The sequence below is a fragment of the Paenibacillus sp. KS1 genome (genome assembly GCF_001680695.1).
GTDB lineage: Bacteria > Bacillota > Bacilli > Paenibacillales > Paenibacillaceae > Paenibacillus_B > Paenibacillus_B suaedae.
On the sequence record NZ_MAIS01000004.1, the window covers coordinates 1 to 57671 of the forward strand.

The 57671-nt window shown below is 47.0% G+C and carries 55 protein-coding genes and 1 pseudogene; 25 read left to right on the top strand and 31 right to left on the bottom strand.

What is annotated here, in order from left to right; genetic code table 11:
• The first annotated feature begins 389 nt into the window (after positions 1-389).
• Positions 390-1880 (top strand): erythromycin esterase family protein, encoded by a 1491-nt coding sequence (locus tag BBG47_RS02225; RefSeq protein ID WP_083189039.1) that lies wholly within the window; start codon positions 390-392, stop codon positions 1878-1880.
• A 92-nt stretch (positions 1881-1972) separates the two neighbouring features.
• Here BBG47_RS02225 and BBG47_RS02230 read toward each other — a convergent pair whose 3' ends face one another.
• The 5 genes from BBG47_RS02230 to BBG47_RS02250 all read right to left on the bottom strand — a co-directional run bounded on the left by BBG47_RS02230 (position 1973) and on the right by BBG47_RS02250 (position 5262).
• Positions 1973-2452 (bottom strand): DinB family protein, encoded by a 480-nt coding sequence (locus BBG47_RS02230; protein WP_065290348.1) that lies wholly within the window; start codon positions 2450-2452, stop codon positions 1973-1975.
• Positions 2453-2489: 37 nt separating this feature from the next.
• Positions 2490-3254 (bottom strand): effector binding domain-containing protein, encoded by a 765-nt coding sequence (locus tag BBG47_RS02235; RefSeq protein ID WP_065290349.1) that lies wholly within the window; start codon positions 3252-3254, stop codon positions 2490-2492.
• 75 nt (positions 3255-3329) lie between these two features.
• Complete coding sequence (locus BBG47_RS02240; protein ID WP_065290350.1) at positions 3330-4268, bottom strand: helix-turn-helix transcriptional regulator; 939 nt, start codon at positions 4266-4268, stop codon at positions 3330-3332.
• Complete coding sequence (locus BBG47_RS02245) at positions 4265-4894, bottom strand: DJ-1/PfpI family protein (RefSeq protein ID WP_065290351.1); 630 nt, start codon at positions 4892-4894, stop codon at positions 4265-4267. Before BBG47_RS02245 ends, BBG47_RS02240 begins: the two co-directional genes overlap by 4 nt.
• Positions 4895-4992: 98 nt before the next feature.
• Positions 4993-5262, bottom strand: coding sequence for a YciI family protein (locus BBG47_RS02250; RefSeq protein ID WP_065290352.1), 270 nt, complete (start codon positions 5260-5262; stop codon positions 4993-4995).
• Positions 5263-5607: 345 nt separating this feature from the next.
• On the opposite strand from BBG47_RS02250, the gene BBG47_RS02255 reads away from it, so the two are divergent.
• Positions 5608-7899, top strand: coding sequence for a hypothetical protein (locus BBG47_RS02255; protein WP_065290353.1), 2292 nt, complete (start codon positions 5608-5610; stop codon positions 7897-7899).
• Positions 7900-8096: 197 nt separating this feature from the next.
• Positions 8097-9344 (top strand): MFS transporter, encoded by a 1248-nt coding sequence (locus tag BBG47_RS02260; RefSeq protein ID WP_254659727.1) that lies wholly within the window; start codon positions 8097-8099, stop codon positions 9342-9344.
• Here BBG47_RS02260 and BBG47_RS28830 read toward each other — a convergent pair.
• Positions 9285-10106, bottom strand: a complete 822-nt coding sequence (locus BBG47_RS28830) for a helix-turn-helix transcriptional regulator (protein WP_139070662.1) — start codon at positions 10104-10106, stop codon at positions 9285-9287. The genes BBG47_RS02260 and BBG47_RS28830 overlap by 60 nt on opposite strands.
• Before the next feature lie 291 nt (positions 10107-10397).
• Between BBG47_RS28830 and BBG47_RS02265 the strand changes: the two genes are divergently transcribed.
• The 5 genes and pseudogenes from BBG47_RS02265 to BBG47_RS02285 all read left to right on the top strand — a co-directional run bounded on the left by BBG47_RS02265 (position 10398) and on the right by BBG47_RS02285 (position 15254).
• Positions 10398-10982 carry a helix-turn-helix domain-containing protein gene (locus BBG47_RS02265; RefSeq protein ID WP_021254422.1) on the top strand — a complete coding sequence of 195 codons (585 nt, stop codon included), beginning with the start codon at positions 10398-10400 and terminating at the stop codon, positions 10980-10982.
• A gap of 52 nt (positions 10983-11034) precedes the next feature.
• A complete protein-coding gene (locus BBG47_RS02270; protein ID WP_254659728.1) occupies positions 11035-11775 on the top strand; it encodes a hypothetical protein in 741 nt (246 codons plus the stop codon).
• 12 nt (positions 11776-11787) lie between these two features.
• Complete coding sequence (locus BBG47_RS02275; protein WP_065290355.1) at positions 11788-13473, top strand: vWA domain-containing protein; 1686 nt, start codon at positions 11788-11790, stop codon at positions 13471-13473.
• Between the two features lie 23 nt (positions 13474-13496).
• Positions 13497-14636, top strand: coding sequence for a toxic anion resistance protein (locus BBG47_RS02280; RefSeq protein ID WP_065290356.1), 1140 nt, complete (start codon positions 13497-13499; stop codon positions 14634-14636).
• 60 nt (positions 14637-14696) lie between these two features.
• A pseudogene (locus tag BBG47_RS02285) lies at positions 14697-15254 on the top strand (MarR family winged helix-turn-helix transcriptional regulator).
• 161 nt (positions 15255-15415) lie between these two features.
• Here the strand turns inward: BBG47_RS02285 and BBG47_RS02290 are convergent.
• The 6 genes from BBG47_RS02290 to BBG47_RS02315 all read right to left on the bottom strand — a co-directional run bounded on the left by BBG47_RS02290 (position 15416) and on the right by BBG47_RS02315 (position 21646).
• Positions 15416-16594 carry an MFS transporter gene (locus tag BBG47_RS02290; RefSeq protein WP_065290357.1) on the bottom strand — a complete coding sequence of 393 codons (1179 nt, stop codon included), beginning with the start codon at positions 16592-16594 and terminating at the stop codon, positions 15416-15418.
• 231 nt (positions 16595-16825) lie between these two features.
• Positions 16826-18058: an aminopeptidase gene (locus BBG47_RS02295; protein WP_065290358.1), complete on the bottom strand. Its 1233-nt coding sequence runs from the start codon at positions 18056-18058 to the stop codon at positions 16826-16828.
• A 176-nt stretch (positions 18059-18234) separates the two neighbouring features.
• Complete coding sequence (locus BBG47_RS02300) at positions 18235-18447, bottom strand: hypothetical protein (protein ID WP_021254431.1); 213 nt, start codon at positions 18445-18447, stop codon at positions 18235-18237.
• Between the two features lie 118 nt (positions 18448-18565).
• Positions 18566-19975, bottom strand: a complete 1410-nt coding sequence (locus tag BBG47_RS02305; RefSeq protein WP_065290359.1) for a DUF4179 domain-containing protein — start codon at positions 19973-19975, stop codon at positions 18566-18568.
• Positions 19975-20508, bottom strand: a complete 534-nt coding sequence (locus BBG47_RS02310) for an RNA polymerase sigma factor (protein ID WP_065290360.1) — start codon at positions 20506-20508, stop codon at positions 19975-19977. The genes BBG47_RS02305 and BBG47_RS02310 overlap by 1 nt, the downstream gene beginning before the upstream one ends.
• 94 nt (positions 20509-20602) lie before the next feature.
• On the bottom strand, positions 20603-21646 hold the full coding sequence (locus BBG47_RS02315; RefSeq protein WP_083189041.1) for a hypothetical protein: 1044 nt from the start codon (positions 21644-21646) through the stop codon (positions 20603-20605).
• A gap of 165 nt (positions 21647-21811) precedes the next feature.
• Here BBG47_RS02315 and BBG47_RS02320 point away from each other — a divergent pair, with 165 nt between their 5' ends.
• On the top strand, positions 21812-22282 hold the full coding sequence (locus BBG47_RS02320; protein ID WP_065290361.1) for a GNAT family N-acetyltransferase: 471 nt from the start codon (positions 21812-21814) through the stop codon (positions 22280-22282).
• 128 nt (positions 22283-22410) lie between these two features.
• On the opposite strand, the gene BBG47_RS02325 is transcribed toward BBG47_RS02320, so the two are convergent.
• Positions 22411-23457, bottom strand: coding sequence for an RluA family pseudouridine synthase (locus BBG47_RS02325; protein WP_065290362.1), 1047 nt, complete (start codon positions 23455-23457; stop codon positions 22411-22413).
• Positions 23458-23728: 271 nt separating this feature from the next.
• Between BBG47_RS02325 and recQ the strand changes: the two genes are divergently transcribed.
• From recQ to BBG47_RS02350, 5 genes are all read left to right on the top strand, one after another.
• Positions 23729-25546, top strand: a complete 1818-nt coding sequence (recQ, locus tag BBG47_RS02330) for a DNA helicase RecQ (protein WP_065290363.1) — start codon at positions 23729-23731, stop codon at positions 25544-25546.
• Positions 25547-25739: 193 nt separating this feature from the next.
• Complete coding sequence (csaA, locus tag BBG47_RS02335; RefSeq protein WP_065290430.1) at positions 25740-26102, top strand: chaperone CsaA; 363 nt, start codon at positions 25740-25742, stop codon at positions 26100-26102.
• A gap of 29 nt (positions 26103-26131) precedes the next feature.
• Complete coding sequence (locus BBG47_RS02340) at positions 26132-26341, top strand: hypothetical protein (RefSeq protein WP_065290364.1); 210 nt, start codon at positions 26132-26134, stop codon at positions 26339-26341.
• 182 nt (positions 26342-26523) lie between these two features.
• Entirely contained in the window at positions 26524-28332 is a 1809-nt protein-coding gene (locus tag BBG47_RS02345) for a B12-binding domain-containing radical SAM protein (protein WP_065290365.1), read from the top strand.
• A gap of 257 nt (positions 28333-28589) precedes the next feature.
• A complete protein-coding gene (locus BBG47_RS02350; protein WP_065290431.1) occupies positions 28590-29534 on the top strand; it encodes a DUF2167 domain-containing protein in 945 nt (314 codons plus the stop codon).
• A 110-nt stretch (positions 29535-29644) separates the two neighbouring features.
• Here the strand turns inward: BBG47_RS02350 and BBG47_RS02355 are convergent, their stop codons facing one another.
• The 6 genes from BBG47_RS02355 to BBG47_RS02380 all read right to left on the bottom strand — a co-directional run bounded on the left by BBG47_RS02355 (position 29645) and on the right by BBG47_RS02380 (position 35800).
• Positions 29645-30376, bottom strand: coding sequence for an ABC transporter permease (locus BBG47_RS02355; protein ID WP_065290432.1), 732 nt, complete (start codon positions 30374-30376; stop codon positions 29645-29647).
• A 1-nt stretch (position 30377) separates the two neighbouring features.
• Complete coding sequence (locus BBG47_RS02360) at positions 30378-31091, bottom strand: ABC transporter permease (protein ID WP_065290366.1); 714 nt, start codon at positions 31089-31091, stop codon at positions 30378-30380.
• Positions 31088-32002, bottom strand: coding sequence for an ABC transporter ATP-binding protein (locus tag BBG47_RS02365; RefSeq protein ID WP_065290367.1), 915 nt, complete (start codon positions 32000-32002; stop codon positions 31088-31090). Before BBG47_RS02365 ends, BBG47_RS02360 begins: the two co-directional genes overlap by 4 nt.
• A gap of 352 nt (positions 32003-32354) precedes the next feature.
• Positions 32355-33740: a sensor histidine kinase gene (locus tag BBG47_RS02370; RefSeq protein ID WP_065290368.1), complete on the bottom strand. Its 1386-nt coding sequence runs from the start codon at positions 33738-33740 to the stop codon at positions 32355-32357.
• The gene (locus tag BBG47_RS02375; protein WP_065290369.1) at positions 33737-34411 is read right to left on the bottom strand and encodes a response regulator transcription factor; all 675 of its coding nucleotides are present in this window, start codon (positions 34409-34411) and stop codon (positions 33737-33739) included. The genes BBG47_RS02370 and BBG47_RS02375 overlap by 4 nt, the downstream gene beginning before the upstream one ends.
• A 162-nt stretch (positions 34412-34573) precedes the next feature.
• Positions 34574-35800, bottom strand: coding sequence for an MFS transporter (locus BBG47_RS02380; protein ID WP_065290370.1), 1227 nt, complete (start codon positions 35798-35800; stop codon positions 34574-34576).
• A 207-nt stretch (positions 35801-36007) separates the two neighbouring features.
• Here BBG47_RS02380 and BBG47_RS02385 point away from each other — a divergent pair, with 207 nt between their 5' ends.
• The gene (locus BBG47_RS02385; RefSeq protein ID WP_065290371.1) at positions 36008-36316 is read left to right on the top strand and encodes an ArsR/SmtB family transcription factor; all 309 of its coding nucleotides are present in this window, start codon (positions 36008-36010) and stop codon (positions 36314-36316) included.
• 194 nt (positions 36317-36510) lie between these two features.
• Here BBG47_RS02385 and BBG47_RS02390 read toward each other — a convergent pair whose 3' ends face one another.
• Positions 36511-37341 carry a type II CAAX endopeptidase family protein gene (locus tag BBG47_RS02390; protein WP_065290372.1) on the bottom strand — a complete coding sequence of 277 codons (831 nt, stop codon included), beginning with the start codon at positions 37339-37341 and terminating at the stop codon, positions 36511-36513.
• Positions 37342-37527: 186 nt separating this feature from the next.
• On the opposite strand from BBG47_RS02390, the gene BBG47_RS02395 reads away from it, so the two are divergent.
• The gene (locus tag BBG47_RS02395) at positions 37528-39381 is read left to right on the top strand and encodes a helix-turn-helix transcriptional regulator (RefSeq protein ID WP_065290373.1); all 1854 of its coding nucleotides are present in this window, start codon (positions 37528-37530) and stop codon (positions 39379-39381) included.
• A gap of 55 nt (positions 39382-39436) precedes the next feature.
• Here the strand turns inward: BBG47_RS02395 and BBG47_RS02400 are convergent, their stop codons facing one another.
• From BBG47_RS02400 to mnmL, 5 genes are all read right to left on the bottom strand, one after another.
• Positions 39437-39949, bottom strand: coding sequence for an aminoacyl-tRNA deacylase (locus BBG47_RS02400; RefSeq protein WP_083189042.1), 513 nt, complete (start codon positions 39947-39949; stop codon positions 39437-39439).
• A 137-nt stretch (positions 39950-40086) separates the two neighbouring features.
• Positions 40087-41055 carry a type I phosphomannose isomerase catalytic subunit gene (locus BBG47_RS02405; RefSeq protein WP_065290374.1) on the bottom strand — a complete coding sequence of 323 codons (969 nt, stop codon included), beginning with the start codon at positions 41053-41055 and terminating at the stop codon, positions 40087-40089.
• A 21-nt stretch (positions 41056-41076) separates the two neighbouring features.
• Positions 41077-41472, bottom strand: a complete 396-nt coding sequence (locus BBG47_RS02410; protein WP_065290375.1) for a VOC family protein — start codon at positions 41470-41472, stop codon at positions 41077-41079.
• A 106-nt stretch (positions 41473-41578) separates the two neighbouring features.
• A complete protein-coding gene (gene mnmM, locus BBG47_RS02415) occupies positions 41579-42166 on the bottom strand; it encodes a tRNA 5-(aminomethyl)-2-thiouridylate-methyltransferase MnmM (RefSeq protein WP_065290376.1) in 588 nt (195 codons plus the stop codon).
• A 1-nt stretch (position 42167) separates the two neighbouring features.
• Positions 42168-43136: a tRNA modification radical SAM protein MnmL/YtqA gene (mnmL, locus tag BBG47_RS02420; protein WP_065290377.1), complete on the bottom strand. Its 969-nt coding sequence runs from the start codon at positions 43134-43136 to the stop codon at positions 42168-42170.
• Positions 43137-43368: 232 nt separating this feature from the next.
• Between mnmL and trmB the strand changes: the two genes are divergently transcribed.
• Positions 43369-44091, top strand: a complete 723-nt coding sequence (gene trmB / locus BBG47_RS02425) for a tRNA (guanosine(46)-N7)-methyltransferase TrmB (protein WP_065290378.1) — start codon at positions 43369-43371, stop codon at positions 44089-44091.
• A gap of 103 nt (positions 44092-44194) precedes the next feature.
• Here trmB and BBG47_RS02430 read toward each other — a convergent pair whose 3' ends face one another.
• Both BBG47_RS02430 and BBG47_RS02435 read right to left on the bottom strand, forming a co-directional pair.
• Positions 44195-45388: an MGDG synthase family glycosyltransferase gene (locus BBG47_RS02430; RefSeq protein ID WP_065290434.1), complete on the bottom strand. Its 1194-nt coding sequence runs from the start codon at positions 45386-45388 to the stop codon at positions 44195-44197.
• A gap of 94 nt (positions 45389-45482) precedes the next feature.
• Complete coding sequence (locus tag BBG47_RS02435; RefSeq protein WP_021254458.1) at positions 45483-46016, bottom strand: phosphatase PAP2 family protein; 534 nt, start codon at positions 46014-46016, stop codon at positions 45483-45485.
• An 850-nt stretch (positions 46017-46866) separates the two neighbouring features.
• Between BBG47_RS02435 and BBG47_RS02440 the strand changes: the two genes are divergently transcribed.
• The 4 genes from BBG47_RS02440 (at position 46867) to rplT (ending at position 49560) form a co-directional block, all read left to right on the top strand.
• On the top strand, positions 46867-48105 hold the full coding sequence (locus tag BBG47_RS02440; protein ID WP_021254459.1) for a glycosyltransferase family 2 protein: 1239 nt from the start codon (positions 46867-46869) through the stop codon (positions 48103-48105).
• A 287-nt stretch (positions 48106-48392) separates the two neighbouring features.
• The gene (infC, locus tag BBG47_RS02445) at positions 48393-48893 is read left to right on the top strand and encodes a translation initiation factor IF-3 (RefSeq protein ID WP_065290379.1); all 501 of its coding nucleotides are present in this window, start codon (positions 48393-48395) and stop codon (positions 48891-48893) included.
• A gap of 62 nt (positions 48894-48955) precedes the next feature.
• Positions 48956-49156: a 50S ribosomal protein L35 gene (gene rpmI / locus BBG47_RS02450; RefSeq protein ID WP_005548700.1), complete on the top strand. Its 201-nt coding sequence runs from the start codon at positions 48956-48958 to the stop codon at positions 49154-49156.
• 44 nt (positions 49157-49200) lie between these two features.
• Positions 49201-49560 (top strand): 50S ribosomal protein L20, encoded by a 360-nt coding sequence (rplT, locus tag BBG47_RS02455; RefSeq protein ID WP_021254461.1) that lies wholly within the window; start codon positions 49201-49203, stop codon positions 49558-49560.
• A gap of 140 nt (positions 49561-49700) precedes the next feature.
• Here rplT and BBG47_RS02460 read toward each other — a convergent pair whose 3' ends face one another.
• The 3 genes from BBG47_RS02460 to BBG47_RS28835 form a co-directional block, all read right to left on the bottom strand.
• Positions 49701-50255, bottom strand: coding sequence for an acyl-CoA thioesterase (locus BBG47_RS02460; RefSeq protein WP_021254462.1), 555 nt, complete (start codon positions 50253-50255; stop codon positions 49701-49703).
• A 253-nt stretch (positions 50256-50508) separates the two neighbouring features.
• On the bottom strand, positions 50509-51669 hold the full coding sequence (locus tag BBG47_RS02465) for a DUF3298 and DUF4163 domain-containing protein (protein WP_065290380.1): 1161 nt from the start codon (positions 51667-51669) through the stop codon (positions 50509-50511).
• Between the two features lie 289 nt (positions 51670-51958).
• The gene (locus tag BBG47_RS28835) at positions 51959-52114 is read right to left on the bottom strand and encodes a DUF1540 domain-containing protein (RefSeq protein ID WP_005548696.1); all 156 of its coding nucleotides are present in this window, start codon (positions 52112-52114) and stop codon (positions 51959-51961) included.
• Between the two features lie 150 nt (positions 52115-52264).
• Here BBG47_RS28835 and BBG47_RS02470 point away from each other — a divergent pair, with 150 nt between their 5' ends.
• The 3 genes from BBG47_RS02470 (at position 52265) to BBG47_RS02480 (ending at position 55410) form a co-directional block, all read left to right on the top strand.
• On the top strand, positions 52265-53329 hold the full coding sequence (locus BBG47_RS02470; protein ID WP_065290381.1) for a nucleoid-associated protein: 1065 nt from the start codon (positions 52265-52267) through the stop codon (positions 53327-53329).
• Between the two features lie 280 nt (positions 53330-53609).
• Entirely contained in the window at positions 53610-54983 is a 1374-nt protein-coding gene (locus tag BBG47_RS02475; protein WP_065290382.1) for an extracellular solute-binding protein, read from the top strand.
• A 94-nt stretch (positions 54984-55077) separates the two neighbouring features.
• The gene (locus tag BBG47_RS02480; protein ID WP_065290383.1) at positions 55078-55410 is read left to right on the top strand and encodes a hypothetical protein; all 333 of its coding nucleotides are present in this window, start codon (positions 55078-55080) and stop codon (positions 55408-55410) included.
• 101 nt (positions 55411-55511) lie between these two features.
• Here BBG47_RS02480 and BBG47_RS02485 read toward each other — a convergent pair whose 3' ends face one another.
• Positions 55512-55949, bottom strand: a complete 438-nt coding sequence (locus BBG47_RS02485) for a GNAT family N-acetyltransferase (RefSeq protein WP_065290384.1) — start codon at positions 55947-55949, stop codon at positions 55512-55514.
• Positions 55950-56255: 306 nt separating this feature from the next.
• Between BBG47_RS02485 and BBG47_RS02490 the strand changes: the two genes are divergently transcribed.
• The gene (locus BBG47_RS02490; protein ID WP_065290385.1) at positions 56256-57665 is read left to right on the top strand and encodes an ABC transporter substrate-binding protein; all 1410 of its coding nucleotides are present in this window, start codon (positions 56256-56258) and stop codon (positions 57663-57665) included.
• The last annotated feature ends 6 nt before the right edge of the window (positions 57666-57671 follow it).

The following is a 57671-nucleotide window of genomic DNA, read 5'->3' on the forward strand; positions in this document are numbered from 1 at the left end:
GAGCGATTATCAGAAGTTCGCTCAATATGTCCAGCAATCCTAACTAAATCAGGAAGGGCAGCCGCCTCACAGACAACTATTGTGGTATTATCCCCTCATGGTAGACAACGTAAAAAAGACATCTAGTAAGATGGACTTAAACGTTGGAGACCGGAGGGGATTTTTTGTGGGGAAAACGGTAGGTTCGCCTGTCTGCTTCGTGTAGATTCCTTTTACAAACCGATATATGCAATCATAATTTTTCCGAACTTCAGGCTCATAATTATGTTTGATATCCCCTTAAAATATTGGAAAGAGAGCACAAATTGTCAAGAAGTCAGGGAACGGATTCAGTATGATTAGCACAAGCAGAGAATTGATTTCATGAGGATAGGAAGGAGCTGAAGTTCGTGAGGAGACACGAATATAACTTAGGGCGTCGACGCTTCTTCGGTTTACTGATTACCTTGACGGTGCTTGCGTCTGCATATGCTCCGGTAGTGATGGCGGAGGAGCCTGTACATGGAGAAGCGGAGAAAGCGGAGATACATACTTCTCTATCGATAAAAGGGACTGCGGTGGAGACGGTGCATAAACAGCAAGAAGAGAAGGCAAGAACTTATCAAGCTGCACTATCTGAATGGAAGCGCTGGGCAGCAGATCATGCTTATGCTTGGAACCACATACAACCGGAACAGTGGTCTCCGAACGGTGGAGCGATTGAGCAAGACAAAATGAGCGATCTTGATATGCTAATCCCGCTGCTGGCTGACAAGCGCATTGTATATTTGGGCGAAAATTCGCATGGAGTTGCTGAGTTCAGTTTGGTCAAAACGCGCATGATTCAATATTTGCATCAGACACTTGGGTACAATGTCGTTGCTTTTGAGAGTGGATTGGGCGATGCTGCGATCGCGCAAGGACAAGTGAACAAGAATGCGCCGCAGCAGACGATGAAGCGATCTATATTTGGTGTATGGTGGACAGAAGAGACAAAGCCGCTATTCGACTATATGAAGGCAACACACGCGAGCGACGCTCCGCTGCGGCTTGCAGGCTTCGATATTCAGGTGCAGTCTTCGTTATTCCAGGATGCAGATTGGATATCGAACAAATCGCTGAAGAATAGAGCGCTACAAGCGGAGCAAGAGGTTCAGAAATGGAGAATGAGTACGGATCTGAACGGCTACCGCAAGGCGAAGCCGGTGTTAATGAAGGTGTACGAAGAACTGCTGCAAGCTGTACCGAACAATGCTGACGCATTGCAGCGGGAGTATCCCAATGAGCCGCATATCGTCAAGCTGATGCAGCGCGCACTTCAGGATCGCATTCGGGTTATTCAGGAGTTCAATGAACTAAGCATCGAGTCTAATCGTTTAACGGAACAAGGCGATTATAGCGGAACACAGGCCATTATGGAATGGCGGGATCGGGCCATGGCTAGCAATTTGGCATGGTTGGCTACTGATATATATCCGGAAGAAAAAATCATCGTATGGGGACATAACGGTCATATCAGCAAGGCCCAGTCTCTTATCTATTCGATGCCGAAGAGTATGGGTGAGCTTATGCCTGAAGCACTGAAAAAGGAGAGCTATGTTATCGGTCTGTTTATGGGCGAAGGGCAAGCAGCAGAGAATACGAGGGAGCCTATTCACTTGACACCGATTATTCCTGGATCGATGGAGGATATTCTTACAGCTGCCGAACAGCCCTATGTGTTCATGGATTTGCGATATCGGGAAAATGAGCGGGGAAATTCATGGATGTTCGAGAGGTCCATTGCATCTTATCAGGTGATGATGCCGATGCCATTGGAACTTAGACGGCATTTCGATGGCGTGCTGATGATCAAGCAAGTGAAGATGCCCACCTATTTGCCAAGCACAGTTCAACCCTAGAACGATTATATAATCAAACGAAAACGCCCATTGATCGGGCGTTTTGTCATCGTACCGCATTGTTACAATCCGGAAGTGTCATGCTGTATTTGTCATAATACCGCTTCAATTTGTTTCTTGTGATGATTGTCGTGATCGTTGAATTCATGAATGACATACAGCAAAGAGTAAGGTATGCCTGTATATGGGCAGGTTGCTGCGCCGTTCGCGGTAACCTGCTTGGCAGTCATGTCAGGATCAGCTAATAGAGCTTCAACGAGCTGATGGCGAGTTTGCTTGAATTCGTCGAGAAGCTGTTCTTGGGAAACCCCTGAATTGGCATAATCATAAGCAATCTTGTTAAATGGGTCAAAATCAGGAAAGACCATTCCTTCTCCATTCCGGATCGCAGGGATGACGGTAAAGAGCAAGGGCTTATCCCAATTCATCAGATGTGAAATGATTTCTGCAACGGTTGCTTTTCCTTCTGCGATCGGTTGTGACCAGATGTGCTCGTTGATGTGATGTAGGGTATCTGTCCAATCTGTAAATTGCTTATATCGTAGAAGCGTTTGTTCATTTAACGTGATCATAATCAAAGCCTCCAGTTATCGATTTGATAGGCCGACCCTAACGAATCGCAATATAGATATCAACCTGTGCATCCTCTGGATTGGCGCTTCGCTCATCGTAGCGCTCGAAATCTCCAGTAAAGGTACGCTCCTCGTCAGAGGTAAGTGACCATTTCCAGATAGACTGCCATGCACGGGCAACAACCTCAGTAACAGGGCCGCGTTCTGTCGTGAATACGGCATATTTGGCTGCTGGTACTTCAACAACTTCCAATCCGCTAGGAACCTCTGCATCCCGATCGATTGCAGCACCGATCAGCGTTGTATACTCGCCCATAGCCCCATTCTCATAGTCACTGTAACAGCCGTATATTGTTCCAGGATCTGTAGAATTCGGAATTTGTGCAGCAATCTGCTCTGACCAGAATCGTCCCCACAGTGGGCCCAGCTTGCCATTTCCGCTCATTTCATTAGCATTCGTCGTACGCGCAGCAATACCGGCGAGCTTCATCGCATCCAGCTCTACGATTCGGGTCGGCTGGTAAGAAGCTGCTTCATCCCCGTTCGCGATGCTCCAGCGCTTCAAGTTCGGCAGGAATTGCTGCATCATATTGCGGGCAGCGGCTTCTTCCATTCCGTCCTGTACCATAAATGGTACGCAGATGTCGATCATCTCTTCGAGGGTGAGATCGGGATTCGTGAACGCCCCGTCCTTATAGCAATGAATACAATACTCCTGTACAAGCTTATTATCCTTATCTGTTCCGAACTGGTTCTCTTGCGCCAGCGGCATCCCGCAGCTTTGGCATATCAATTGACTCATAATCGATCACTCCTGTATCGTTGATAGCCTCATTATAAAGAGGAGAACCTGACAACTCTCTGTCAGGTTCCCAGTTTACTTTTTATATTTTTCAACAATACGAGAAGCAATCTGTTCAATCTGGTTACGAATGTGAAGCGGTTCAAGCACTTCGACATGCTGTCCAAAGCTTAAAATAAAGCCATACAGCCAATTATCTACGGGAAATGGAACGGATGTGACAAGCGCTCCTGCTTCATCCTCTTGCAGATCCTCTACGCCAAACCATTCTTCTGCCAAATGGCGTACCTCTGGATCGAAGCGTAGGACGATTCTCTCGGTCCGTTCCGGCGCATGCCATTCCTGCTCCCAGGGGAGATCGTGAATCGAGACCTCTTGGCGGACGAAAAACTTGTCTTCAACCAGCAAATCCTTCATTCGGAACAGCTTGAACAAGCGAAATTGGGCACGCAGCGTACAGTACGCATACAGGTACCAACGCTTGTGCTTCAGCACCAGCGTATAGGGCTCTACCGTTCGGCTGGATACCTTCCCGCCTGCATTGCAATAGGTGAAGGTAACCGCCTGCTGCTGCTCAATCGCATCCTTCAGCACCATCAGCTTCTGCTCCTGAACACCGTTGCTGCCCCAATTGGAGAAGTCGACAATGAATTGCTGCGTCTTCAATTGGAACTGTGCCGAATCGGCAGGTGGTACGATACTGCTCAGCTTCTCCACCAACAGCTCATTGTCGCTGCTTGGATGGGTGGAGGAGATGCTCTGCAGCGCGGTAACAATGGCGACCAGTTCATCGTTGGTCAACAGATTCCGATCTAGGCGGTAGCCTTCTGCTAGGCCGATGCCTCCTCCTGCTCCCTGATAGGTGACGACCGGAATGCCGGCCTGATTGATGGTATCGATGTCTCGATAGATCGTCCTCACCGATACCTCGAAGCGGTCAGCCAAATCCTTGGCCTGTACCATCTTGCGGTTGATGAGGAGAATGACAATAGATAGTAAGCGGTCGATCTTCATGTTGCGCTGCTTGGCTCGAACTGAATGTCGTATTCCATAACTTTTGCAGTTGTTCGGGCGACTTCTACTCCAAGAAGCTGCTGGACAAGGGAGAACGCCATATGGATGCCAGCGGAAATCCCGCCGGATGACAAGATGGAGCCATCTGCAACATATTTCACGTCTCGCACGACTTCAACCGCTGGATACTGATCCGCTAACCAATCATAACTGGCCCAGTGCGTCGTAGCTCGCTTGCCATCCAGAAGACCTGCCTCTGCAAGCAGCAGCGCTCCAGTGCATACCGAGGTCATAAAATCGACAGCCAGCATTCGCTCCTGAATCCATTTGATCATATGGGGATTATGGAGTTCCCGTTTTCTTGCTCCCAGCCCTCCGGGGACGATGACAATATCAAAATGCGGCGCGTTGGAGAAGCTGAAGTCAGGAATGACCTTCAGTCCGTTGCGTGCGGTAATCATAGTGCCATGCTCCGATACCGTGCGTACTTGAAATGGCTTCAACGCAGTCGTATCAGGATTTTGATCGGGATAGGTTGTAACAGACAGCACCTCGAAAGGGCCTGCGAAGTCCAGCACCTCAACATCATCGAATAATACAATTCCTACATTCCATTGTTGATTCATTTGGGTTCATCTCCTTCCCTTATAGAAGAACATGCCCGACCGGGACAACCCAGTGGGGCATGATTGCGATTCGTACAGCAAGCGAATCCTGAAGCGGTTTATGCCTGAACGAGCTGCAGCTTCCATTCGCGCAAATCCAGCTTGCGTACGCCTTTTTGCACATAGGGATCATTCTCAGCCAATTGCTTAGCTTCTTCCACATTGTCAGCAATATAAATGACCATACCTCCTGAGCCATCTCCGAACGGTCCCTTGGCGAATACCTTTCCCTCTTTGCCGAGTTGTTCCAAGTACTCCAAGTGATGTGGACGATACGTCAAGTTTTTACTCTCATCCTGCATTTCCAAGATTGCTGCAAAATAAGCCATGTTGGACACTCCTCTCCTATTCCCTTAGTCGTTCTTGAATTCATTATATCAAATGGACGAGCATGCGGAAGGGGTTCTATATTTCGACGAAAAAATCATTCAACTGACGTCAAGGAATACAAATCGACAGCATGTGATGAAAAAGGCGGTTGCAGTGCGGAAAAGGGCGATTACTTTTCTTGTGAGAGCAGTTGAAATCTATGTTCTCTATGATATAAATTATAGTAATAGTACCTGTATTCTAAAAGATCCTAATTTAAATGACAACTCTTCTTAGGGACTGCATCGAGTTCAATGAACGGCAGATGATAGACATCTTGATTTTTATCCATGGGAGGGTTTTCAATGCGAACTGAAATAGCAGAAGAAGTACAAAAGTACAAAGACTTTATAGAAGAAGAGCTGACACAGACTATATCAATGGATAAGTTAGTAGCTCTGTTTAAGGAAATGTCGGGTGCGGCAAGGCGAGAAATGGCGGTAGATTTGCATTTACCCTCGGTTCGCACCTCAAAAAGCATGCCCACTATTTTATTTATTAAAGAGATACGCAAATACGTAAAATCCAGACAAGATCATTTTAATCGTAAATATACACTGATTACCTCGTTGATAAAGCAGCTTATGATCGTTCTAGAAGAGGAAGAGGAGAATACTCTTGAATCGTTCCTTGCACGTCGTGAAGCAATTATTGCTGAACATGGATTTTGGCATTATTATTGGTCGCTTTATTTCCATCCAGGCCGAACAGAGCAGGAAGCATTGTGGAAGCAGTCCATGGAGGAACTGGAGAGTGAGGGTGGAAGCTCGGAAGGCTCCAGCAATACCGTCCTGCATTTGACAGATGAGTCCTCCTCATTGCCTGCAGAAGTGGAGCCGTCTATGGAATCCACAGAACCATCGCTTGAATTGGAGCAGCGAATCATTGAATTGAAGAAGAAATTGAATCATGAGACGCATTTGCGCAAGCAGGCTGAACTGTCGCTGGGGAAGACGGAGAAGCAGATTCATCGGCTGAATCGCCAATTGACTGATATCGATGCTCAGCTTCAGCTTGTTCAGCAGGAGAGCGGACAAGTACAGCAGGATAAGGACTTACATATTCAAGAGCTGGAATCAATTCTTGCGCAGCGCAACGAAGAGCTGCGAGTGATTCGTCAGGAGCGCAGCAAGCTGCAGAAGGAATCCGAGCTGATGCAACAGGAGCTAGCCGTGAGAGAAGAACAGATGCAGTCCGTACGCGGTGAGCTGCTTGGACATGAGGAGAAGCTGAACCAACTGCGCAGACAGGTGAACGCGCTAAGGGCGGACAACGATGAATTGAACAGGCAGGTTGTACAAGCCAAGAAATCCGCTGCTGCTGCGACAGTTGAGGTACTTCGTCCTAAGTCGTTAACTTCCTCTATTCAGGATATCATTCAATTGCTGTATACCGATGTGGAAGACACCGTTCATGCGGCTCGCAATACGGTCGTCCAATCCGGCAAGGGTGGAAGACAGAAGATACGAGAGTCTCTTGCGCTCATTGATGAGCTTGAGCAATTCATCGAGAGACGGAATGAGCATCCTGCTGAACGAAGCGGTTCCATTCGTGAACATTCGGAATTGGCTCAACAGGAAGAATGCGAGGAGCGTTCTGCAAGTGTACATGCACGGCAGCGCCATGATTCAATGCCGTACGCAGAATCGGCTTGCGCATTAGAAAGCAGCGGCACTGCGGTTCTGGAGCGAAGTGAAGGCAGCGGGTATGCAGAACCCTTTGCGGCATTGGAAGGAGGCTCCTACCCTGATGGCTTGTCTGCAACTGACGAGGGCGGGCTGAATGGGACGTTCTTCCGCCGTGATCATGGCGGGTATATTGTATTGGAGACGGGACAGACGTTTAATATTACCGAAAGTCTTGTCCTGCAGCATCAATTGCAGCACGAAGCAGGAGTATTGTGCCGTCCGAAGCAGCATGATCCAACGCAATACGAGATTGAACTGCTGCTTCAAGGGGATGACAGTAACAGCTCCATTGTTCAATATGATGGCTATGTGCACCTTGGAGAGCATTTTACCTGGTATTGCGTCGATCTGAATGACCCGCAGCACCGCTTCCCGCTGCATGAACGGGATGTGGCCATTCGTACACCGAAGGATGGGGATCCTTGCTCATTTAACGTAGAGATTGGGAAGCGAGTAGCGCGCCTGTCCCGCTTATATCGGGCGCAGCCCATCTCCGAACTGGAAGCGAAGCGTACAGCGAGCAGCGGCGCAGCAGTTCAGAGTGTCGCACGTGCTGCGAAGGCACAAGCGAAGAAGGAATATGAGAAGCCAGAGCCATTCCTAGAAGGCCACCAGATTACGATTGTCGGTGGATTGAAGAAATGGTTCGAAGAGGTAGTAGCGGAGACGGGGGCTACTCTCGTACATGAGAATGGGAAAAATCCGAAGCGGATATTCCATGATCTGAAGCGTTCGTCCGCACTGTTCTTATTGCTTACGGCAACTTCGCATCAAGCATACTGGGACTGTGTGGAGATCGCGAAGCAGAACCAGATTCCGTTCTATTTCATCGAGGGATCCAAATCCAATTTGCGTCACCTCTTGTGGAATAATCAAGATCAAATCATTGCACATGCCAAGGCGAATTGATTTATGTAGCTTATTATATGGTCAGCCAGATATTTCTGGTTGACCTTTTTTATCTGTTTTTTTATATCTAACATCCAGGGTAGAACGTATCTGCTCGTACTATATTTTATTGCTAAGGTAAGTAAATATTGAAAGAAAATGCAGCAAGATGAAGATAGAAGAAAAGAAGGATACACTGTAACTTTTTAAATGAGGTGATGACAGTGTATAGCAGTGTACTGAAGAATCGAATGATTTTGTTCTATTTGGCGGGAGCAGGGATTTCCCAATTAGGAAATGTGATTACAGGACTTGCTTTCCTTTTTTTATCTTATGAACGAACACAATCCAGCATTCTGACCACAGTTATGGCTATTACACAAGCTGCTCCATACCTTTTATTCGGACTAGCTGGCGGAGTAATTGCTGACTCCGTAAACAAAAAACGTTTATTACTGTGGGTAGACATTATACGAGTACCTATTATTCTTTCATTGGTCTTTATTTATCAAATGAATCTCTTAGGTTTTTGGCATTTAATCGTTGTGAGTTTCCTAATTCAAAGTCTAGGATGCTTTTATAATCCAGCTTACAGAGCTGTGTTGCCTCTCATTACTTCTGTAGAAGATCGAACAGCTACAAATAGCTTATTTGATATTGTGACAAGAGGTGTACAAATGCTTGGACCAATATTTAGTATTGGTCTGCTACATTCAGGACAAATCATTCATTTCTTCACAATTGATGCCTTAACGTATTTAATCAGTGCATTTTTCATTTTAAAACTTCATTGGAAAGATAATAACGATGCTGCAGACAACTTGTTGAATAAAACTGATGGTATTTTTATCTCTATAAAAGATTTCTTTAACTGGGTAAAAGGTGAATATACGATCAGAACATTGTTGTTTGTAACTTTTTTGATTGTGTTCTTTCATACTTGGGTATGGCAGGTCGGATTATTGTTACAACTACTGGAAACCCAAAATAATGGTGAGCAGCTTTACAGTCTTCTAATGGGGTGGTATGGTGCTGGTGTGATTACAGTTAATATCGTCATCCCTTTTCTTTGGAAAAGGCTGACCCTCACGACTTATCTAATCGGTTCTATTGTATGGGGTGTTGGTATACTTGTATTAGGATTTGCAACTCATCTGTCAACCTATTTTATTGGTATACTGATCGCAGCTATTGGGCTTCCTATTTCTGGTTTAGCACGGGTTTATCTCATTCAAACATGGATACCAGTCAATAAATTAGGCAGAGCGTTTAGTTTCAATGCAGTTCTCTTATATGGTTCTAATGTGCTCTCGTTGAGCTTGTTTGGCGCACTATCCTCTCTTGTGGAAATTCGGTATATTTTTGTTTTTTGTGGAAGTATGATGGTTATCGGCTCGTTTGTCTATTTATTTCGCATATTTCCTTCGAAAAACACTAGGCGTGATTCCGTAGAGACGTTTAAATAGCTGATTATAAACAGAGATGGAAGAAAATCCACAACTATATGAAATATCTACAATCGATTTCTTGGTATGGATAAGCATGTCTTGACTTCTGATAATGCGATATAGTTGAAGCCACGAAAAGGGCGAAATTCCAATGTACTCCTTAAAAAGATGGGCAAACTGAAATTTGCTTATATTTAAAATCCCTGCCATTTCATCTAGGCTCCAGGCATGTTGGAAGTCTTCTTTTATAACGTTCATTGTTTTGTATAGTGCAGGGTGAATTTCTTTAAATGGCTGTATGTTAATGTCAGACGAATGTGTACCAACCATAACTTTAAATATCATTAATGCTAACTGAGTGAAGCTATGGTCTAAAAATAACTCTACTGAATGACTTTCGTTACCTTCTTCTATTTGTACATAATCATTTATAAAATGGACCCATTGCTGGATTAATGGATGTTTTTGAACAGTAAGAGCAAAAGAAATATTATCTTTAATACATGAAATATCAGCCGTCAGTTGATTTAAAAATGTTGGATCAAGTTCTATTACAAATTTATGATTATCCACTGAAATTTGTCTATGCAACTCATTCGGGTTAAAAAGAATAAATTCATTGTTAGATAAGAAAATGTCGCTTCTCTCGGTCTGGTAATACATAGATCCTTTTATAGAATAGATAAGCTTATAAGAACAGTCATTTCGCCATTTGGTTTCGCATTTTTTTTGATTTGTGGACAGTAACAAACCCTGTGTAGCTTGTAAAATGATAGACAATTACATCACCATCACTATACTGAAATTTACATTATAGTTTACCATGTCAAATACGATTATTGTTTCAAATAGCGAACCTTCTACGATTATTATTCGTAGAGGGTTTTGTTCTTTCTTGAGTAAGATATGCTGACTTTAGTCTTAGATTCATTTATTAAATAGGTAAGCACTTCCTATTCTCTTCTTCCTTATAGGCCAATGGCATCCAATATTTGCATTGTCACGACTTCGTGACGATGGTATTATTTTCTTAATATTGAACCATAACTTGGAACATTCGTGGAGGAATGTATGGGGCAACTAACATGTTTTCAGGTCATTTTGCCGAATGGAGAAAGACTGTGGCCTGCATCCATATTTCCTGCTGGAGATCAGCACACAGCATTAACGGAATTGCACATGGTTCGCAGATTCTTAGAACATGATGGGGAAGTAGTCATTTCCGTTACGGCATATGATGATCATGGGGAATGCCTGCATAGGCATAAGCAGCGTTTTGATGCAGCCGGACTTGCGATGATTCAAGGGCCTCTTTCTTCTTACTCGCCGAATGGGATCAGTGTCAATGAAGTATTCGGCTTATCGGAAGCGGCACGGCTGTGGGGGATTGAAGGTGGTGGAGCGACTATTCGGAAAGCACTGGAGCGCGGTGAGTTCTATCCACACGAGATTCGGAAATCGGATGGCATTTTGCTTGTTACTTTTTCTGGAATGCAACGTAGATACAATGCAGTGATGAAAAACCAGTGGATGGAAATCCATACGTATTTCGTTCAAGAAGGAATCATTCTAGAACAATCTGATGACATTCATGACACACATCACAACTCCTTATCGACTATTGCACGGCGCCATCGTAAGGCATTTGAAATCTAATACACCAGCGTACACGTAACTTGTTCCTATACGATTTGCAGAGGAGGATGGAATGTTGTCCAACACAAATGTGATCAAGCTACTAGGTCTAATGCTAGTGGTAGCTGCTGTAAATATCCTCGTACTCTCACCAGGCTTTTTAGGCGTGCAGATCGGAGCGAGCGCTCTCTCCACAGCAACGGGGATTACCTTGCTTGTAGCCAGTGCATGGATTCTCATTAATGGAATCTATCAGTTCTTGTTCAAGAAGCCTGTTGTCATACCTGTGAAAGAAATTAGAACGTATGAAGAGTATGTAGAACGCCTGTCCCAATATCGAGAAACCAAGGGTATTGAAGAAGAGATCCGCATTGGGCTGGAACAGATGGAACGGATGCAGAAGCGGAAGAGTACGTTTTTCCAAGTACTGAAGCAGAGATTTAGCGAGTCAGAAATAAGCTTCTCTAAGTTCGCGTCCGTTGCACTTGATGTGGAGAACTTATTCTACCAAAATGTTCGAAATATCCTGAACATACTTAGTGTATTTGACGAGACTGAATTCGACCGGGTTGTCAATCGCAAGATGTCGGGCCTATCTATTGAACTATCCCAGAAGAAAGCAAAAGTATACAACGATTACCTCACATCTATGAAAAACGCTCTTACGAATAATGAAGAAATCTTAGTCAAGTTGGATCGCCTTCTGCTTGAGATATCCAGCTTGGACAATGTGGAGCCTGAGGATATTGAACAATTAGCATGCATGCAGGAATTGGACGCATTAATCAAGCAAACCAAATACTATAAAGCGTGAGAGGTGCAGCGAATGGCGGGAAAGAAGAAGTTAGTGATATCTGTCTTTGCTTTAATTTTTGTATTTATTCTCATTTATGTAGGGGTGACGTTGACCTCCAACCTAGGAAAAAGCAAATCACAGGTTACGACAGAAGATGCGGCCAAACAGTTGAATAAACTCTATGCGAACGTATCTGTGTCGACCGAAGCTCCAGTAAAGGGGCAGATCGATATTAGTCCAGCCGATGTGGGCGATACCCTGCCGGATATATCGAAGTTCCCGATTACGGTGAAGAATACGACGAATCAATTTGTTGAGATCTTCACGTCAACGGAAAAAGGCGGCACAGGCATGGACAGCTGGCTGGCGGATGTGGCAACCGAGTTCAATAATGCGAAGATCCAAGTGAACGGGAAGCCTGTTTCTGTGAAGATTCGAAATATAGCTTCCGGTACAGCTGCGGACTATATCCGATCCGGCAAATATATGCCTGATGCCTATACACCTTCGAATGAGCTGTTTGGCGAGATGATCAAATCAAGCGGCGTAAAGACGGAGCTTATCAGCAAGCGACTCGCGGGCAATGTTCCAGGCATTGTGATCTCAAAATCCAAGCATGATGCACTCATCTCTTCATACGGAGCGGTAAATGTCAAAACGGTGACGGAAGCCATCTCGAACAACGAGTTCAGCATGGGATATACGGATCCATTCTCCAGTTCTACAGGAATTAATTTTCTAGTTACGGCACTCAGTACATTCGACAAGTCGAATTTGTTGAGTGATAAAGCAGTTCAAGGATTTGAGAAATTCCAAGAAAATATCCCGTTTCTCGCTTCGACAACGACGCAAATGCGTGATGCAGCGAAGTCGGGTGTGCTGGATGGGTTTGTATTGGAGTATCAAACGTATATCAATACGGATGAACTGAAAAATGAGTACGTGTTCACACCTTTCGGAATTAGACATGACAACCCGTTGTATGCGATTGGGAACCTGCCTAAAGGGAAATTGGACATCGTCAAGAAGTTCGGAGAATTCGCGTTGCAGGAGAAATATCAGAAGAAGGCTCAACAAAAAGGTTTCAATGAGCTCGATAATTATAAATCGGAAATGCCCGTTGTGAAAGGCAGCTTGTTGGCCTCCGCACAGAAATTGTGGAAAGACAAGAAAAATGGCGGGAAGCCAATCGCGGCTGTCTTTGTTACTGACGTATCGGGAAGCATGGCGGGAGAACCGCTGAATCGACTGAAGGAATCACTGCTTAAAGGACAAAAGAATTTAGGGAAAGACAACAGTATCGGTCTCGTATCCTATTCGAATGATGTCACGATTAATTTGCCTATCAAGAAGTATGACACCACACAGCGCTCCTTGTTCGTTGGTGCGGTCAACAGCCTTCAAGCAGATGGCGGCACGGCTACCTTCGACGGAATTATTGTTGCCTTGAAAATGCTGCAAGAAGAGAAGGCCGTCAATCCGAACATCAAGCCGATGATCTTCGTGCTGAGTGATGGCGAGACGAATCGCGGCCACTCGCTTAAGGACATTAAGGAGCTTATCGAAACGTTTAAAGTTCCGATTTACACTATCGGCTATAATGCGGATATTCAAGCGCTGCAGAGCATCTCCAGCATTAACGAGGCAGCGAGCATTAATGCAGATACCGATGATGTAGTCTATAAAATCGCAAACCTGTTCAACGTGCAAATGTAGCATGAGTCTAAAGGGGGATTCCAATGTCATTTACGATGGAAGTTGCAAGTCCGGAAGAAATTCAAAAGGAAATTGAGCAAGAGGTAAAACCAGTTCCTGAGGAAGTTGCGAAGCTTCAAGCACAAGCGGATTCGAATGTGGCAGCAATTATGAATTTAGATCTGGATTCCTTAGAGAACCGAAAGGATATTCTGCAATCGATAGACAGCTTCGGCATGAATACTATGCGTTCCTCTTCGACGAAGAACAATGCCTTGCAGGTTTCCGTAGGCGATTTATCGAAAAAAGGGGACGAAGGGGGCCCGGTTGCGAAGGGACTGGTCGAGCTGCATCAGCAGCTGAAGGATCTCGATCCGAGCGTCATCGACTTTACGAAAACTGGGTTTCTAGGGAAGCTGTTCAATCCGCTTCGTACGTATTTCTTGAAGTATCAGAAGGCAGATACCATGATTGCGGAAATCGTGACTTCTTTGGATAAAGGGAAAGTTACCTTGAAAAATGACAATACGACCCTCGAAATTGAACAGCTTGCCTTGCGTGACTTGACTAAGAAGCTGAAGAAAGAAATCGAGTTGGGCTCCTTGATGGATGACTCGATTCAATCACAGATTGAAGCAGCGCAATCCCGCAATGAAGATCCGGAGAAGATTCGGTTCATTACGGAAGAAGTGCTGTTCCCGCTTCGTCAGCGTGTCATGGATATGCAGCAGATGATGGTCGTCAACCAACAGGGGATTATGGCGATGGAGGTTGTCATTCGCAACAATAAAGAGCTGATTCGCGGTGTCGACCGTGCGAAGAACGTTACGATCTCTGCACTGAAGATTGCGGTTACCGTAGCCAGTGCCTTGTATAATCAGAAGATTGTGCTACAGAAAATTGAACTGTTGAATCAAACGACAAACGAGTTGATTGCGGGTACTTCTCGCATGCTGAAAGACCAAGGCGTTCAAATTCATAAGCAGTCGCTGCAAACGAATATTTCTGCGGAAACTTTGAAGCAGGCGTTTACGGATGTTCTGTCTGCTTTGGATTCGATTAGCTCCTACAAGCAGGAAGCCCTGCCTAAGATGCGCGATACAATCGACCAGTTCCGGGAGCTTGCTGACAACGGCGAGAAACAGATTCAGCGCTGGGAACGTGGACAGAAGCTTGGCCTGTAATTATGCATATATAAGTGATGATGCAAATACGAAAGACTGCCGGTAGGCAGTCTTTTTGTGTTGCCGAACAGAAAGCCCGCCAAGGAGTATCCGACAGAACAACAGTTGCCCAGGCTTGGAACTTCGCCTTATTTAGAATTAATGGATCGTACAGCTTCTCCCGATACGGATCGGGAATCAGCGTCTTTAGGACTTATTATGCTTTGGCTCGGAGATAATACCTTGGATCTGATGGATATTCAATTATCCGCTTTCGACATTACCGAAAGCAAGCTGGATCTGTTATTACTATTATCACTGCATGAAGGGCAGGATCTCGTCACGCCTTCATCCCTTGCCGATCGATTAGGGATTCGCCGATCCTCCGTTACGGCATTATTGAACTGGTTGGAAAAAAGAAATTGGATCATTCGGGAACCCTAAGCCAAGGACGGGCGCATGACCCACGTTCGTATCAGCTCCGAAGGGAGTAGGTTTGTGAAGGAAGTGCTGCCTACATTTTGGTCTACTTGTGCATCTCTTGTTGAAGAACTAGATAAAGAGGAGCAGGCGTTGTTAAAAAAAGTGCTCGTTAAGCTTAATACAAACATGGAAAAGCGACTAGGAGCAGGAAGATAATTTTTTATTCATATAGTTAGATAATCTAATTACAATTCATTCCGTTAATCTCTTATCGTATCTTCTCTTACCAATATTCATTTTTATTTCCGGTTTTTATTTATATAGTGATGGAAAATAGTATTTATCATTGATGCCGAGTTTCTTCAATTTCCTTCCGCTTAAGCAGACAGCTGTTGCTGCCTCCCCACGTATAGCGCTCTTGTCATCAATCCCATGGAAGCAACGATAAGCGCAGCCGGAATCCAGAAGATTTGCTGCGTGACACCATCTATGAAGAGCGGCAGGAAATAGCCGATTAAGGAGGCTGTTTGCGAAATGAATACGTACAAACTTGCGCCAAAGCCTGCTTTATGTATAAACATGCGCTGTACGTAGCCCATTGCTACGCCGTACAGAACCGAAACGAAGAAAGAGTATAAAGGCTGCATGAGGAAAAACACCGTCAAGGAATCGCTCGTGCTGTAAGCAATATAGGTGATGAGAGCGAATAAGCCCCCGAGCATGATAATGGGTTTGCTGCCATACTTGGCTGCCCAATAGCCTGCCATGGTCATGAACAGGAGCTCGAATACGGCTTGTATGCTCCATATGAAGGACATCAATCGCGGATCGCCGAATTGCTCGTTCACCACAAGCGGCAAATACAAGCCGCGTATGGCATCCGCACACGATAGGAGCAGAATGGCAAAGAGCATGATGAGGGAGAAGGGCTCGCCTGCTTTGGCGGATGCAATTGACGAATCGAGCGTAATCTCCTTATAGAACAAGAGCAGCAGGAACAAGGAGGCGTATCCTGCAAGATTGCCCCACAGTACACCGTGGAAGGTCGCCAGCAAGTACAGGTTGGCTCCGACGAGCAGCCCGGTAAAGAATCCGACGCTGTACGTGGCGCGCATCCAGATTTGCGCCATCTCTACAATATCGGGAGCAAGCCGTGTGACATGATTCCGAGCCATCGCGAACAGCTGTCCCATAATCATGCCGGAAGGAGCAGTGGCGAGAGCCATCCCGATCAGCGCCTGTGCATAGCTGTCTGCATTCATATAGATGACTAGGCCGATCATACAGACAACGGACGCGAGCAGTGGAATCGTCTTCTTGCGTTTCATGGAGTCGCTAATAATGCCGACACCAATCGTAAGCACCATGTTCAGAAGTAGGGAAATTGCAAAAATAGACGCAATCTCTACCTTGCCAAGCCCTAATGATTCCCGCAAATAAATCGCGTTCATGGGGGCTAGAATACCCATGCCAATGCCGTACAGGAACAAGGTAAGGACGAGATGCAGTGCGCCTTTTATTCGCAGGAATAGCTTGAAATCGTGCCATATGCGCATGGAGGAGGACACCTCGGATTCTGAAATAGATTCAGAGCGAGAGAGGAGGGGGCTTGCGCGCTTCCGCTCTTGCTTCTGTCTTATTCTCCCATTATGGAGCAGTAGAGCGGGGAGAGCAATACGTTATTGCGATAAAAAAGAGCGGTAGAAGCGGGATGCTTCTACTGCTCTGTGTATATTGGATATACATTTTTGCTTCACGTATCGTTGCACGGCTGCCTAAGCAGACATTTAGATTGCCCAGTTGCCCTTGCGGAAGATTGGCTCTGTTGTGCCATCCTTTTGAATGCCGTCAATGTCCATATCCGCAGAGCCGACCATGAAGTCCACGTGCGTAATACTGCGGTTTACGCCGCTCTCTTCCAGCTCTTCCTGAGACATCTTCGTTCCGCCTTCTACGTTGAATGCATAGCCGCTTCCGATAGCCAAGTGGTTGGATGCATTCTCATCGAACAATGTGTTGTAGAACAAGATGTTCGATTCCGAGATTGGGGATTGATGCGGCACAAGCGCCACTTCACCCAAGAAGTGCGAGCCTTCGTCTGTGTCGACGAGCTGCTGCAGGATCTCTTGGCCTTGTTCAGCTTCTACCTTCACGATGCGGCCATTTTCGAACGTGATCTTGAAGTTGTCAATCAGGTTGCCGCCATAGCTAAGCGGCTTCGTGCTTGATACATAGCCGTTTACGCCCAGCTTATGAGGCACCGTGAATACTTCTTCTGTTGGCATATTCGCCATGAATGGCACGTCTTTCTCGTTGACGCTGCCTGCGCCTACCCACAGATGCTTCTCAGGCAATTCGATCGTCAAGTCCGTTCCAGGAGCTGTGTAGTGCAGCTTGTGGAAGTGCTTGCTGTTCAATACTTCAACTTTCTTATGCAATGTTTCGTTATGTTCCGTCCAAGCTTGAACCGGGTTGTCGGAATTCAGGCGGATGGATTGGAAGATCGCTTCCCACAGCTTCTCAACTGCTTCTTCTACAGCTACGCCAGGGAATACTTTGGCTGCCCAATCGCGGGAAGAAGCTGCAACAACTGTCCAGCTAACTTTGTTCGCTTGTACGCAGCGGCGGAAGTGCTCCAGTGCTTGTCCAGATGCCTTTTGGTTATTGCCGATCCGCTGTGGATCCACACCCTTCAGCAAGTCTGGGCTGGAGGAGACGATAGAGATGAATGCAGCACCTTTATCCACGAAGGTATTGCGCTTCAATGCTTCCCATTCCGGGAATTGAGTGAACACGTCGTCTGATGCATTCTCGAATTTCAAGCGAGTTGTAGCCTCATCCGACCAATCGATATGTACGTTGCGTGCACCTGCTTCATATGCCTTGCGGGCAACGAGGCGGGCAAGCGGAGCGACTTCGATAGAACTGTTAACGAATACATCCTGATCCTTTTGTACGTTGACGCCGACCTTTACGATAAGTTCAGCATACTTTTCTAATTGTTGCTCGAAATTTACCATGGGTAGCCACCTCTGTTCCTTGAATTCAAAATCTGAAGTCATTCCTCAGTATGTTCTCAATATACCATTATTGGTGTGGTTGCAGCAAAGTTTCTGGCGCAATAGTCTGTAGGCTGTAGCATGAAAAAGGGGCTGAACCTCAGAACATGAATTCTGAGATTCCCCCCTCTATAGGCTTACACACCCATACGCTTGCGTTGATTGTTAATCTTCTTCGTATTCTGGCTCTTCATTGTTGGTTGGCCAGATTCCTGATGCTTGTGCACGCCTTGCGATTTCCCTTGGGCTTGTTTCTTCTGCTGCAGCATGCGCTTCGCGGCATCCGCCAAGCTTACTTTCTTGCTCTCCGTTGCTTCAGCATTACCCTGGTTCTCCATGTGCTCAGTCATCGTATCACCCCCGTGCGGCAAATAGATCGGTAAGATGTTGACTCCATCTCATCCTCATTATGAACGATTCTTGCTGAAATGAACAGTAGGAGTTGTCGAAACTTACTTCTCTATATTTTTACCGTATTGGGACTTGGAATTCAAGCTCCTTATAAAAGGTCGCTTTGCGCAGCTTGCTTGAATAGAGCTTAATGGGCATTTCTTTCTGAAACGGATATTCGCCAACGTACGAATATACGCCGTTGTTCACACGCAGCAGCTTGGAATTGTCGCTAAATCCCCGTTTTCCGTCTTGAATGAAATCCTTGGCAAGGTTCTGGCCTACAGGGTCGTTGCCGTTCACATCATAATGAATAACGACTCTGTCCTCTTCGAATGCCATGCTGTTCACCGTAACGGAGCCAACCTCTCCCTGCTGCAGCGTCAGTGGAAGCGCATTTGGATTCAGCGTGATCGCTGCATCGCCATACCGTCTTCCGGATTTATAGGGCTTGAATATGAGCGTCTTGGAGCGCTCGGGTATTGGATCATACTTTTTCGTATGTTTCATCTCTACAATATTCGTTTGCATTTGATTGCCTGGCCCGCCTTGACCGCCTGCAGACGAAATAATATATCCGTTCTCATCCACAACCATATAGTCGCTGTTGAATCCGCTCCAGCTAGAAGAAGTCGATGGGTAGGCTTCTGCGGTCGTGAAGCGAATCTCGGTTCCTAGCGGCGAAGTAACGACGGACTGAAGCGTGATGGAGCCAATGCCGTCAGGCGCCTTGTTGGTCTTATTAATAGGAATTTTTTTCGTCAGGGACGCATTCCATTTGACGGGAATTTGGAACTTCCAGTTTCCTTCCACATCTCCGACCTTCTTAATCGTGATCGGCAGCGGGAATTCTTTCGATATTTTGGCGTCTCGATTCGGTTCCGTGCCGTGCATCGATTCGAACGATAAAATTCCGATGTTTTGCGTGGAGGTTTCCGAGCGCACATTTGTCTGAGCATGGTACCAAATATCCAGCGCATGTGCTGGATCCTCCTGAGTCTGGCTCTTCACAATTTCATATCTGTCCGATCGATCCAAAATAATAGGAAGCTTGCTCGTCGAGCTTTCCTGTATGCCAACCTTAATTTCTACGCCGTCATACAACACCTCGGTAATGGTCAGCGTAATGCCTTGATCCGTTGCACTCAGATTAACGGGAAGGGACAATCCTTTCCGATTCGCATTCTGCAAGGCGTTATCGCCGAGTGCCTCAAAGATTTGTCCGATGAACGGCACCTTTCTGAGCGTTTCAGCCATAGCGGGTGAAATGAATCCGGAAGCTAATGTTCCCCCGATTGCGAGCACGACTGCGGCCGCAACGAACCAAGATTTCCGATGGCGGGAATGAGTCCGATGTTGCATCGGCATGGGTTCCGTCTCCAGCAATTGCAGTGTTTGCTCTAATCGCGATTTCACGAGCTCAGGGATTTCGGAGCTGAGATCGCCGGTTAGGTGCGTGCGGATTTGTTCGTCGATATTCGAATCCATTAAATCATTAGCTCCTTTCCATTCTCACGTGAGATATGAAGCATGTCCGCCAGCTTGTTTCTGGCGCGGAACAGGCGAGACTTCACGGTGCCAACAGGCTGATCCAGCATATCGGCTACCTCCTTGAGCGGCAAATCCTCAATATAGAATAGTGTTACAACGATTCGCAGGTCTTCTTCCAGTGCGTTGACGATTTCCAGTGTTTCGATATGTTCGTATTCGCTAGCTTCAGCTTTCGAATGCTGAAGTTCAATGAAGGGTACGGTTTGTTTTTTCTTTCGCAGCAATGTTCGGCATTCATTCACAAGGATGCGAACGAGCCAGGTTTTGAAATATTTCGGCTCGCGCAGTGAATGGATGGATCGATATGCTTTAAGCACGGCTTCTTGTATGGCATCTGCACAATCTTCATCGGAATGTACAATTGACTTGGCCACTCTGTATAGGGGGGCTTCATAGGCGCGAATAAGTGTGCCAAATGCTTCCTTGTCCCCCTTGCAAGCTCGTGCTGCGAGTTGTTCTGGCTGCTGCACAGTGGTGATCTCCTTTATTTATAGTGGGCGCCAAGACCCGTATCATGGTGTGCGATAGAGGCCGAGACGCAATCCCTATGCTTAATTCATTTGTTCAGGATGCTGTTGGAGCAGTAAGGGACATGCTCCAGAACTTTCCTTTTCCATTGATCTTACCATAGACGCTCGGCTTTCCTTGTTTCGTGAATGTATACTGCTCTTGCTTGACGTGAACCTGGTAGCCTTTCAAGTCTAGGCCGAAATATTGCTTGACCATTGGAGCAGCCGCAGCAATGGCTTTGTCACTCGTATAAAAAGGCTTGGCGAATGCCTTCTTGCGCGCTTCTTCTGAGGCATAATGGATAAAATCCTTATAGTTGACAAAGGACGTCAGCTTGCCTGTAGCAGCATTGACTTTGACCAGATAACGGCCGCTTTCATCGGAGAAAGAGGCTGTTTTTTGGTTTTCTGCTTCCATGCCTATGTATACTTGGACGAAATTGCGAAGCTGCTTGTTTTTGTCTGCTGACAGGGATTGAATTGTTTTCTTGGCTAACGCGCTCCACTTTGAATCGATTTTCGCCAAGGCGTAATCTGTTGACACGTATGTTGCTTTGCCTGTGACTGCATCAACCATGCCTGAAATATTGCTGCCGTTGAATGTCCAATGGTTCATGTCTTTATCGGCTTTGACACGAGTAATTTGCGTAATCTTGAATTTCTGTTGTGCATCCAAGCTTTTCATTGCTTTTTGGATAACGGACTGAAGCGAAGTATCGAGCTCTTGCCATGTGAAGTTGATTTCGCATGCTAAAATATCGCCCTTTGCCTTGCCGATCATGACGCGCGCCCGATTGTCTTTGTCTTCGATTAACAATCGATCCTCTCCGAGATATTCATAGCCTGCCTCGGCACCACTGTGCATAGCAGCTAGTTCCATCGTTCTTTTAGGAGCTAGCTCCTGCAGGGCCTTCTTTGCTTTTTCGATCATTGCGGGATCAAGGTTGTCCAATGCCGTTGCTTCGGTAGCAGCTTTTTTTGCAGCTTCGTTTGTTTGTTGTTCCGCCGCATATGAGGTATGAAGCGTGAAGTTAGCTGGAAGGCTTGTGGTGAGCAAGCTTGCAGTGATAGCAGCGAGCATGAGTTTATAAGATTTCATATTAAATCCTCCTGAATCGATTGGTTTTGGTTGATGTACCCATTAGATGGCTTGAAGTGGTGAGGAGGTTCACGAGAAATAAAAAAATGATTTTATAATAGAATAGATGAACGAATGGGTGCGTTTATTTTTGGTAGACTTGTAACGGAAGGAGTCAGGAATATTATGCATATACGATCATTTGAAATAGAGGATATCGCGCAGATTGTCGACTTATTTTTCGAGACGGTACACACCGTGAATGCACAAGATTATACTGCTGCACAATTACAAGCCTGGGCGCCGGCCGATGAACAGGAAGAGAAGCTGGTTCGCTGGACAGCGTCGTTAAGCCAACACATGACGTATGTAGCGATTCGGGACGGAGAATTGGTCGGATTTAGCGATATGGATGCTGGCGGGTATTTGGATCGGCTCTATGTTCATAAGGATGTTCAGAAGCAAGGTGTTGCAACGGCTTTGTTATCCAAGCTGGAGCAGGAAGCGAGGAGGCTGGGGCTATCCGAAATGAGAACAGATGCAAGTATTACGGCCGTTCCCTTCTTCGAGCGGCACGGGTTCTGCATCCTTCAAGCTCAGACGGTGCAGCGCAGAGGGGTTGACTTGGTGAATTACAAGATGAACAAGCGATTGTAAATCAGGTCAACAGAAGAGAAGAGGCCCAACAATTATAGGAAAGAAAATAGCCGCTCCCTTAATTGTAAGGAGAACGGCTATTTGTGTTGTTCGTTTGCGATATCGTTTCGTAATCTAATTTGAGAAAATTAGCGGCGATCTTTTCTGTTAGGAGCAGATCCGTCCTGCTGCAATAAGCGGGTAAATGGCTTCGGAATGCCTGTATCGAATCGCATTGGCTTGCCTGAAGTTGGATGAGTGAATGCCAGGATGCGCGCATGCAGACCAAGTCGTCCCAATCCTCTTGATTTGGCGCCGTACTTCTTGTCGCCTACGATCGGATGACCGAGATCCTCCATGTGAACGCGAATCTGATTTTTGCGCCCCGTTTCGAGATGAACCTCCAGCAGGGAGTAAGCGCTGTTCGCTTCCAGTGTTTTGTAGTGCGTAACCGCGTGCTGGCCGTCGTTTTGATACGGGCTTGAATACATTTTTAATGTTTTCATTTCCTTCAGCCAGGAGGAAATTGTACCTTGAGGCTGGCGAACCTTACCTTCAACTAGCGCAACATAGGAACGTTCCTGCACGATTTCTTTCCAATTATTTTGCAGCTGCTGCTTGATGTCTTCCTTCTTAGCGAACATCATGACGCCGGACGTATCCCGATCGAGACGATGTACGACAAATATCCGGTTGCTCGGATGCTGCAAGCGAACATGCGTCGTCAGTTGGTGGTAGGCAGTCAATTCCTTCTCTTGCTCGGAGGCAATAGACAACAGACCGGCTTCCTTGTTGATGACGATGATATCTTCATCCTCATGCAGTATCGACAAACCTACAAATGGAGGAGCTTCAACGATTTTCTCCTTCGACAAGCTTACAGCTTGTCCAGGCTGAAGCGGATGATCATAGGCTGTTACGGTTTGTCCGTTGACAGAAATTTGACCGCGGGCAAGTGCGGATTTGATGGAGTTGCGCCCCATATTTTCTACCGTATTTAATAAGAAGCTGAGCAATTCAGCTGGTTCCTGAACTGTATATTCGCGAGCCTTCGGCGGTGTCCGATGGGTTGGTTTAGTTGGTTTAGTTGGATTGGTTGGTTTGACGGGCTTGGCTGGTTTGGCGGATTGGTAAGCTTTCGCCGGTTGATTCTTCTGCGGGCCTTTTCTCGGTTTATGGTTCTCTCGCTTACGCATTCGTAAGACCTCCTTGATGAGTAGACAACACTATACAGAACAGTACGCTTCACAGCTGGCGCTGATGGCGCGCTGTAGGACATGTTCTATGGAATGCTATCACTATAGCAGAAAGTTCGTGCAGATTCTATTCAGAATAGGTGAAAAGGCGTACATATTAGGAAGGGAACCGTGAAGTGGAAGCTATTACCTCACAGGAAAAGCCCATGTTATAATGAAGGACAGGAACAACGGGTTGCCGCAAGGGAACGGGGAAAAGGAGTCTACGCACATGTTTACAATGGACCAAGCGCGAAGCGCATTGCAGCGAGTATACGGCTACGATGGCTTCCGCGATGGACAACGGAAAATTATTGAACATCTTGCCGAAGGCAAGGACACAGTGGGGATTATGCCAACCGGCGGGGGGAAGTCAATTTGTTATCAGATTCCAGCGATGCTGCTGCCTGGGGTAACGCTGGTGATCTCGCCGCTTATTTCATTAATGAAGGATCAGGTGGATGCGCTGCACAGCTTGGGGGTCAAGGCTGGATTCATCAATAGCACGCTTGAGATGGGGGAAGCGGGCCGTCTCATGTGGCAGGCGCAGGAAGGACGCATGAAGCTGCTCTATGTAGCGCCGGAGCGGTTAGAGACAGAATGGTTCCGGGAACGCGCGAAATCGATTCCGATATCGATGGTAGCGGTAGACGAAGCCCACTGCGTCTCGCAATGGGGACATGATTTTCGTCCAAGCTATCGGACAATTGCACCTTTCATTCAGGAACTTGTGCAGAGTGGCCGCGAGCGTCCGATTGTGGCGGCATTTACCGCAACCGCGACGCCGGAAGTAACGGAGGATCTCATTCATTCCTTGGAACTGCTGGAACCCGAGCTTGTCGTAACGGGGTTCAAGCGGGATAACTTGGCGTTTACGGTGCTGCGCGGCGAGGAGCGGAAGGCGTTCACGCTTGATTATGTCCGGCAGCGGTCGAGCGAATCAGGCATTATTTATGCGTCGACGCGGAAGGAAGTCGAGGACATCTATGACATGCTGAGACGTGCAGGAATAGCTGCTGGCCGCTATCATGCTGGACTCGAAGATGAGGAGCGGGCGAAGATGCAAGAAGCCTTCCTCTATGATGATGTGCGTGTCATTGCAGCGACGAACGCGTTCGGCATGGGCATCGACAAGTCCAACGTACGGTACGTGCTGCATTACAACATGCCGAAGCATATGGAAGCCTATGTGCAGGAGGCAGGACGCGCGGGGCGCGATGGGGAGCCGAGCGAATGCGTGCTGCTGTTCCATCCGCAGGATATACTGACGCAGAAGTTCTTCATCGAACAAAGCGAGGCGGCTCCAGAACGGAAGGCGCATGAATATAAGAAGCTGCAAGTCATGATCGATTATTGCTATACGACCGGCTGCCTGCAAAATTATATGGTTCGCTATTTTGGAGAAGATGGAGAGCAGCCATGCGGCGTATGCGGCAACTGCAAGGACGAGCGTGAATCGATCGATATCACGATTGAAGCGCAGAAAATCTTCTCCTGTATTTATCGTATGCGTGAGCGGTTCGGCGTATCTATGGTTGCTTCCGTACTGAAGGGATCGCGCAACAAGAAGGTCATGCAGTATGGATTCGAGAAGCTGTCTACGCATGGCGAAATGCGGCATTTGGCGGAGAAGGAAATTTCGGATCTCATCTATGTGCTCATTGCGGAGGGGTACTTGCAGCTTAGCGAAGGGCAGTATCCGGTTGTGCGGCTGCTGCCGCTGGCAGCGGATGTATTGAAGGGCAAGCGAACCGTTGAACAGCGGGTTGCGAAGTCGTTGAAACCGAAGGCGGGCACTGCCATTGATGAGACGATATTTGAGCAGCTGCGTCTCATTCGACGCGAATTGGCAAGCCAGGCTGGAGTACCGCCTTACATTGTGTTTAATGACAGCACGCTGCGGGAATTGGCGGAGTTGCAGCCGACGACCGAAGCGGGTATGCTCCGTATTAAAGGGGTAGGGGAAGCGAAGCTGAAGCAGTTCGGCATGCCGTTCCTTGAATTTTTCCAGCAGCGGGAAGAAGAAGCGGGTCGCTACGATATGGAATAGGGTTAGGGATTGCAGATAAGGTCGAAGGTTCAATCGCGAATAACAAATGAAATGATGAAACGGAAATATTTGGGCAGAAGTGGCGTATATGGACATCCGTGGATAGATACGAGACACGACGATAGATAGGAAGCTTGAAGAACGGGTACTACCATTGACACGATGAATTGCGTGAATAAGGGGTTGAATCATGATGCATGAGTTTAATCTGGATCAAATCAAGGATGAAGCAAGCATTCAGGACTTTATGAAACTCGATATACGTGTTGGAACGATCGTGGAGGCAGAGCCGTTCGAGAAAGCGCGCAAGCCCGCGATTAAGCTGTCAATCGATTTCGGGCCGCTCGGAACGAAGCGCTCAAGCGCGCAAATCACGGCTCGTTATACGCCGGACAAGTTGTTAGGAAGACAGATCGTTGCTATCGTGAATTTCCCGCCGCGCCGTATCGCCGGCTTCGATTCTGAAGTGCTCGTATTAGGTGGTGTGCCTGGAGAAGGCGATGTTGTTCTACTAAATACAGATGAGATCATTCCAAACGGCACACCAATTGCATAGTGTGATTGATTACGAGGAAGAGGTACACGATGTTGAGTAATGATCAAGAGCTTGCGCACTTTTTAGTAGATGCAAAGCAGCGCACGTATGCTGCAGCGGACAATAACACATCTGTACAACCGATATTACCTGGCTCCGTGCAGTTGGAATGCCGCAGTGGGGACCTACGTATATCGGGATATTTACTTTGGTCAAAAGAGATCGTAGAGTTTACGAGCTGCGCTATAGTGGCGGCATGATTCGATAATCCGTTTTCGATTGCATTGACACAGAATAAAGCAAGCTGCCTGCAGCTTGCTTTTCTGTTCAAGGTGGTATCTTGGATGCATGTCGAGATCTTCCCTTACTTTGGTTATAATGGTAGAGGCTGATCGAGCAGTTCGGTCACTTTAAGGTAGTGTCTGATGAGAGGAAGGTTTAGATGAAAGTCGTACTTGCAACATTAAATGCTAAATATATTCATACCTCGCTGGCAATACGCTGCTTGAAGGCGCATTGCGAAGGCGAGTTCGATGTCGACATTGCCGAATATACAATTAAAGATCCGGTGATGAATATCGTCTCGGATCTATATCAGCGAGAGCCGGATGTGATCGGATTCTCCTGTTATATATGGAACATCGAGGAGACGATTAAGGTCGTCAACATGCTGCGCAAGGTGCGGCCGGAGATCCGCATCGTACTTGGCGGCCCCGAGGTGTCCTATGACACGAAGGAATGGATGGAGCGGCTGTCGGATGTTGACTTCATCGTTATGGGTGAGGGAGAAGAGACGCTGCTTCATTTGCTGCGGGAGATCGAAGGCGAAGGGAAGTATCATTTCGTATTCGGGGTGGCGTATCGGAACAAGCAGGGCGAGGTCGTTATCAATCCGCCACGGCCGAAGCTGGACTTGAATGAAATTCCATCCCCCCACCGCTTTGCGGAAGACATTCCGAGCCTCGGCAAGCGTGTTGTCTACTTCGAGACAAGCCGCGGTTGTCCGTTCAGCTGCCAATTTTGCTTATCCAGTATCGAGGTTGGCGTTCGCTATTTCGATATTGAACGAACGAAGGCAGATATCTTGTACTTGATCGATAATGGGGCGAAGCTCATTAAGTTCGTCGATCGGACGTTCAACATCAAGCGCGATTACGCAATGGAGATGTTCCAGTTCCTCATTGAGAACCATCGCGGCTGTGTATTCCAATTTGAGATCACGGCGGACATTATGCGCCCAGAGGTGCTTGATTACTTGGCTGAGCATGCACCACCCGGCGTATTCCGCTTTGAGATCGGCGTCCAATCGACGAACGATCCAACGAATGAGCTTGTAAAGCGGCGCCAGAACTTCACGAAGCTGACCCGAACCGTAATGAAGGTGAAGGACAGCGGCAAGATCGATCAGCACTTGGATCTGATTGCAGGGCTGCCGCTTGAGGATTACGATACATTCCGCAAAACATTCAACGATGTATTTGCACTGCGTCCGGAGGAGTTGCAGCTCGGATTCTTGAAGATGCTGCGTGGTACAGGACTTCGTCTGGATGCTGAGAAGTACGGCTATGTCTTCATGGATCATGCACCATACGAAATGCTGTCGAATGATGCGCTCCCGTTCCGTGATGTCGTGCGATTGAAGCGTCTGGAAGACGTACTGGAAAAGTACTGGAACGCACATCGCATGGATCGGACGATGGAGTATTTGATGCATACCGAATTCGACTCACCGTTTGATTTCTTCCAAGCATTCGGCGACTTCTGGGAAGCAAATGGCTGGCAGAAGATTGGACATCAATTAGAGGATTTGTTCGTAAGACTGCATGCCTTTTTAACTGCGCACGGACTCAAAAAGCCGCATGTGGCATTGGGATTAATGAAGCTCGACTACTTCATGAACCAGAAGTATAAGCCGCGCAAAGTATGGTGGAACAAACAGCTTCAGAAAGAGGAGGCTTCGCGCGTTCTGCAATGGGCGGCAGGACAGGCTGAGCTTGTGACTGAGCAATTCGCAGCTCTAGGTCTTTCGGAGAAGGAGCTGCATAAGCACGCTGTTGTAGAGATGATCCCGCTTGAGGCAGTTGTTCGCAGCCGTTCACTCGGAATGTTCCAACATACGGAACATGGTTTCGAGACAACCGATGAGGGGTTAACAGATGAAGTGTACGGCATTTTCTTGTATCAGCAGACAGATGATGAAAAACCGTTGCTGTTTACGGTGAACCAATCCATGATGGTTATTGTTGAATAGGACTTTAGTAGCAATCTTAGGTATTAGACCTAAGATTGCTTTTTTTATCTCTTCTCGTCTAGTCCTATCAGCAAAAATAAAATAGGATGGGGTAGGATTTGGAAATGAAAAACATACCAAAAGTCTCATGAAAATTACGGGTTGTCACTTTGTATAATTAAAATGTGGGCATATGTACTTATTTTCATACATTCCTTCTTCCGGTATAGTTTGTCGAGAGAAAAATAGAGAGATATTCTAGGAGGTAAAAGTTTGTGATGAAATGGTTCAAAAAAACAGCTGTCATAATGGGATGTGCTGCACTTCTTATGACGGGATCGATGCCAGCGCATGCTGAGGGAACTGCGAACTACACTGTCGGGGCGGGACAGGCGGTAGAGCTTGATCAAGGCATTGCGACAGTGACCTTGAAAAAAGGAATGGAATACATAAATGGCACGGAAACGAAAGCCATGATTACGAGAAATGGCGGCAAACCTTCCGGCTTCGAAATCGGTACGGTTATACCAGAAGACGGCCGCTGGTTTTTGTATTTTGAGTACACCGATTCCGGACATATCAAAGATAGCGATAAAAATGAGATCGATGCAGATGAACTGCTGCAGAGTTACAAAGACGGACAAGAAGAAGCAAATAAAGAAATGACCCCTGAAAATCATCTATTTGTGGATGGTTGGGACGTAGCACCTAAATATGATGAAACGGCACGTAGAGTTGTATGGTCGCTATTACTGCATGACAAAGACAATGCCTCAATGGTCAATTATAACGAGCGTATATTGACGCGAGAGGGTTATGTGTCGGCGATCTTGGTTTGTGATCCCAAAAAAGTAGAAGCATCGCGCAAGGAAATGAATGATTTGGTCTTGTCTACACTGAAAATCAAAGAAGGCAAGCGCTATGAGGATTTCAATGAATCGACGGATAAGGTGGCGGAGTATGGCTTGGCTGGACTTATCCTTGGCGGAGCGGGTGTTGCCGTTGCCAAAAAAGTTGGATTAATCGCATTGGCGCTCGGCTTGTTCAAAAAGTTCTGGATCGTTATTGTGGCTGTCATTGCTGGCTTGTGGAAGCTCTTAACAGGCAAGAAGCGCAACAAGGAGCAGGAAGAAGAGGAAGTGCAATCTGCTGCAGGTGATGAACAATCGGCTTCTCAGCAGTCCTCGCAGCAGCCTCCATCTCAACAGCCGCCAATGTCATAAATTCAAAATGAACAGGATCGTATCCTATATGGAAAGAGGCAGACTAGACAATGATGTCTATCTGCCTCTTTTTTCTACGTCTTTACAAGAAGCAGGATATCCTCATAAAGCTACATGTCTCTGCGGTTGAAATAAATAAGACCACTAAGTAGAAAGAGCAGGAATCCACCGACAATGACGAACAAAAGAGTGCCGAGCGAGACATTGAATGCCCCGTATTTCTCCACGCCGTTCATCGCGAGTGCAGGCTGTGCCCAAGGATACCATGGGCCGTACTTTTCCGAATTGACGATGAGCATATTCGGCAGTGTCAGCATCACGTTAATAGCAAGCGGAGCCGCGAAGCTTGACCATGATACGGACACGAACAGCTGAAGCGCGGCAACAGGCAATGTAGCCAGCCAGCCATTGGAGAAGGCTCTCAGAAGTTCAGTCCAAGGGATAGGTGCTGTATATCCTTTTAATAAGCCGACAGCAATTGCACTTAGCAGGAACAGTACTTGTGTTAGTCCCAGCAGCAGTGTAACATGGGCGAATTTCGCCAAGTATAGGCTGGAGCGGGACACAGGCAAGGAAAGCATTTGTTTCCAACCGCCTCCCGCGTGCTCGTACCGGCATATAAATGCAGAGAACACGCCAGCCAACAGCGGTAAGAACAACATCGCGTGCGCGATTGACATCGTCGACCATAAATAGAGCCACTGGATTTCGGGCGGCTGCTGCTCAGAAATGAATAGGCCGACGAGCATGGCCAGTAGAGGACTGATCAGGGTAAGCAGTCCAATATGGGACTTGCCCAACTTTAAACGTTCAGATTGAAATAATCGCAGCCATGTTGCCACATCAATCCACATCCCTTCTAATGAAGTGAACAAGGCTGAACAGAAAGACGACGAAGCCGATCAAGATACCTGCGATGACGGAGTACTCTGGAATATTGGCTTCATTTACAAGCAGCGGCCACTTGTACGGCATCCAATCCGGCATTCTAATCGAATACACGGATACGATCGTGCCTAGAATTCCGCAAGTAAGTGGAATGGCTTGGTTGCTGATAACGGTAGATAACCATAGCTGCAGTGCGAGTATGGGCATAGCCGCTAAGAATGGATAGAAGCTGTTCATGAGCAGCAATGACCAAGGAATATTTGTGCCGAAGCCGAGAAGAAGGCCGAGCAGTACAGATCCGATAGCAAGCAGCAGCGATGCGGTGAACATCATGAACAAGCTCAGGATGTATTTAGATGTGAAAATACTGAACCGTGACACAGGAAGCGCGAGCAACTGCTTCCATGAGTTTTGGCGATGCTCGATACTTGCAATTAAAGAAGTAACGAGCGTTATGCCAAACAATAGGGCTAGAACGGCCAATAATTTAATGTCGCTAAGCAGCCCGAACCATACTTGATCTTTCAGCTTGGATACGAGGTAGTCATAACGCAAGCTGTAATTGAGTGCCTGCAGGCTGATAACACCGAATGGGCCTAGGACAATGAGCAGCCATATCCATGTATGGCGTATTTTTACAAAGTCAGATGACAGCAGCTTCCCGATCATCGATTGTTCCCCTCTCCAGTCATTGAGAGGAAGATCTCTTCCAGCGACTGCCGCTGTTCTTCTACTCGATACACGGACAGTTGGTTATGGACGAGCAGATCAACGAGGGAGGCGACCTGACTGTCTGGCATGTAGTTCATCAAGACGCTTCCTTCCTGCTGCTCTACAGCACATCCAGATGCAGCGAGCAGATTCGCTGCCTTGACAGGATTCGAGACTGCGAATCGAATACGATGCTGCGCCTGATCCTGCAATACGCTGATGGAATCCTGAAAGACCATACGTCCATGCTGAATAATGCCTACGCGCGTAGCCATCTGTTCAATCTCACTCAATAGATGGCTGGATACAAGAACCGTAATGCCGTGCTGATGGGGAAGGCTCTTAATCAGCTCTCTAATTTCCAGAATCCCAGAGGGATCAAGGCCATTGGTCGGCTCATCCAAGATGAGCAGCTCTGGACTGCCCAGCATAGCTGCGGCGATGCCAAGCCGCTGCTTCATGCCAAGCGAGTACCCCTTAACTGGGCGATTGGCATCATTCGTGAGTCGAACGACGGCAAGTACTTCATCGATTCGCGACTTCGGCACATCGATAATTCTGCGTATGGCCTCTAGGTTGTCCCGTCCAGTCAGATGAGCATAGTACGATGGATATTCAACCAACGATCCGACCTTGCGTAAGATCTCTAACCGATGGGAGTGCAAGTTCTTATTGAATATTTGAATGTTGCCCTTCGTAGGGCGAATGAGTCCAAGCAGCATGCGGATCGTCGTTGTCTTGCCTGCACCGTTCGGTCCAAGGAAGCCGTATATATCCCCGCGGTTAATCGTAAGCCGAAGCTGATCGACTGCTCGGCGGTCGCCATATGTTTTCGTCAACCCTTCGGTTTGAATGATTGTTTCACTCAATGTATATCACCTCGTCAGTTAACGATACAGGTCGAAGGTTAAAACAAAAGCGGCTGCTTGTTTAAATTCTGTTTAAGAAAGGATCTGTTTAAAAAGGGAGAAGAAGCCCATGAACATGATCGCGTCCATGGGCGTAATGGGGGGCGCTTATTCATACGGATACTTTAGACTTTCGGTAGTTCGGTTTTTCGAGTGGAAGTGATTAAAAATGGTCTTCGTTAACGAGTTGGGTTCATTTGATTCTTATGGTTCCTAGTATTTATTGAGTTTATAGAATTTATAGTATATTGATTTCAATGAATTCATTGTCATTGGATTTCATAATTTCATTGAGTTCCCTTTAGTTTGTCCTTTAGTTTGATACGCTCATTGCCTTCATAGGCGCTATGCTCATCCTTGTCCCTTCTGGGCTGCTCGTTACTTGCCATTGCAGCTGCATTTCTGCGGTCATCAACTCGACAATCGTCAGCCCAAGGCCAACGCCTTTACTTGTGGACGCAGCGCTCATACCGGGTCCGTGATCCTCAATCACAATTGCAGTCTTCTCTCCATGCGCATGAATCGCAATCCCGATATATCGCCCTTCTGCGGCATGGCGCACAATATTTTGAAATAAATTATCGAGGATGCGCGTCATCCACTGTAAATCGACCCTCCAAGTAACGGGCTGCTCTGGGAGCTCAATATGAATCTCAAAGCCTTCTTTCTCCCAAATCGGGTACCAGCTCGCCGCAGAAGTTCGGACAAGCCGCAGCATATCCGTTGCTTCCATCTTCAGCGAATACTTGTGAGCAGACAGCAACGTGTACGCCAATAAATTATCAACAAGCTGTCCCAAATCACTGACCTTCTTATCGATAAGAACCAGCGACTGTTGGCCTTGCTCGGACAATGGCTCTCGTTGGAGCGAATGGGCATGTCCCCGAATCGTGGTTAACGGTGTTCGGAGATCATGGGACAAATTAGCGATCAGTTCCTTGCGCAGCGTTTCTTCCTCTTGTTCTCGTTGACGGCTGGAGGTAAGCTGCTTGATCATTTGGTTGAAGGTATGCTCCAATTGTCCAATTTCATCCCACTTCGTTATTTCGATTGGCGAAGGCAAGCCATTGGCATTATCGGGAACCATCGCCTTGCCTAATCGAACAAGCCGTCCCCGAAGCTTGTAGAAGAACCACCAAGAGGCAACTGTAAATAGAACAAACACAATGGCGATGACGATAAGAGCGTGTGTTGTACTATATCCCGCTCTATCTGATACCATCAAATTTCGAGCAATTTGCATAACCATGAATCCTTGCTTCGGATCCTGCCCGATAAAAGCTACGACGGTGAACGGATCTCCATCGTAGCTCTTCTTCATAAAGGTGATGGCGTCCCCAGCATTCCATTGTGCTGGCAGGCTGGGCTGTACAGGAAGCTGAAGGCGAGTAGTACCGCTGTTATCGACCCAGAATAATTTGGCTTCTGGGTACTCCTTCTTCAGCTCATGCAGTCTCTGATCAATCGCAGCCCGATCAGCTTGCTTGAATTGAGCAGCTTCTTGGTGCCACCGCTCTTCTAACTTAGCCGCTACCGCATAACGATTCTCGACGGGTTCCCCTCCATTCTGCAAGAGAGATACATAATACAGAATCGTAGAGGTTAATGGAAAAATAATCGGCCAGATCATGAGAGCGACAAATACAAGCGTCAAATACCGGATCAGCAGTGATTTGCGCAGTGGAATACGGGAATTCATAGCTTCACCCGATATCCGATGCCGCGAATCGTCTCAATAATTTCCGGCTGGCTAGGATCGTTTTCGATTTTCTCCCGCAGATGCCGAATATGAACCATGAGTGTCTTATCGCCCTCCATGTAGGGTTCGCCCCAGACGCTTTCATAAATTTGTTCCTTCGTTAAGATCTGATTGGCATGACGCAGCATGAAGGCAAATATATGATGCTGCTTGCCGGTAAGTGTGATTTCTTCACCGGTCAAGGCATGCACAATGTGATTATCGTGCAGGGATATGCGCAGATGCTTCAACTCGATGGAAGCAGGGGACTGCTTCTCGAAGCGCCGCAGCAGTACCTCCACTCTTGCAGCAAGCTCATCCGGATGGAAAGGCTTCGTTACGTAGTCATCGGCGAATTGCAGCCCCTGCAGCTTGTCGTCAATAGACGTGCGGGCTGACAGCAGCAAGATGGGCGTACTTGGGTATTCGCGTTTCAGACGCTGTCCCACCGTAAAGCCGTCCAATCCTGGAAGCATCACATCAAGTATGATCAGATCGCTATCAGGTGCGTGCACCAGTGCATGTTCACCGGACAGCAGCCACATTACCTGATAGCCTTTATCTTGCAAATAACTGCTGGTCCATGTTCCTATTTCTTTGTCATCTTCTATGTATAATAGCCGTTGACTCATTATGAACGATCTCTCCCTATCGTGTCTTCGTGTCATTGAACATTATAGCTCATATGAAACCAGATGATAGAGAAAGAATGCAATAGTTGGACGATAGCCGTGTAGTTCATACTAGATTACATCAGCCCTCGCTGCTAGTACCGAATAGGTGGCCGGCCGAATCTACTTCTGCTGAATGGCCGCCTGACTATTGATCGGTGGCGGGCTGTGCAGCAGGCTGCGGAAGATGAACAGGGATGCTGTATAGCACAGCATCGTAACAACTACGATGGAAGCAAACCCCGCGACGCGTGCATAGAGGACACCAGCCAGAACGGATCCAAGCATCGTTGCAAAATACATTGTGCTGTTTGCAAGCGCGGATACGGTTCCACGTGCATTCGGTTGATCCTTCTGAAGAGTTCCCATTAAGAGAGGGAACAGCATGCCGCCGCACAAGGCGATAAGCGTATAAGCGATACTAATGAATGCAAGAAGATGGCTGGTCATGACGATCACATACATCGCAATCATGCCAAGGAGTGAATATGTAACGGTTCGTCGAATGCCGAGCGTACGTTCCACCTTCGAGACGAGAATACTGCCGAACAAATTGCCGATCCCAAAGCCAAGGATGAATAGTCCCGTTTGCTGTACAGTAAGAGAAAAGTCATCAGCGAGCCAATTTCCCAGATAGGAGAAGGTAGAAAAAGTACCTAGCTGATATAGAAAATACCCGAGAAAAGCAAAGGTGGTGCTGCGGCGCGAGAAAAGAGCGCGATATTGTCGTCCAAGAGAGCTCAGTGAACTTCGTTGTTTCGTCGCTGGTGGGATAGAAGGGAGCTTTAGCGCCAATATGATGGTAATGAGCAGCGCAGTTACTCCGATGGCATAGAAGGGCAGTCTCCAACTGCTCGCGGCAAGCAGGCTGCCAAGAGGTACGCCGAGACATTGCGAGACGGCTAGGCCAGCAGTTGCGGCGCCCATCGCTTTTACGATCTTGTGCGGTGCTACTAATTGAGGGATGGATGCCCATATTTGCGGCGAGGCGATTGCCGCGCTAATTCCCGCCAAGGCGCGGTAGGTGAATAAGAGGGAGAAGCTTGTTGTTGAACCGCATAGTGCTGTGAACAGAGAGAATCCCAGCATCCCTCCGAGGAGACAAGACTTGCGATCCAGTCTGTCGGATAGCGGTCCGGCGATTAGGGCGAAAAGGGCGTATCCGAGTGCATAAGCAGAAATAAGCCATCCTGATTGTACGACAGAGATATGCAGAACTTCTCGTAGTGTTGGCAGCATAGGAGATACGATAAAGGTATCTGTACCAATGATGAACATCGTGGCAAAGAATAAAGACATAATAGTACGGGATGATGATGCGGCATGTGGTTGATTCATCGTGTTGCTCATTGTAACTGGCCTCCTGTAATGAATACGCGATCTCATGCGGCAATGACACAGACACAAGGGATCGTCTTTAAACGAGATGATTCATAGGTTACAAATGATAGTGAATATAGGCAAGATTCACTGATTATGAAGGTGCGCACCTTTGTTCAATAGTTCGAGTGTAATCGAACTATTGAATGATGTCAATCATTTCGGTACAATAATGACATGAGAACATTATTTCATCCCGATATCGAACATATTGAACTTTCGCAAGTGTTCTATGCGCTCAGCGAGCCGATTCGAATGAGTATCGTGCTGCAATTGATGAGCATTCCAGAGCAAACCTGCGGAGGATTCGATTTATCACTGTCCAAGTCTACCATGTCCCATCATTTCAAAGTACTGCGTGAAGCTGGTATTATTCGAACTAGAATGGAGGGAACACAGCGATTCATCTGTTTGCGCAAGGATGAGCTCGAAGCGCGCTTTCCTGGTTTAATGCAAGTAATCCTGACCCAAACCAAGGAGATATGACGTCATAGTTCGGCAAACAGAGGAAGGGCCTTGTAAAGTGTCAAAGTTGAAGAACGGAGCTCCGCATGGGTATGCAAATGCGAAAAAAAAGACGCTTCCATCCCCACAATTACTGTGGTTCTGGAGGCGTCTTTGCTTATCTGTCAGACGAACTCTCTTGTTACTACTCTCTTGGAACATCAATGTTCAGTTTTTTATGTGTTTATGGGTCGAACATCGGCATCTTGGTGGCGAAAGCGCTTCATGCCCCATACCGTAAGCAGCATATAACAGAGAATGACAACGATGCTGTTGTCTCCTGCTACATATAGAGCAATGCCTGAAGTCGGAACCGCAATGCCGCGCAGAACACTCCACATTACATTATGTGCCGAATGGAATATAGAAGCTGACCATACGCTGGATGAACGCAATCGAATATATCCGATGACAGGGCCTAGGAACAGGCAGGATACCACAATGAATAGGCATGCGAGAAACGGATTTTGATCTTGGTGGTAGATGGGAGACATCAATATAATCGGGATATGCCATAGACCATGAATCAGGCCGGTGGCGAATAACGCACTTCTCTCTCCCAAGCAGTTTACAAGAAGCGGAAGCAAATAACCTCTCCAGCCAAGTTCTTCACCAAGTGAGCTCGTAACTACTGCGCTGACAAATTGTATCGCGACAACGATCGGGAAGGCCGTCCAATCATAGCCTGCATAGGTGGGGGGGACATCAATGACTAGGGCACCAACTCCCCAGGCGAATCCATAGCTTAGGGCTACAATAACAGCTGGAACAGTGGTACATAGGAACCACCATTTGAACCCGCATTTTCGTAATCCAAGCGCGGCCCAACCGGAACGCGATCGACCATCCCTCGTTACTAATAGGAGCATAATTAAGGCAGCCGCAGTTGGAGTCAGCATATACAGTAAGGAATTGGTGTTCGGAACGATACTGACGCCTATAGCAAGAATGAAGACGATTGCTGTGTAAATCAGTGCTTTTGTATGGCTGTGTAAATTAGAAAACATGCTGCATTCCTCCGGTTTCGCTTTTTTTCACGGGCCTATCATATTACAATAAGGATGGTGCTCCCAGTGAGGAACATCTGAAAATACCGTCATATGAATATCCTATCTTGGATGTAGAAGATGCCATAAATATATCTGGCTGAGCGATTAGAGAAGTATGTTGCTTACATGGAAAGAGGCAAGTGAATGGAGAAACGACAATGGCATTGGATCGACGCAGCTCTGATGGGCTTATACATTCTCTGGATTGTATCAGGGGCAGTTTATATTGCCATATCACCGGACTTTAGTACGGTTCATACCGGACGTACAATCGTACCGTTTATATTGTGTTCTGCGCTGCCTTTGTGGTTCTGGAGACCTGGCAGCATTCACCCGTCGAAATTTATTGCCTCGGAAATAATTTTGTCGGGAGGCATTAACATTTCCATGCATTTGTCGATGCCTGTGTATCTCGACAATATGGTGCTGCCCGCACTTCTCATTGGATTTATGACGTCAAGGAAGAATGTATGGTGGGGAGGTTCGATCGTCGGACTTTTTCCCTTCATTGGCTTATGGAGCGGCAAATTAACTTGGCTTCAGTCTTTGGACTCGTCTGTTAATCATGTAATATTGTTCGGGATCGGTGTTGGCTTTCATGTGTTCCTGCATTCGCAACGAAGAATGAAGCAGCTGCTTCAAGAGAATGAGCATCAATTCAATATTATTCGTCAATATGCGGAGCAAGTGGAGCGGCTTACCGTTCAGGAGGAGCGCAATCGCGTAGCTGGCGAATTGCATGATACATTAGGCCATTCCCATGCATCGATTGTTATGGGGTTGGAATCTGTTAAGGTTCTGATGGAGGATGATCCTGAACAAGCAAAGAATAGGCTTGAGAGTGTGATTGTACACGCACGGAGCAGCTTTGAAAAAATCCGACATCACATTCATGATATCGCTCCTTCTGAAGAAGTGGAGCGAACCTTGGATGAGGTATTGAAGCACTTGCTGGACACGCTTTGCAATCAAACTGGTATTGCATGTAATCTCAAAACAGAAGGCATCAACTATTCTGTTCCTTATGCACACCGTATGGTATTAGAGCGTTGTGTGCAGGAAGCCGCTACAAATGCAGTGCGTCATGGTAGAGCATCATCTATCGAGGTTAACCTTGTCTATGACGAGACAGAAGTATGCTTATCGATTCGGGACAATGGGTTAGGCAATGAGAAGCTAACCTTTGGCTATGGCCTGTCATCAATGCAGGATCGCCTGCATGCTTATGGTGGGCACTTAATGGTGCGTACTTCATTAGGGAACGGCATGGAAATTGTATGCAAGGTTCCGCGTAAGTTGCCAATAGAGGGCGATCAGCCGATCCGCTTGCTCATTGCTGATGATGAGCAGCTCTTTTGTGAGAGTTTGTGCTATTTATTTAGCCAAGAAGATGATGTCTATGTCATAGGTGCAGCAGTGGATGGGAAGGAAGCGGTTGAATATATGGAGCGCGAGCATCCTGATGTCGTGCTCATGGATATTCGAATGCCGCGAATGGATGGCTTGGCTGCTGTTCGTGTGATTAAGGAGCGATGGCCGGATGTGAAGATCATTCTGCTGACAACGATTGAGGAATCAGATTATGCCGTACAAGCGATTGATGCGGGAGCGGAAGCGTATCTGCTAAAGTCCATGCCTCCGAAGGAGCTGCTTGCCAGCGTCCGTCTTGTACATCAAGGGGGAACGCTCCTAGCGCAGCCGATCGCACGATTGATGACCGATCAATTATTGCAAATGGATCACGCTGAGGCCCGAAGTGAAGTGGCAGGGAGTATGGGGCCATGCATGGAAAGCAGTGAAGATCCATTCGGCTTAACTGAACGTGAGAAGCAGGTGCTCTATTATTTGGCGCAAGGAAAGAAATACCGTGAAATTGCTCAGATTCTCTATTTGTCCGAAGGAACGATCCGCAATCATATCTCAAGCCTATATGCCAAGATGGGAGTAAACGATCGAATGTCTGCCGCGAATGCAGCACGGAAAGCACGTCTTGTATGAATAGAGAGAAAGCGCTTAGTGAACACACTAGGCGCTTATTTGTGTATTGGCACGGTTATTTCCGTACTCTTGCTATAATGGCTTGATTGACACGCATCATTTCTTGAACAGAGATTCGCGTCAGTGAATAGGGGGAGCCCCCGCCGGTATATACGAATTCCTGTTCCAGAACTTTCGGATCGATAAGAAATGTGGCTGTGAAGCCAAAGGAAGGAATCCCGCCGGCAGGATATCCAGCAAGCTGAAGCATTTCTTGCTCGAGCGCCAAGCGTGGAGGAGGAATAAGCAGTGCCTTGCCAACTCTGCTGGTGCTTGCACGGTCTTCGCCCTTGACGATGGCTACAAGTAAGTGACCTTCACCATCGATCATGCAGACATTTTTAACAAAATCAGCTTTATCGGCTTGCACCGCTTGAGCAGCATCCTCAACGGAATGGCACAGTGTATGTAGACGCAGATGTTCAGCAGCCATTTGATTCGCGCGGAGATAGGAAATAAGCTTGTTATCATATTCATCTGTTGACTGCGGTGGTTGCTGATTTTCTAGATATTCCTTGTTCGTATTCATCTATGTCCCTCCATTCAAAAGAAAAAGAGCTCGTATAAATGCAAGCGAACGTGTAAGTCTAGGTGTAGGTTGCTTGCTAATAAAAAGGCATCCGGTCTTCCCGAAAGGAATCGGATGCCGAGTCAATCATGCGCGCATTAAGGAGCAACAGAGCGCAATACAGTGCAGTTGCCATCAAGCGTATATTCACCAAGGTTGGCAGGAAGCAGGAAGCATTCGCCTGCTTTGAAAGCGATCTGCTCGTCAGCAGTTGTAAGTGTGCCTGTTCCTTCGCATATAACAAGAATGACGAAGCTCTCTTCTGTTGTTGCGAGTGCCCATGGCTTCTCAACGATGCCTTTTTCTACACGGAAGTACGGAGACTCCGCGAGCACCAGCCACTCGTTAGCGACAGCGCCATTTGTAGACATGCGAGTTGCGCCCGCACCTTCGTACGCGATGACATTCAAGGAATCCTCAATGTGCAGCTCACGCGGCTTGCCGTCGAGACCTGGACGATTGTAGTCGTACAAGCGATAAGTCGTATCGGAGTTCTGTTGGATCTCAGCGACTACAACACCTGCACACAATGCATGAACAGTACCAGCTGGAATGTAGAAGGTATCTCCGGCCTGTACGGATACTTCTTGGAGAACCTCCATAATGCGGCCATCTTCGATCGCTTCTGCCATTGCTGCGCGATCAATGCCTTCCTTCAAGCCGTAAATGATTTTCGCACCTGGCTTCGCGTCCAGCACATACCACATCTCTGTCTTGCCCAGTTCGCCTTGCGGCAGACCTTCATACGTGTCAGTAGGGTGTACCTGAACAGAGAGATCATCCTTGCAGTCCAACAGCTTGATAAGCAGTGGGAATCGGCCGTTCTTCTCAGAGAAGCCCTTGGAGCCGAACCATTCCTTGCCGTATTGTTCACGTACTTCGTCCAAGCCAAGTCCAGCCAGTTCACCGTTTACGACCTTCGTCGTACCGTTCGGATGATCACCGATCATCCAACCTTCACCGATATGTCCTTCTGGCAAATCCAATCCGAATTGCGTCAGAGCACGGCCGCCCCATACGCGTTCTTTAAATTCTGGCTGAAACTTCAATGGATAAGGTCTTGTCATGTTCTCTCACTCCCGAGTTGTCTAGTATCTAGTTGATTGGAAAAACTCAAGTCTCTCGCCGTCCGGACCCTTAAAGAAAAAATAGCGGCTGCCGTTCGGCAAGGTAACCAGTTCTTCATCAATAAGCTCAACTTGAGGCAGGCTCTTCATTCGAGCCAACTCAGCCCCTATATCGTCAACAGTGAAGGCGATATGGTGAACCCTGCCTTCTTCCGTTAAGCTTCCAGAATAACCTTCTACAAGTTCAACTTCCGTTTCGTCAGCACCGTCCCATCCGAGAAAGGCGAGGCGAATGACACCATTCGTATGAAGAAGGGTTCCTTTCAGCTTCAAGCCGATGACTTCCTCATAGAATCGAATGGATAGTTCTATATTGCGAACCATGATCCCAACGTGCTCCATTTTGCGAACTGCCATTTCTCAACAACTCCTTCAACATGGTGAACAGGATGGTGGGACAGATATCGAAGCGGAAGCTGCAATTGCCAATCCAAGTGGGAAAGGCTCTACACGCGATCAGATGTTATTTTCGTTTCTCTACCGCAATGACATAAGGTGCATCTGGACGCTGCAGCATTCGATAAATAACGGCTTGCCCAAGACGAGCTGGAAGAGACTCCGCCCAAGCTCGCACTTGCTCGGCCTCATCATCGCCGCCGCTATGTCCGGGATAGAGTACAATACTAAGCACTCCGCCAGGACGCAGCATAGATAAACCGTTGTCGAGTGCTGTAAGTGTCGTCTCAGGGACGGTCATAATGCGCTTGTCTGCCTCATTCGTAGGCAGATACCCAAGATTGAACATGATGGCAGCGGTTGTACCGAACCATTCTTCGCCCAGCACTTCATTCATGGCATGATGGCTTGCCTGAAGCAAGCTGACATGTGCGTATTCGTCTTCGCCCAGCTCACGATGAAGCCGCTTACGAGTCAGCTCAAGCGCTTCTTCCTGGACATCGAAGGCGGCTACTGAGCCGCGCGATCCAGTTAGGCGGGCGAGAAATAAGGTATCTACACCTGTTCCCATCGTTGCATCAATGACGCGTTCACCGGGCTGCACGCGCTCCTTCACCACTTGCTGTGCATAGCCGAGTACGGAAAGAAATCCCATCTTATGACTCCCTCCAATACTTGCCCTGCCATGTGTTGCGCCGTTTCAGCTCCGCATCGATGCCATTGAGCACTTCCCATTTTCTCATGCTCCACATCGGTCCAATTATTAAGTCCCGCGGTGCGTCACCTGTCACGCGGTGGACGATCATCTCCGGAGGAAGCATTTCAAGCGAATCGACGATAAGCTTGATATACTCATCCATCTCCAGGAAGCGCAGCAATCCAGCTTCATATTGCTTCACCATCGGGGTCTTGCGCATGAGATGAAGCAGATGAAGCTTAATGCCTTGCACATTCATCTGAGCGACAGCTTGGGCCGTCTCGAGCATCATACTGTGCGTCTCTTGCGGTAGTCCGTAGATGATGTGGGTGCAGACGCGAATATTATGCTTGCGGAGCTTCTCTACGGCTTCGATGTAGCATGCTGTATCATGTGCGCGGTTAATAAGTTGAGACGTCGATTCATGAATCGTCTGAAGTCCCATCTCGATCCATAAATACGTGCGCTTATTAAGCTCTGCCAAGTATTCGACAACATCGTCCGGCAAACAGTCAGGCCGTGTCGCAATGGACAAGCCGACGACACCAGGCTGCTCAAGAATGACTTCGAAGTAATCTCGCAATACGTCCACTGGTGCATACGTATTCGTATAAGCTTGAAAATAGCCGATATATTTGGCATTTGGCCATTTCGCATGTTGTCTATCTCGAATGGTGTTGAATTGAGTGACCAGATCGTCGCGCCGACGACCAGCGAAATCTCCAGAACCACGCGAGCTGCAGAACGTACAGCCGCCGATCGCAATGCTTCCGTCCCGATTCGGACAGGTAAACCCAGTGTCGAGCATCACTTTGAATACCTTTTCTCCGAATTGCTCGCGCATCTCATAATTCCATGTATGAAACCGCTTGTCTCCCCACAAGAGGGGGGAAGTCGATTGTGTGTGTATTAAGCCGTCCAATGGCATACAAGCCCTTTCAATTGCAGTGTAAGTTGATTGTTATGCAAAACGTGAACCATCCATAACGGATGCTTATCGATAACAATCCCGTTGTATTATTGTAGCAGATTTGGCCGTAAAAGCGAAGACAGCGGGCAAGCTCTGTTGTTCTTATTTGCCTGCATCGCCGTCTTTACTTTTTATCGCTTGTCATGCACAATAAGGGCTTGGAGCATAATCAGTATGGAGGAAAGCACACATGCGCTTACGTGGCAAAAGAGGAGCAAAAGAGCTGCTTGCAGAGCAAACCGACTTGGTCGTGCTTGAGCCGGAGCAGTTGAAGGGCAAATGGAGTGAGGCGTTCGGAAATGACCGCCCCATATATGTTGAGCTGGGAATGGGAAAAGGGCAGTTCATCAGTAAGATGAGCTTGAAGTACCCAGACATCAACTTCATCGGTGTGGATATGTACGATGAGTTGATCGCTCGCGGATGTGAGAAGGCTCGCTTATTTCGAGAAGAAGCAGGAATGCAGGAAGCGTCCAACCTGAGACTGGTGCGCGCGAATGTCGAATTTTTGGAGCAAATTTTTGCAGAAGGCGAACTTGAGCGCGTATACTTGAACTTCAGTGATCCGTGGCCGAAGAAGAAGCACGCACGCCGTCGCTTGACTCATTCGCGTCTTGTTGAGAAGTATCGTTATGCATTGAGCAAGACAGGTGAGATCCATTTCAAAACGGATTCAGAGACCTTGTTCGAGTTTTCCTTGAACTCCTTCGCAGAGATGGGGCTTCAAATGCGGAATATCTCCTTGAACCTGCATCGTGATGGCATCAATGAAGAGCATGTTATGACAGAGTACGAAGAGAAATTTATGGGCAAAGGCATGAATATTCATCGTGTCGAGGTGCTCGTTGGGGATCAGGCGTACAAGCAGTACCGCTCTTCCTTGTCTCACAAAGAGCCTTACGCATCCCGTTAATTCCGGGTCGAAATCATATATGGAAGATCAAAAAAGCCGCTATTCTGCATGAATGATGGATGACAGTGCTTCATCATTCGCATGCTTGATAGCGGCTTTACTGTTAATCGATTGAAGTAAATGGCACATTCATCATTTGTAAGATTGCTTCAGCACATACCTTAGGATGATAACGAGATGCCTTCTGCTCATGTTCTAAGCGGCGTGCGGAGACCTCATCATAATGATGTACAAGAAGATTCATCCATTTCGTAATCGTATGTGCAGACTCGATCGACTCGCCATATCCCTTCTCCGTGAAGTAGTGGGCATTCTCTTCCTCTTGGCCGGGAAGCGGCTGATAGAAGAGCATCGGAATCCCCTTGGCCAGCGCCTCGGTACAAGTCATCCCGCCTGGCTTAGTGACGAGCAGGTCGGACACATCCATCAATTGGTCAACTTCCTTGGTGTAACCCATCAGATGAATATTCTCATACTGAAAGCGAGGATTCTCCAGCATACGACGGCGAAGCTTCTCATTATTCCCGATACAAAAAATAAACTGTACATCTTTGCGCCAGCGGGTGAGCAGCTCTGTGGACTGTGTCGAATCCATCATTCCCCAGCCGCCGCCCATGACGAGCACAGTCGGCATGTCTTTCAGCCCGAAACGGGCGCGGATGGATGATTTGCCCATCCCATCATGCGGCTCCCAGAAATTCGGATGAACAGGAATTCCTGTCACTTGTATGGAGTCGCTGCTTACGCCATGAAGTTCAAGCTTCTCCTTCACCTCAGGCGTTGATACAAAATAGCGATTCACAGCAGGACTCACCCAGGCTGCATGCGCATCATAATCAGTAATGACCGTACAGAGCGGAACGTTAAGTCCAAGTCTGCGCAATCGGGAAATGACAGCGCTTGGGATCGGATGAGTGCATACAATCATATCAGGCTTAAGCTGGCGCATAACGGACATTGCATGAGTATAGAATACCCGGTGAAGCGCCATTGTAGTCAGTCGATTTAGCGATCTATTGTACTGTGTCTTATACATAAAGCCTACCAGCTTCGGCTGTACAAGCACAGTTTTGCGATATGCTTCTATAATGAGCGGAGCTGTCTTGGGGTTAAGGAAGCTCCCAAGCTCCATCACACGAGTTTGTACATGCGGAGACAGCTTGCGAAGGCTGACAGCAAGTGCATGGGCAGCTTGGGTGTGACCAGCTCCGAAACGCTCTGACAGCAGCAGTATACGCTTCTTTCCTTCGTGCTCGGCACCAAGTGTGATGGTACCGGAGGGAAGTGTAAATGTCATTGCTTGATGCACGGTATTTCACCCTTTTATTCGATCTTCTAGGTATATAATGGTTCTCATAATTTCTATACCCTACTATACCTGATGTCCATAATTACACAATAGGCCATAAAGCGACAGTACTTACGGCAGCGCCTGTACCGATGAATGCTCCAGCAAGACAGTCGGATGGATAGTGAAGTCCTAAGTACATACGGGACAGTGCGACGATACATGCAATCGGCAGAAGTCCCCATGACAGAGTCGGGTTAGCTATTATGAGCGGGACAACGACTGAGAATATGGCTGTCGTATGTCCAGAAGGAAATGAATGGTCAACAAGCGGCTTGCGGAATGTGCGTATATTAGGCAATGCTAAGTGTGGACGCACACGCGGATACCACTTCTTAATTAAGGCGACAGGCAGGTGGCTAACGGCAAGCGCAGCAACACATTGCCAGCCAACGATATTCCATGGATTAGGCGCCAGCCAGGCAAGCAGCAAGGTAAAGGCAATCGTAAAGGTTGCCCCGCCAAGATGAGTCAATGTATACAATATAATATTCATGCTCCGGTGATGCAGCCGGTGATTAATCCAAAAGAATAATTGGCGCTCACGATTACCCAGCCACGCGATAACACGGGTCATGTCGGTTCCTCCGTTATCCGGTATTTAATAATATGATCGTAACAGCGTAACATTAACAGAAGATGATGGGTTTGTGAATTTTATCTGAAGTCGCTACAAGTTCAAAGAGCATCTTTAATCATATTTTCAAATGCCGAGCATTTCAACAAGTTATTCCTATTTTACCTTGAAGTGATACTGCCTGCAAAATCGCGAATTACGCACGTAGAATGCCTATTTCTTCGATTATCTTGCTGTAGTGCCCTGTAATGAAAGGTGTAGCATGTACGGTAGGATTATGCGGTGAATCCGCTAATACAGAGGTTATGAATGGTAAGGGTTCTATTCATCAGAATCTTTGGCAATGCTGTATGAAGATAATGCCAGAGACATGTTTTCCATATATTCCAAACGGGTAATAAACATTACCTGAAACTTTCTTCCGTTGTATTACGTCCATAATAAAGAGAGGGTATATCCCCAGGTACAAAAAAGTAAATTGTTCCATTCTTATTGTCTTTCGGATCCTGGATCAGCTTTGAAAGAACAGCAAATTTTGACGAAAAGGGGGTCAAAAGCCATAATTTCTTAGCATTTGGATGAAAATATAACATAACCTTGCGGGAAAGCATGATTCGATGCGACTTCGCACAGTAACTGCGGCGATAATGTTCATATTCAAGCGTTGAAAGCCAATAAAAGGTTTTGACAAATGAAAGCAAACATTAGAAAATCGTGATCGACCGTTTTCAGCGGGGTAAACCATATATAGAGTTGATGAGCATGCGTTCATACATAAAAAGAGAGCGCCATGTTCGTTGACGCAACAATGAAATTGAAGTAGGGGTTATTTAAAAGGGGGACACCAAGCATGGTGGATACGTTATTTATCGTCTTGCAGGTTCTGCTGGCCGCGATTGGGGTGTACCAGTTTACCTTGTCGCTGTTCGGTATTTACCGCAAAAAAGAGAAAAAAGTATACGAACCGCAAAAATCCTTCGCTGTGCTCGTAGCAGCGCACAATGAAGAAGCCGTTATTGGAGCATTGGTTGAAAATCTGAAGGCGCTGGATTATCCAAGAGAAATGTACGACGTGTTCGTCATCTGCGACAACTGCACGGACGGTACAGCTGATATCGTAAGAGAGCATGGCGTGTACGCTTGCGAACGTCATAATCCGCATCAACGAGGCAAGGGTCATGCCATCGAATGGATGTTGAAGAATCTGTGGGAAATGCCGCGTCAATACGATGCAGTTGTCATGCTCGACGCTGACAACTTGGTAAGCAAAGACTTTCTGACTGAAATGAACAACGATCTGTGCTCGGGGGCACGCGTTATTCAAGGATACATCGATACGAAGAATCCAGAGGATTCTTGGATTACAGCCGCTTATGGCGTAACATACTGGTACTGCAACCGTCTATGGCAGTTGTCCCGTAAGAACTTGAACATGGCTAACTTCCTCGGCGGTACAGGAATGTGCTTCGAGAGCAAGCTGCTGAAGGAAATGGGCTGGGGTGCAACGAGCTTGGTTGAGGACTTGGAGTTCACTGCCCGCTGTGTTAAAAACGGTATCAACCCAGTGCTGAACTACAATGCACGCGTGTTTGATGAAAAGCCGCTTACGTTCAAGGCATCGGCTCGTCAGCGTCTGCGCTGGATGCAAGGTCACTTTACCGTAGCGCGTCGTTATTTCTTCCCGCTGCTGTGGCAGAGCATCAAGGAGCGTAACTTGGCGAAATTCGATATGGCGCTATACACAATTACGGTGTATACAGTCTTAGTTACTTTCCTCATGACGGCGTTCATGTGGGTAGATGCAGCATTCTTCAATGGGCCGAACGTGGCAACGTTCTTCCAGTACCTGCCTGAGTGGGTTCCGGTTGTGTCACTTGTGCTGTCCTGTGCTGTATTCGTACTGGCGTTGATTTTGGAAGGTGTCAAGTCTTGGCGCATCTATGCATCTCTGATTACATTCCCAGTATTCTTGCTGTCCTGGTGGCCGATTACGTTCTACGCATTCTTCACTCAGAACAACAAGGTATGGAGCCACACTGAGCATACACGAGTTGTGCGCTTGGAAGAGATGCAAGGCAAGCAAGTGTAAGGCGTAAAAAAATAATAACAGTGGCTTGACTTGGTTCAGTTCACTGTGATATATTATTCAAGTATTTGAAACACATATTGCAATTGGAAAAGAAGAAGCCCACGCTTCTCACCTGACCGACATGTTGTTGGCTGGTTATGACTCGCACTGCCTAGGCAGTGCTCACTAGATTAGAATGTCTATGTGAGGGATGTGGGCTCGATGAGCTTGCATCCCTTTTTTATGCGATAACCAGTTAGATGCAGGAAATTCGATTATGGAGGTGGCACACCATTAGCAAGGATCATTTGATTAACGAGGACATTCGTGCAAGAGAGGTTCGCTTAGTTGGTGCAGCTGGGGAGCAGATTGGCATTACGCCGTTCCGCGAAGCACTGCAAATGGCTTACGACGCTAACTTGGACTTGGTAAACGTGGCTCCGCAGGCAAAACCGCCTGTATGTCGTATTATGGACTACGGAAAGTTCCGTTATGAGCAACAGAAGAAAGAGAAGGAAGCGCGCAAGAACCAGAAGATCGTCGATGTAAAAGAAGTATGGTTCCGCGCCAATATCGAGGAGCACGACTTCAATACGAAGCTCCGCAATGTCTTGAAGTTTTTGCGTGACGGAGATAAAGTAAAATGCTCTGTTCGTTTCCGCGGACGTGAAATCACGCATGCTGATATCGGGAAGAAAGTGTTGGAGCGCGTTCTGAAAGAAGCAACTGAGCTTTGCATCGTTGAACGTACACCGAAGCTGGAAGGCCGCAGCATGATTATGATTTTGGCGCCAAAGACGAACAGCTAATTCGGCCCGCCGCGCAGAAGAAGGCGGCGGATAAGAATACCGAACTTGAGGAGGAAACGATAATGCCTAAAATGAAAACGCACAGCAGCTTGAAAGGCCGCTTCAAAATTACGGGAACAGGTAAAGTGCGCCGCTACAAAGCGTACCGCAATCACTTGCTTTCCCACAAATCGAACCGCACGAAGCGCGTTCTTGCTACTAGCCCAGTAATGGCAGCAGGCGACGTTCGTCGTATGAAGCAACAATTGGCTAACTTGAAATAAGCAATTATACGGAAACATCGAATCGATTGGGAGGTTAATACGAAATGGCTCGAGTAAAAGGCGGATTTACGACACGTCGTCGTCATAAAAAAGTATTAAAATTGGCAAAAGGGTACTTCGGTTCCAAACACAGATTGTTCAAAACAGCTAACGAGCAAGTGATGAAATCCTTGCTGTACGCTTACCGCGATCGTCGCGTTAAGAAGCGTGACTTCCGCAAATTGTGGATCGCTCGTATCAACGCAGCGGCTCGCATGAACGGCTTGTCCTACAGCAAATTCATGCACGGCCTGAAATTGGCTGGTGTTGAAGTGAACCGCAAAATGTTGGCTGACTTGGCAGTGAACGATATCAACGCGTTCAACTCCTTGGCTACAGTTGCAAAAGAAAAAGTTAACGCGTAAGAGTGCGTTGATATAAGAAAAGCAGCGATTTCGAAACTAATTCGAAACGCTGCTTTTTTTCATATAGGGATAAGAAAGCATCATTTGCAGATCGTATGCTTCCTTTTCTCGTTATTGAAAGGAGTAAAGTGTTGTGTTGTTTACTCCCAGTACTTGCTCGTTGTTAGCTTATCCGCTAACTGTTTACTCGCTATACGTCTTACTTTGCGAAGCTCTGCTCGCTCTGTGGCCGATTCATGAAGCAGCTTCTCTTCCTCTGTATCAGGGATAACAGGGGGCACAAACGCAGCTGAGCCGTCCTCATGACGTGCTACGAAGGTCAGGAAGGAGGTAGCGGCAACAACACGCTCGCCGGTATATAGCTGCTCTGCAATGACCTTGACGAATACTTCAATGCTAGTCTTGCCTGTCCAAGTGACGAAGGACTCTAGGCAGACGGAATCTGTGGGACGAATCGGCCGTAGGAAATCTACGGAATCCGTGGATGCAGTCACGACATTATGACGGCAGTGACGCATCGCGGAGATGGATGCTGTCTCGTCAATCAGACTCATCAGTTTACCGCCGAACAGCGTCTGATGGTTGTTGACATCGTTAGGGAATACACGACCGGTCTTGAAGACGCGGGATTCCTTGCAGTGTTTGGGTGCAGGAAGTGAAGAAGTTGTTGATTGTTGTTCTGACATAGCCTTCATTACGCCCTTTCTAAGAAGTCATAGGTATATTATAAAGGGTTCAGTCTCATTCATGCGGAAGAAAAAAATGACATTCAGGCAGCAGGAGAATAGGTAATAGCCTGTAAGCAATCAGGTTCGTATGCCGTATACAAAGAAAAGGACTGACACAAGGAATGCCAGTCCAACAAAATTTGCGGTTAGAGTATGCTTATTGCTGCTTGCTCGTGTGCTCAATTGCCTAATGAGCCGTTAATGCCTTCTTAAGTTCTTATTAAGCCTTCAGTGCCTGCTTGAAAGAGTCAGACAGCTTCGATTGAATCGCAGCAAGCTGGATTTTGAAGTTTTGCGGTCCATCTGCTCCAGGAGCAATTTCATAACGGTCAAACGTCAGCACGAGGTACCCGTTCGATACATAGAAGTTTTGTGTTTCTTTAATTTGATCGAAATTAAAATCGTCTTTGTTTTTCTTCAGAGCAATTTGATTGCGAACGACATTGCCAAGCAGGGCTTTATAATCGGTATCCTTGTTGAACAGATCGCCAAGCTGCAGGGCGTGCGCATTCTCTTCATTCAGGAAGGTATATGTGTCCGTACGGCTGGTGCCGTTAGCCTCTGCGCTCGTGATTTTGTACGTGTCGGCAATCAGGGACATGACATTGCCGCTCTTTACGAAGCGAAAATCAGAATTCAACACAGCCGGTTCGAAGGAAGCCTTTTGTTTTTTCGCCACTTCAGCGGCTTTTTTGGAAGCCTCATAGACTCCAGCTTTTTCCTTCATCGCATGACGCATCAAAATATCATTTAGCTGCTCCTCGTATTTGCTGTCTTTCAAGCCCGATAGAACAGGTACACTCATATTGACATGCACAAATTTATTTGTGGCTTTAATCGGTTGCTTCGCTGCCTTTGGTGTTGGAATTGCGGATATGTACATTTCGGACAACTTGCCGAAGCCTTGCAGATCAAAGAGTACACCGTTCGTTTTCCAATTTGCCGCATAATCGGAAGGTGCCGATTTATCCAAAACTGGCTCAGATGCTGTGCCCAGCTCTTTGGAAATTTGCGGAGTCAATTGTTTTGCCATCTCATTGTCGAATACGAGCGTAACTTGGAACACTTTTTGGTTATCGTCCAGCATGTACTGAGCAGTAACCGGCTGTTTCAAGTTGAACCATTTTTCTTTGTACTCGATCATCGTAGCTTTTTTGCCTGAATATTCGATTTTCCCTTTGCCTTTGGTTTGCTGCAATTGTTTCAAGGTAAGATCAAGACCAACTTTGTTTGTTGTATATTTATTATTCAATGGAGTCGCTGTTGTTTGAGTAGGAGTAACTGCTTTGCCTGCAGCGGGTGCCGCGTAAGCTGCTGCACCCATGTTCGCGATCATTGTGCAGGAGAGTGCAAGTGTAACAACTGTTTTTTTCGTTTTCATCGATGTTTCAATCCCTTCGTGTGTACGATCTTCTGTGATGACTGCTCTATTAGTATAGACCTTTGTGAGATCGAAGACTTTACAGCAGAATAACAATTACACGGGAAAAAGAAACAAACTATTCATTGAAAGCGCCTTATGTATGACGATGTATTCATGATTGATGAACAACGTAGGGAATAGGGGGATTGTGTATAGATGTGTATAAACGCATCCATAGTTGAGAATAATTATCACTATGAGTGATTCGTGCGTAAGCAAGGGCGGCGTGTCGGCCGCCCCATTCTCCTTACAGCTTTGGTTCGAATGTTTTGCAGTCCGTGTCACCGGAATCGCCAGCTTGCTTGCCACGATTGTTCACCACATAAATAGAAGTTGCAGCGCATTTGTTGCCTGCTGCCCAGTACTTGCAGGAGTTTACTTCACATAGTACGTCCTTAGCCATCGTTATTCACCTCCTCTCCTTACTAACTTCGCCAGCGGGCACCTCTTTTTATACATCTAGGAGAAGTTTCTATCATTTTGTAGTTTCCGAACCCTATCCTTTTTCGTTACAATAGAGGAATGTGACTTCGAGAAGAGGAGTGGGAATTACATGATCGATCTATCCAAGGTGGACATTCACCAGATGGTGATTCATAAGGTGGGCAACCAATCCAAAGATGAAGGAGTTCGTGTATCGAACGAACTGTACCATATACCGAATGACGACGTACGCGAGACGCTGCTTAAATATTTTATCTCCAGCTTTAAGTTTGACATGCATTATACGTTCCAGCATGAAGCTGAGTTACCCTTGAATGAAATGTATACCTATGCGAGCCGCACATTCCAGCAGGCGGGCTCGTTCCATGAACAGTCGGTTCACATGCTGAATCATTTGTATGAGCAATCCTCGCATCCGCAAATTAAGGCTGGCGAGCTGTACGTTGTGCACCTGAACAATATTTTGTACAACAATTTCAGTATTGATGCGATCGGGATCTTTAAGTCCGAAAATAAGGATGTATATATGCGAATTGATGAGCTAGCATCCGATGACTTGGGACTCCAGGTGGAGCAGGGCATTAATATTCGCAAACTCGACAAGGGCTGCATTATTTTGAACGTGTATGCGGACTCTGGTTACGTATTGGGCATCGTTGACACGTCAGCGGGCAAAGGCGGAGAGGCAGCACAGTATTGGATGGAGGACTTCCTCAATGTGAAGCTGCTTGAGGATGAGCATTATTTAACGGACAAGGCAATCGATATGTGCACGCAATTCTATGAAGATGTCATCGTTCCGGCTGCGGAAGAGCGCCCTGAGAAGAAGGACAAGCTGATGTTCATTAATAGTACGATGGAGTACTTTGCGAAGCATGAGCAATTCGAGGAAGAAGCATTCGCGGAAGAGGTTATCGGGCAACCTGAGCTTGTACCGTTGTTCAAGGCATATAAGGAAACATTTGAGGAGGCCAATGAGCTGCCTCCGATTACGGAAATTCCAATTTCGCAGCCTGCATTGAAGAAGGCCAAGCGCTCTCATAAGAATAATATCCGTACAGACACGGGGATCGATATGAAGCTCAAGCCGGAGAGCTTTCCTTTCATTGAAAAGGGTTATGATGAAGAGCGTGGCATGCACTATTACAAAGTATTCTTTAACGAAGAAGAATAGAGTGAGTATTATTCATTCCACTACATCCATACCAGAATTGGTATGGATTTTTGTTTGATTGCATGGATATTTGTAGTTTTAGAACAAAAAGCCGAATTTATTGCAATATATTTAAAATGTTAATTTCACAGATTGAATATAATGTAACCCTAGGAAGCAGCAGAGATCGCAATTCAAAACAATAGGTACGAATGTAGTATCAAGTCATGTCATCGATGATTTTTTTCGTGAAGTGGGGCAGACAGGGAGAGAATCAGAATGAGAAGGAGGGCTTGAGATTATGAGAAAATTGAAAACGCTGTCAATAATGCTGATCACGCTATCGATGCTGCTCTTATCTGCGTGCGGCGGAGCGGGAGGAACAACAGAAGGAGCGAAGCAGCCGGAGAAGCAGGAAGCGCAGAGCCAAGGGAATGAGGAGAAGAAAGAGCTCCCCGCATTTGATATGGGCGGTGACCCCGTCAAATTTATGGCTTGGGGTGGCTTGCCGAAGGAAGGCGAATCCAATGCGGGCGATGATCGACTGAGGCGAATGAAGGAGATTGAGCAGAAATACAACACGAAGATTGAGTGGATCGTTGTCCCTTGGGGCGAGGGTCAGAGCAAAATTGCTGCTGGCGCATTGTCTGGTGAGGCTCCGGCAGATTTCGTGCTGATGAACATGTACTTGGCCTTCCCAAGCTTAGCGGAAAAAGGGTACTTGCGTACAGTCGATGATGTATTCAACTTCGACGATCCGAAGTGGCCGTCCTCGCTGCGCAGCTCTGGCGCTTATAAGGATAAAGTATATGGAGTTGTCGAGAACATTGATTCCGGTGCAGGAATGTATTATAACCGAACGATGCTGAAAAAGCTTGGTCTGACCGATCCTCATGAACTTGTGAAGAAGGATGAATGGAACTGGGATCATTTTAAGGAAATGGCCAAAAAGGCGACACAGGATTTAAATGGTGACGGAAAAATCGATCAGTGGGGAATCGTATCATATGCGCCAATTTTCGCCCGTCAGGCCATCTATTCGAATAACGGCAGCATCGTGGAGACGAAGGACGATAAGCTTACTTTTACAATGGGTGAGCCAAATGCGATGGAAGCGCTGCGTTTCGTTTATGATTTATTTGCAACAGACAAGGTTATTATGCCCAACAAAAACGGCAGCATGGCAGACTATGAGGATACCCAGGCGATGTTCAATACAGGCAGGGCGCTATTCGTGACCGGAGAAATTTGGGAGGCATGGGGCCGCAAGGAAATGGCCGATGAATTTGGCTACGTATATTTTCCGAAAGGTCCAAAAGGAACTGATTACACAAGTCCCAACCCGGGCATGGCGATGTGGTTCATGCCGGCGAATGTGAAGAAGGCGAAGGAGAAAGCGCAAATTTATGAAGATTGGATTTTGTGGGATAAATTGAAGGACAACCAAAGAGAAAGCAATGAGTCGGTATTCCAGACACCTGAGGATGTGGATGTTGCTATGGATATCCCTACGAAAAATATTACACTCTATCATGATGGCATTGGTGATGTAGGGAAAATGTACAATGAAGCCATCGTGTCATTTACGAAAGGGAAGGATACGCCTGAATCGGCAGTGGAGAAAATGAAAAAGCCTGCGCAAAATATTATTGATTCCGTGGTAAATACAAAGTAAAGTGACACAGATTCATAGATTCAAGGCCAATATCCAATCAGTATGTTCGCAACGGACATACCATGTAGGGTACACCGGTGAAGGAGGGAGTATTATGCGTGGTGTGACGAAAGAACAGGCTAGAAGCTTAATCGGCCAGAAAATCTATGTGAAGCATAAAGACGGTAGCGTAGTAAGCGGCAAGCTGCTTGAGGTGAAGGGCAATCGGCTTGTGCTGGAACAAGGCAAAGGAAAAAAAGTAAAGACGAAAGCGATTATCCCGCTTGTCTTATTTGACTTGCTGGCAATCGGCACGGCGCCTTTTGCATTTGGCGGCTATGGAGGCTATGGTGGCGGATATCCGTATGGTGGCGGCTACGGATATTCCGGGTACGGAGGACCAGGGTCTTATGGCGGATTTTATGGAGGATATGGATACTATAGATAACATGCGGACATAAGGAAGATCTGCAAATAGGAGAGCGTAGTTACCTGCTAAGCAGAGAAGAGCCGACAGTGAGCCCGGGCAAATGCTCGGGCTACTCGCTCTTACAATTTCTTTCCCATCTCATGGCACACCACGGCGGGAACAAAGCGAATGAACCGATACCCTCTGCGTTCATAGAATCGTTCTGCCCGCACATTACCGTAATCGACCATCATGCGTGCTTGGGAGCATCGCTTGTATTTCCCGTATTGCTCAGCCTTTCTCATTAGTTGCCTTCCGATGCCTCGATGCTGCGAATCTTGAGCAACGGCCAGCATATCGATAATGAGCGTACCTTCTCTTACATATACATGAACAAATCCTATCGTTCGATTGTGACGATCAACGGCGACATACGTTGGCCCTACCTTCAACCGTTCAGGAATTTCCTTCAATAATTGCTCATGGCTCGCAATCAGATGGGAGTGTGGGAGCAGCTCCCGCTTCACAAGCTGTATAATTGCTTCATCGTCCAGTGCAGGGCGTCGAAGTCGGATCATAGTCATTCCCTCTGTTCCGTTTGTTTTTCTTAGTTTATGACTGTAATGATCGAGCGGTGATCATCGATTATTTTTTCATGAGATTTCGGAAAAAAAGCCGACTACTGTGAACAATATTCAAAATGCTTCCAGAGATAAAAGCATATAATGTGAATAACCTTAAGGGGGATACATCCAAAATTTATAGACATTATGGATGATCATTCTAAATAGAGAGAAGCTGTTAGGGATGAATCAAGGCTAGCGGTTATTGTCTATCGCTATCTAGCAGATGAATAGGGGTCATAATAAGCAGGGGGGAAACCAATGAAACCTAAAATGAAAGCGTTCGCAATTATGCTTGTTGCACTAACGATGCTACTCGTCACCGCTTGCTCGGGCTCTGGGGGGAATACAGCTCAGTCGCCGCAGGAACAGCCCAAAACAGAGGCTCCGAAGGAAGAACCAAAAAAAGAGGAACCAAAGGAAGAACCCAAGTCAGAGAAAAAGGAGCTGCCCGCGTTTGATATGGGTGGAGAGCCAGTACGATTCCTGACATGGGGCAAAGGGCTAGAGGAAGGCAAATCAAATGCTGAAGATATTCGCTATAAGCGGATGAAAGAAATAGAGAAGAAATACAATACGAAAATTGAATGGATTACCGTGCCGTGGGGCGAAGGAGCAGAGAAGATTGCACAAGGCGCACTATCGGGAGAAGCGCCGGCGGACTTTGTTATCCTCGATTTATATTTGGCTTTTCCTAACTTGCCGAACAAAGGCTATTTGCTGCCGGTAGACGATTTATTCGACTATAACGATCCGAAATGGCCGAAGCGAATTAAGGAGTTCTCCTCGTTTGCAGGCAAATCCTACGGGATCTTGGAAGATTCGGGAGCAGGAGCAGGCATATTCTTCAATCGCTCCATGCTGAAGCGCGAAGGTCTGGAAGATCCGCAAGAGCTTGCGAAGAAGGGCGAGTGGACATGGGATAAATATTTGGAAATGGCCAAGAAAGCAACGAAGGATACGAATGGAGACGGTGCAACCGATCAATGGGGAATTGTATCCTACGCGCCGGTGCAAGCCCGTCAAGCGGTGTACTCGAATGCAGGAAGCATTATTGATTACAAGGACGGCAAGCTGCAATTTACACTCGGTGAGCCGAATGCAATGGAAGCGCTCCGATTCCTAGGCGATTTATACACGACACACAAGGTGGCAATGCCGAACCGCAATGGCAACTTCGAAGATTACAACGAATCGCAGAAGGTGTTCAACAGCGGGAAAGCACTATTCGTGCCGGGAGAGATCTGGGAAGGCTCTACACGCCAAGATATGACGGATGAATATGGATTTGTATATTATCCGAAAGGGCCGAAGGCAACCGATTATGCGAACCCGATTACAAACTTCACGATGTGGTTCATGCCGGCTAACGTGAAGAAGGCCAAAGAGAAAGCGCAAATCTTTGAAGACATGGTGCCATGGGATCATTTAGAAGAATTCCGGATGGAGGGCTTCGAGAGTTCGCTGCAAAGCCCAGAGGATGTGGAGATTGCTCAGGCGCTGGCAGAGAAGGTTCAACCACTCTATTACGACAATATCGGCGACCTCGGCAAGAAATACACCGAAGCGGTTCTAGCTTTTGTCAAAGGAAAGGATACACCGGAATCCGCTATTGAGAAGATAAAGAAATCGTCCCAAGAGCAGATTGATACCATAATGAACAAAAAATAGTTGTGC

Excerpts from the sequence above, each read along its gene's own strand:
- BBG47_RS02230 (WP_065290348.1), bottom strand. The coding sequence starts at position 2,452 with ATGATCACGTTAAATGAACAAACGCTTCTACGATATAAGCAATTTACA.
- BBG47_RS02235 (WP_065290349.1), bottom strand. The coding sequence starts at position 3,254 with ATGAGTCAATTGATATGCCAAAGCTGCGGGATGCCGCTGGCGCAAGAG.
- BBG47_RS02240 (WP_065290350.1), bottom strand. The coding sequence starts at position 4,268 with ATGAAGATCGACCGCTTACTATCTATTGTCATTCTCCTCATCAACCGC.
- BBG47_RS02245 (WP_065290351.1), bottom strand. The coding sequence starts at position 4,894 with ATGAATCAACAATGGAATGTAGGAATTGTATTATTCGATGATGTTGAG.
- BBG47_RS02250 (WP_065290352.1), bottom strand. The coding sequence starts at position 5,262 with ATGGCTTATTTTGCAGCAATCTTGGAAATGCAGGATGAGAGTAAAAAC.
- BBG47_RS02255 (WP_065290353.1), top strand. The coding sequence starts at position 5,608 with ATGCGAACTGAAATAGCAGAAGAAGTACAAAAGTACAAAGACTTTATA.
- BBG47_RS02260 (WP_254659727.1), top strand. The coding sequence starts at position 8,097 with ATGACAGTGTATAGCAGTGTACTGAAGAATCGAATGATTTTGTTCTAT.
- BBG47_RS02265 (WP_021254422.1), top strand. The coding sequence starts at position 10,398 with ATGGGGCAACTAACATGTTTTCAGGTCATTTTGCCGAATGGAGAAAGA.
- BBG47_RS02270 (WP_254659728.1), top strand. The coding sequence starts at position 11,035 with ATGTTGTCCAACACAAATGTGATCAAGCTACTAGGTCTAATGCTAGTG.
- BBG47_RS02275 (WP_065290355.1), top strand. The coding sequence starts at position 11,788 with ATGGCGGGAAAGAAGAAGTTAGTGATATCTGTCTTTGCTTTAATTTTT.
- BBG47_RS02280 (WP_065290356.1), top strand. The coding sequence starts at position 13,497 with ATGTCATTTACGATGGAAGTTGCAAGTCCGGAAGAAATTCAAAAGGAA.
- BBG47_RS02290 (WP_065290357.1), bottom strand. The coding sequence starts at position 16,594 with ATGCGCATATGGCACGATTTCAAGCTATTCCTGCGAATAAAAGGCGCA.
- BBG47_RS02295 (WP_065290358.1), bottom strand. The coding sequence starts at position 18,058 with ATGGTAAATTTCGAGCAACAATTAGAAAAGTATGCTGAACTTATCGTA.
- BBG47_RS02300 (WP_021254431.1), bottom strand. The coding sequence starts at position 18,447 with ATGACTGAGCACATGGAGAACCAGGGTAATGCTGAAGCAACGGAGAGC.
- BBG47_RS02305 (WP_065290359.1), bottom strand. The coding sequence starts at position 19,975 with ATGGATTCGAATATCGACGAACAAATCCGCACGCACCTAACCGGCGAT.
- BBG47_RS02315 (WP_083189041.1), bottom strand. The coding sequence starts at position 21,646 with ATGAAATCTTATAAACTCATGCTCGCTGCTATCACTGCAAGCTTGCTC.
- BBG47_RS02320 (WP_065290361.1), top strand. The coding sequence starts at position 21,812 with ATGCATATACGATCATTTGAAATAGAGGATATCGCGCAGATTGTCGAC.
- BBG47_RS02325 (WP_065290362.1), bottom strand. The coding sequence starts at position 23,457 with ATGCGTAAGCGAGAGAACCATAAACCGAGAAAAGGCCCGCAGAAGAAT.
- recQ (WP_065290363.1), top strand. The coding sequence starts at position 23,729 with ATGTTTACAATGGACCAAGCGCGAAGCGCATTGCAGCGAGTATACGGC.
- csaA (WP_065290430.1), top strand. The coding sequence starts at position 25,740 with ATGCATGAGTTTAATCTGGATCAAATCAAGGATGAAGCAAGCATTCAG.
- BBG47_RS02340 (WP_065290364.1), top strand. The coding sequence starts at position 26,132 with ATGTTGAGTAATGATCAAGAGCTTGCGCACTTTTTAGTAGATGCAAAG.
- BBG47_RS02345 (WP_065290365.1), top strand. The coding sequence starts at position 26,524 with ATGAAAGTCGTACTTGCAACATTAAATGCTAAATATATTCATACCTCG.
- BBG47_RS02350 (WP_065290431.1), top strand. The coding sequence starts at position 28,590 with ATGAAATGGTTCAAAAAAACAGCTGTCATAATGGGATGTGCTGCACTT.
- BBG47_RS02360 (WP_065290366.1), bottom strand. The coding sequence starts at position 31,091 with ATGATCGGGAAGCTGCTGTCATCTGACTTTGTAAAAATACGCCATACA.
- BBG47_RS02370 (WP_065290368.1), bottom strand. The coding sequence starts at position 33,740 with ATGAATTCCCGTATTCCACTGCGCAAATCACTGCTGATCCGGTATTTG.
- BBG47_RS02375 (WP_065290369.1), bottom strand. The coding sequence starts at position 34,411 with ATGAGTCAACGGCTATTATACATAGAAGATGACAAAGAAATAGGAACA.
- BBG47_RS02380 (WP_065290370.1), bottom strand. The coding sequence starts at position 35,800 with ATGAGCAACACGATGAATCAACCACATGCCGCATCATCATCCCGTACT.
- BBG47_RS02385 (WP_065290371.1), top strand. The coding sequence starts at position 36,008 with ATGAGAACATTATTTCATCCCGATATCGAACATATTGAACTTTCGCAA.
- BBG47_RS02390 (WP_065290372.1), bottom strand. The coding sequence starts at position 37,341 with ATGTTTTCTAATTTACACAGCCATACAAAAGCACTGATTTACACAGCA.
- BBG47_RS02395 (WP_065290373.1), top strand. The coding sequence starts at position 37,528 with ATGGAGAAACGACAATGGCATTGGATCGACGCAGCTCTGATGGGCTTA.
- BBG47_RS02400 (WP_083189042.1), bottom strand. The coding sequence starts at position 39,949 with ATGAATACGAACAAGGAATATCTAGAAAATCAGCAACCACCGCAGTCA.
- BBG47_RS02405 (WP_065290374.1), bottom strand. The coding sequence starts at position 41,055 with ATGACAAGACCTTATCCATTGAAGTTTCAGCCAGAATTTAAAGAACGC.
- BBG47_RS02410 (WP_065290375.1), bottom strand. The coding sequence starts at position 41,472 with ATGGCAGTTCGCAAAATGGAGCACGTTGGGATCATGGTTCGCAATATA.
- mnmM (WP_065290376.1), bottom strand. The coding sequence starts at position 42,166 with ATGGGATTTCTTTCCGTACTCGGCTATGCACAGCAAGTGGTGAAGGAG.
- mnmL (WP_065290377.1), bottom strand. The coding sequence starts at position 43,136 with ATGCCATTGGACGGCTTAATACACACACAATCGACTTCCCCCCTCTTG.
- trmB (WP_065290378.1), top strand. The coding sequence starts at position 43,369 with ATGCGCTTACGTGGCAAAAGAGGAGCAAAAGAGCTGCTTGCAGAGCAA.
- BBG47_RS02430 (WP_065290434.1), bottom strand. The coding sequence starts at position 45,388 with ATGACATTTACACTTCCCTCCGGTACCATCACACTTGGTGCCGAGCAC.
- BBG47_RS02435 (WP_021254458.1), bottom strand. The coding sequence starts at position 46,016 with ATGACCCGTGTTATCGCGTGGCTGGGTAATCGTGAGCGCCAATTATTC.
- BBG47_RS02440 (WP_021254459.1), top strand. The coding sequence starts at position 46,867 with ATGGTGGATACGTTATTTATCGTCTTGCAGGTTCTGCTGGCCGCGATT.
- rpmI (WP_005548700.1), top strand. The coding sequence starts at position 48,956 with ATGCCTAAAATGAAAACGCACAGCAGCTTGAAAGGCCGCTTCAAAATT.
- rplT (WP_021254461.1), top strand. The coding sequence starts at position 49,201 with ATGGCTCGAGTAAAAGGCGGATTTACGACACGTCGTCGTCATAAAAAA.
- BBG47_RS02460 (WP_021254462.1), bottom strand. The coding sequence starts at position 50,255 with ATGAAGGCTATGTCAGAACAACAATCAACAACTTCTTCACTTCCTGCA.
- BBG47_RS02465 (WP_065290380.1), bottom strand. The coding sequence starts at position 51,669 with ATGAAAACGAAAAAAACAGTTGTTACACTTGCACTCTCCTGCACAATG.
- BBG47_RS28835 (WP_005548696.1), bottom strand. The coding sequence starts at position 52,114 with ATGGCTAAGGACGTACTATGTGAAGTAAACTCCTGCAAGTACTGGGCA.
- BBG47_RS02470 (WP_065290381.1), top strand. The coding sequence starts at position 52,265 with ATGATCGATCTATCCAAGGTGGACATTCACCAGATGGTGATTCATAAG.
- BBG47_RS02475 (WP_065290382.1), top strand. The coding sequence starts at position 53,610 with ATGAGAAAATTGAAAACGCTGTCAATAATGCTGATCACGCTATCGATG.
- BBG47_RS02480 (WP_065290383.1), top strand. The coding sequence starts at position 55,078 with ATGCGTGGTGTGACGAAAGAACAGGCTAGAAGCTTAATCGGCCAGAAA.
- BBG47_RS02485 (WP_065290384.1), bottom strand. The coding sequence starts at position 55,949 with ATGATCCGACTTCGACGCCCTGCACTGGACGATGAAGCAATTATACAG.
- BBG47_RS02490 (WP_065290385.1), top strand. The coding sequence starts at position 56,256 with ATGAAACCTAAAATGAAAGCGTTCGCAATTATGCTTGTTGCACTAACG.